Annotated in this window: 50 protein-coding genes and 4 pseudogenes (1 of these 54 running past the window's edge); 14 read left to right on the top strand and 40 right to left on the bottom strand. The window is 71.8% G+C overall.

What is annotated here, in order from left to right; all coding sequences use genetic code 11:
• Positions 1–151, bottom strand: partial view of an ROK family transcriptional regulator gene (locus E1166_RS01585; RefSeq protein ID WP_132335090.1) — the start only. It extends 1,109 nt beyond the left edge of the window; only the first 151 of its 1,260 coding nucleotides appear in the window; it begins with the start codon at positions 149–151; the stop codon falls past the left edge of the window.
• Positions 152–333: 182 nt separating this feature from the next.
• Here E1166_RS01585 and E1166_RS01580 point away from each other — a divergent pair, with 182 nt between their 5' ends.
• Positions 334–1,827 carry a cellulase family glycosylhydrolase gene (locus E1166_RS01580; RefSeq protein ID WP_132335088.1) on the top strand — a complete coding sequence of 498 codons (1,494 nt, stop codon included), beginning with the start codon at positions 334–336 and terminating at the stop codon, positions 1,825–1,827.
• Positions 1,828–1,924: 97 nt separating this feature from the next.
• Here the strand turns inward: E1166_RS01580 and E1166_RS01575 are convergent, their stop codons facing one another.
• The 6 genes from E1166_RS01575 to E1166_RS01560 form a co-directional block, all read right to left on the bottom strand.
• Entirely contained in the window at positions 1,925–4,747 is a 2,823-nt protein-coding gene (locus E1166_RS01575; protein ID WP_165944205.1) for an NEW3 domain-containing protein, read from the bottom strand.
• A 244-nt stretch (positions 4,748–4,991) separates the two neighbouring features.
• On the bottom strand, positions 4,992–5,123 hold the full coding sequence (locus E1166_RS32430) for a hypothetical protein (protein WP_279433200.1): 132 nt from the start codon (positions 5,121–5,123) through the stop codon (positions 4,992–4,994).
• Between the two features lie 174 nt (positions 5,124–5,297).
• Positions 5,298–6,035: a hypothetical protein gene (locus tag E1166_RS30695; RefSeq protein WP_165944204.1), complete on the bottom strand. Its 738-nt coding sequence runs from the start codon at positions 6,033–6,035 to the stop codon at positions 5,298–5,300.
• Entirely contained in the window at positions 6,032–6,832 is an 801-nt protein-coding gene (locus E1166_RS01570; protein ID WP_243710075.1) for a carbohydrate ABC transporter permease, read from the bottom strand. Before E1166_RS01570 ends, E1166_RS30695 begins: the two co-directional genes overlap by 4 nt.
• Positions 6,833–7,103: 271 nt before the next feature.
• Entirely contained in the window at positions 7,104–8,057 is a 954-nt protein-coding gene (locus tag E1166_RS01565; RefSeq protein ID WP_132335186.1) for a sugar ABC transporter permease, read from the bottom strand.
• 72 nt (positions 8,058–8,129) lie between these two features.
• On the bottom strand, positions 8,130–9,590 hold the full coding sequence (locus tag E1166_RS01560; RefSeq protein WP_207913903.1) for an extracellular solute-binding protein: 1,461 nt from the start codon (positions 9,588–9,590) through the stop codon (positions 8,130–8,132).
• Positions 9,591–10,075: 485 nt separating this feature from the next.
• Here E1166_RS01560 and E1166_RS01555 point away from each other — a divergent pair, with 485 nt between their 5' ends.
• Positions 10,076–11,881: an RICIN domain-containing protein gene (locus tag E1166_RS01555; RefSeq protein WP_132335084.1), complete on the top strand. Its 1,806-nt coding sequence runs from the start codon at positions 10,076–10,078 to the stop codon at positions 11,879–11,881.
• A gap of 334 nt (positions 11,882–12,215) precedes the next feature.
• Here the strand turns inward: E1166_RS01555 and E1166_RS30690 are convergent, their stop codons facing one another.
• On the bottom strand, positions 12,216–12,374 hold the full coding sequence (locus tag E1166_RS30690; protein ID WP_165944203.1) for a hypothetical protein: 159 nt from the start codon (positions 12,372–12,374) through the stop codon (positions 12,216–12,218).
• A gap of 530 nt (positions 12,375–12,904) precedes the next feature.
• Between E1166_RS30690 and E1166_RS01550 the strand changes: the two genes are divergently transcribed.
• On the top strand, positions 12,905–13,585 hold the full coding sequence (locus tag E1166_RS01550) for a class I SAM-dependent methyltransferase (protein ID WP_132335082.1): 681 nt from the start codon (positions 12,905–12,907) through the stop codon (positions 13,583–13,585).
• Positions 13,586–13,954: 369 nt separating this feature from the next.
• Here the strand turns inward: E1166_RS01550 and E1166_RS01545 are convergent, their stop codons facing one another.
• From E1166_RS01545 to E1166_RS01525, 5 genes are all read right to left on the bottom strand, one after another.
• A complete protein-coding gene (locus tag E1166_RS01545) occupies positions 13,955–15,352 on the bottom strand; it encodes an endo-1,4-beta-xylanase (RefSeq protein WP_243710074.1) in 1,398 nt (465 codons plus the stop codon).
• Between the two features lie 350 nt (positions 15,353–15,702).
• Complete coding sequence (locus tag E1166_RS01540; protein WP_132335077.1) at positions 15,703–16,044, bottom strand: hypothetical protein; 342 nt, start codon at positions 16,042–16,044, stop codon at positions 15,703–15,705.
• A gap of 331 nt (positions 16,045–16,375) precedes the next feature.
• The gene (locus E1166_RS01535; protein ID WP_132335075.1) at positions 16,376–16,792 is read right to left on the bottom strand and encodes a hypothetical protein; all 417 of its coding nucleotides are present in this window, start codon (positions 16,790–16,792) and stop codon (positions 16,376–16,378) included.
• A 136-nt stretch (positions 16,793–16,928) separates the two neighbouring features.
• Complete coding sequence (locus E1166_RS01530) at positions 16,929–17,288, bottom strand: hypothetical protein (protein ID WP_165944202.1); 360 nt, start codon at positions 17,286–17,288, stop codon at positions 16,929–16,931.
• A gap of 80 nt (positions 17,289–17,368) precedes the next feature.
• Positions 17,369–17,851: a dethiobiotin synthetase gene (locus E1166_RS01525; RefSeq protein WP_132335071.1), complete on the bottom strand. Its 483-nt coding sequence runs from the start codon at positions 17,849–17,851 to the stop codon at positions 17,369–17,371.
• 167 nt (positions 17,852–18,018) lie between these two features.
• Here E1166_RS01525 and E1166_RS01520 point away from each other — a divergent pair, with 167 nt between their 5' ends.
• Both E1166_RS01520 and E1166_RS01515 read left to right on the top strand, forming a co-directional pair.
• Complete coding sequence (locus tag E1166_RS01520; RefSeq protein WP_132335069.1) at positions 18,019–18,969, top strand: exo-alpha-sialidase; 951 nt, start codon at positions 18,019–18,021, stop codon at positions 18,967–18,969.
• A 48-nt stretch (positions 18,970–19,017) separates the two neighbouring features.
• Positions 19,018–19,698: an SGNH/GDSL hydrolase family protein gene (locus E1166_RS01515; protein WP_132335067.1), complete on the top strand. Its 681-nt coding sequence runs from the start codon at positions 19,018–19,020 to the stop codon at positions 19,696–19,698.
• A gap of 55 nt (positions 19,699–19,753) precedes the next feature.
• Here the strand turns inward: E1166_RS01515 and E1166_RS01510 are convergent, their stop codons facing one another.
• The 22 genes and pseudogenes from E1166_RS01510 to E1166_RS01410 form a co-directional block, all read right to left on the bottom strand.
• Positions 19,754–21,112, bottom strand: a complete 1,359-nt coding sequence (locus tag E1166_RS01510) for a hypothetical protein (protein WP_165944201.1) — start codon at positions 21,110–21,112, stop codon at positions 19,754–19,756.
• A complete protein-coding gene (locus E1166_RS01505; RefSeq protein WP_132264822.1) occupies positions 21,109–22,074 on the bottom strand; it encodes a transketolase C-terminal domain-containing protein in 966 nt (321 codons plus the stop codon). The genes E1166_RS01510 and E1166_RS01505 overlap by 4 nt, the downstream gene beginning before the upstream one ends.
• Complete coding sequence (locus E1166_RS01500) at positions 22,071–23,048, bottom strand: thiamine pyrophosphate-dependent dehydrogenase E1 component subunit alpha (RefSeq protein ID WP_132335065.1); 978 nt, start codon at positions 23,046–23,048, stop codon at positions 22,071–22,073. Before E1166_RS01500 ends, E1166_RS01505 begins: the two co-directional genes overlap by 4 nt.
• Positions 23,045–24,004: a phytanoyl-CoA dioxygenase family protein gene (locus E1166_RS01495; protein ID WP_132335063.1), complete on the bottom strand. Its 960-nt coding sequence runs from the start codon at positions 24,002–24,004 to the stop codon at positions 23,045–23,047. Before E1166_RS01495 ends, E1166_RS01500 begins: the two co-directional genes overlap by 4 nt.
• On the bottom strand, positions 24,001–25,107 hold the full coding sequence (hppD, locus tag E1166_RS01490; RefSeq protein WP_132335061.1) for a 4-hydroxyphenylpyruvate dioxygenase: 1,107 nt from the start codon (positions 25,105–25,107) through the stop codon (positions 24,001–24,003). The genes E1166_RS01495 and hppD overlap by 4 nt, the downstream gene beginning before the upstream one ends.
• Positions 25,089–26,351 carry a beta-ketoacyl-[acyl-carrier-protein] synthase family protein gene (locus E1166_RS01485; RefSeq protein ID WP_132335059.1) on the bottom strand — a complete coding sequence of 421 codons (1,263 nt, stop codon included), beginning with the start codon at positions 26,349–26,351 and terminating at the stop codon, positions 25,089–25,091. The genes hppD and E1166_RS01485 overlap by 19 nt, the downstream gene beginning before the upstream one ends.
• A complete protein-coding gene (locus E1166_RS01480) occupies positions 26,348–27,964 on the bottom strand; it encodes a class I adenylate-forming enzyme family protein (RefSeq protein WP_132335057.1) in 1,617 nt (538 codons plus the stop codon). The genes E1166_RS01485 and E1166_RS01480 overlap by 4 nt, the downstream gene beginning before the upstream one ends.
• The gene (locus E1166_RS01475; protein ID WP_132264838.1) at positions 27,961–28,440 is read right to left on the bottom strand and encodes a beta-ketoacyl synthase chain length factor; all 480 of its coding nucleotides are present in this window, start codon (positions 28,438–28,440) and stop codon (positions 27,961–27,963) included. Before E1166_RS01475 ends, E1166_RS01480 begins: the two co-directional genes overlap by 4 nt.
• A 74-nt stretch (positions 28,441–28,514) precedes the next feature.
• Complete coding sequence (locus E1166_RS01470; protein WP_132335055.1) at positions 28,515–29,684, bottom strand: beta-ketoacyl synthase N-terminal-like domain-containing protein; 1,170 nt, start codon at positions 29,682–29,684, stop codon at positions 28,515–28,517.
• Positions 29,677–29,922, bottom strand: coding sequence for an acyl carrier protein (locus tag E1166_RS01465; protein WP_132335053.1), 246 nt, complete (start codon positions 29,920–29,922; stop codon positions 29,677–29,679). Before E1166_RS01465 ends, E1166_RS01470 begins: the two co-directional genes overlap by 8 nt.
• Positions 29,922–30,188, bottom strand: coding sequence for an acyl carrier protein (locus E1166_RS01460; RefSeq protein ID WP_132264806.1), 267 nt, complete (start codon positions 30,186–30,188; stop codon positions 29,922–29,924). Before E1166_RS01460 ends, E1166_RS01465 begins: the two co-directional genes overlap by 1 nt.
• Before the next feature lie 54 nt (positions 30,189–30,242).
• Positions 30,243–31,634 carry a class I adenylate-forming enzyme family protein gene (locus tag E1166_RS01455; RefSeq protein ID WP_132335051.1) on the bottom strand — a complete coding sequence of 464 codons (1,392 nt, stop codon included), beginning with the start codon at positions 31,632–31,634 and terminating at the stop codon, positions 30,243–30,245.
• A 299-nt stretch (positions 31,635–31,933) separates the two neighbouring features.
• Positions 31,934–32,254 carry a multidrug efflux SMR transporter gene (locus tag E1166_RS01450; RefSeq protein WP_132335049.1) on the bottom strand — a complete coding sequence of 107 codons (321 nt, stop codon included), beginning with the start codon at positions 32,252–32,254 and terminating at the stop codon, positions 31,934–31,936.
• 337 nt (positions 32,255–32,591) lie between these two features.
• On the bottom strand, positions 32,592–32,915 hold the full coding sequence (locus tag E1166_RS01445) for an antibiotic biosynthesis monooxygenase family protein (protein WP_132264798.1): 324 nt from the start codon (positions 32,913–32,915) through the stop codon (positions 32,592–32,594).
• Entirely contained in the window at positions 32,915–34,162 is a 1,248-nt protein-coding gene (locus tag E1166_RS01440; RefSeq protein ID WP_132335047.1) for a beta-ketoacyl synthase N-terminal-like domain-containing protein, read from the bottom strand. Before E1166_RS01440 ends, E1166_RS01445 begins: the two co-directional genes overlap by 1 nt.
• Positions 34,159–35,427, bottom strand: a complete 1,269-nt coding sequence (locus E1166_RS01435; protein WP_132264794.1) for a beta-ketoacyl-[acyl-carrier-protein] synthase family protein — start codon at positions 35,425–35,427, stop codon at positions 34,159–34,161. The genes E1166_RS01440 and E1166_RS01435 overlap by 4 nt, the downstream gene beginning before the upstream one ends.
• On the bottom strand, positions 35,424–35,828 hold the full coding sequence (locus E1166_RS01430) for a cupin domain-containing protein (protein WP_132264792.1): 405 nt from the start codon (positions 35,826–35,828) through the stop codon (positions 35,424–35,426). The genes E1166_RS01435 and E1166_RS01430 overlap by 4 nt, the downstream gene beginning before the upstream one ends.
• Positions 35,825–36,532, bottom strand: coding sequence for an SRPBCC family protein (locus E1166_RS30685; protein WP_165944210.1), 708 nt, complete (start codon positions 36,530–36,532; stop codon positions 35,825–35,827). The genes E1166_RS01430 and E1166_RS30685 overlap by 4 nt, the downstream gene beginning before the upstream one ends.
• A 57-nt stretch (positions 36,533–36,589) precedes the next feature.
• A pseudogene (locus E1166_RS30680) lies at positions 36,590–37,933 on the bottom strand (acetyl-CoA carboxylase biotin carboxylase subunit); the annotation flags it as partial.
• Positions 37,934–37,945: 12 nt separating this feature from the next.
• A complete protein-coding gene (gene accB, locus E1166_RS01420; protein WP_243710079.1) occupies positions 37,946–38,431 on the bottom strand; it encodes an acetyl-CoA carboxylase biotin carboxyl carrier protein in 486 nt (161 codons plus the stop codon).
• Positions 38,432–38,457: 26 nt separating this feature from the next.
• Positions 38,458–40,179, bottom strand: coding sequence for an acetyl-CoA carboxylase carboxyl transferase subunit alpha (accA, locus tag E1166_RS01415; RefSeq protein ID WP_132335041.1), 1,722 nt, complete (start codon positions 40,177–40,179; stop codon positions 38,458–38,460).
• Complete coding sequence (locus E1166_RS01410; RefSeq protein ID WP_132335039.1) at positions 40,176–40,538, bottom strand: TcmI family type II polyketide cyclase; 363 nt, start codon at positions 40,536–40,538, stop codon at positions 40,176–40,178. The genes accA and E1166_RS01410 overlap by 4 nt, the downstream gene beginning before the upstream one ends.
• A gap of 407 nt (positions 40,539–40,945) precedes the next feature.
• Between E1166_RS01410 and E1166_RS01405 the strand changes: the two genes are divergently transcribed.
• The 4 genes and pseudogenes from E1166_RS01405 to E1166_RS31690 all read left to right on the top strand — a co-directional run.
• Positions 40,946–41,773: a BTAD domain-containing putative transcriptional regulator gene (locus tag E1166_RS01405; protein ID WP_132335037.1), complete on the top strand. Its 828-nt coding sequence runs from the start codon at positions 40,946–40,948 to the stop codon at positions 41,771–41,773.
• 150 nt (positions 41,774–41,923) lie between these two features.
• Positions 41,924–42,271: a TcmI family type II polyketide cyclase gene (locus E1166_RS01400; RefSeq protein ID WP_132267136.1), complete on the top strand. Its 348-nt coding sequence runs from the start codon at positions 41,924–41,926 to the stop codon at positions 42,269–42,271.
• 13 nt (positions 42,272–42,284) lie between these two features.
• Complete coding sequence (locus tag E1166_RS01395) at positions 42,285–43,634, top strand: NAD(P)/FAD-dependent oxidoreductase (RefSeq protein ID WP_132335035.1); 1,350 nt, start codon at positions 42,285–42,287, stop codon at positions 43,632–43,634.
• Between the two features lie 1,138 nt (positions 43,635–44,772).
• A pseudogene (locus tag E1166_RS31690) lies at positions 44,773–45,024 on the top strand (DUF4332 domain-containing protein); the annotation flags it as partial.
• Between the two features lie 65 nt (positions 45,025–45,089).
• On the opposite strand, the pseudogene E1166_RS01385 reads toward E1166_RS31690, so the two are convergent.
• From E1166_RS01385 to E1166_RS01365, 5 genes and pseudogenes are all read right to left on the bottom strand, one after another.
• Positions 45,090–45,371: pseudogene (locus E1166_RS01385) on the bottom strand (hypothetical protein); the annotation flags it as partial.
• Positions 45,372–45,628: 257 nt separating this feature from the next.
• The gene (locus E1166_RS01380; protein WP_132335029.1) at positions 45,629–48,022 is read right to left on the bottom strand and encodes a tetratricopeptide repeat protein; all 2,394 of its coding nucleotides are present in this window, start codon (positions 48,020–48,022) and stop codon (positions 45,629–45,631) included.
• A gap of 671 nt (positions 48,023–48,693) precedes the next feature.
• Positions 48,694–48,882 (bottom strand): annotated as a pseudogene (locus tag E1166_RS31685) (hypothetical protein); the annotation flags it as partial.
• Between the two features lie 180 nt (positions 48,883–49,062).
• Positions 49,063–49,878: a SigB/SigF/SigG family RNA polymerase sigma factor gene (locus E1166_RS01370; protein WP_132335027.1), complete on the bottom strand. Its 816-nt coding sequence runs from the start codon at positions 49,876–49,878 to the stop codon at positions 49,063–49,065.
• A 316-nt stretch (positions 49,879–50,194) separates the two neighbouring features.
• Complete coding sequence (locus E1166_RS01365) at positions 50,195–51,853, bottom strand: FAD-binding dehydrogenase (protein WP_132335025.1); 1,659 nt, start codon at positions 51,851–51,853, stop codon at positions 50,195–50,197.
• Positions 51,854–51,948: 95 nt separating this feature from the next.
• Between E1166_RS01365 and E1166_RS01360 the strand changes: the two genes are divergently transcribed.
• The 5 genes from E1166_RS01360 to E1166_RS01340 all read left to right on the top strand — a co-directional run bounded on the left by E1166_RS01360 (position 51,949) and on the right by E1166_RS01340 (position 57,597).
• Positions 51,949–53,154, top strand: a complete 1,206-nt coding sequence (locus tag E1166_RS01360; protein ID WP_165944200.1) for a helix-turn-helix domain-containing protein — start codon at positions 51,949–51,951, stop codon at positions 53,152–53,154.
• A gap of 119 nt (positions 53,155–53,273) precedes the next feature.
• Positions 53,274–54,908 (top strand): copper resistance protein CopC, encoded by a 1,635-nt coding sequence (locus tag E1166_RS01355; protein WP_243710073.1) that lies wholly within the window; start codon positions 53,274–53,276, stop codon positions 54,906–54,908.
• 169 nt (positions 54,909–55,077) lie between these two features.
• Complete coding sequence (locus E1166_RS01350) at positions 55,078–56,091, top strand: LacI family DNA-binding transcriptional regulator (protein ID WP_132335019.1); 1,014 nt, start codon at positions 55,078–55,080, stop codon at positions 56,089–56,091.
• An 85-nt stretch (positions 56,092–56,176) separates the two neighbouring features.
• Complete coding sequence (locus E1166_RS01345; protein ID WP_132335016.1) at positions 56,177–56,941, top strand: hypothetical protein; 765 nt, start codon at positions 56,177–56,179, stop codon at positions 56,939–56,941.
• Positions 56,941–57,597 carry a DUF6529 family protein gene (locus E1166_RS01340; RefSeq protein ID WP_347813007.1) on the top strand — a complete coding sequence of 219 codons (657 nt, stop codon included), beginning with the start codon at positions 56,941–56,943 and terminating at the stop codon, positions 57,595–57,597. The genes E1166_RS01345 and E1166_RS01340 overlap by 1 nt, the downstream gene beginning before the upstream one ends.
• Positions 57,598–57,671 lie beyond the last annotated feature (74 nt).

The following is a 57,671-nucleotide window of genomic DNA, read 5'->3' as shown; positions in this document are numbered from 1 at the left end:
TGAGCTCGCGCACGACCTCGGAGATCGTCGCTCCGGTGAGACCCGTCGCCTCGGCGAGCTCGATCCGGGTGATCGTGCGCGCCGACCTGATCAGATCGAGGACCAGGCCACGGGTCTTCGGCCGGCTTGCCCAGATCGGGCCCGTCGCCACGATGCCCCCTCCGTCCCGTCGGTTGCCGGGTCACCTTACTTAACCCCCTGCTGAGCTGCTCCCGTCGCCTCCTCCTGCGCACCTGAGCCTCGGTCATGCGGCGTATTGACTTTCGTAACCTGCCTAATAAAGGATGTCGGCAGCGCTCCCATCGATCCCTCACCCATCCACGAGGAGATCAGATGAAACACCGTCATGCACTACTGGCCGCCGGCGCCGCCAGCGCGCTGGTACTGGGTGGCATCGCAACGGCAACCCCTCCCGTCGCGGCGGCCGCATCTGGCTGCTCCGTCACGTACACGGTGCAGAGCCAGTGGAAAGGCGGGTTCACCGCCAACGTCGCCATCACCAACCTCGGTGACCCGATGTCGAACTGGACGCTGACGTTCGACTTCCCGAACGCCAGCCAGCGCGTCACGCAGGGTTGGAGTGCGACCTGGACGCAGTCCGGCACCCGCGTTTCCGCGGCCAGCATGACCTGGAACGGGTCACTGGGCACCGGCGCGTCCACCTCGATCGGGTTCCTCGGCGCATGGAACGACGCCAACCCGATACCCCCGTCCTTCGCGCTCAACGGCACCGTGTGCACGGGCTCGGTGACCACACCGACCGCCAGCCCGTCCCCGACCACCACAACGCCACCTCCGAGCGGTCCGGCGCCGAAGCTGCGCGTGTCCGGCAACAAGATCCTGACCGGGGACGGCAAGGCGTACCGGCTGCTGGGCGTGAGCCGCTCCAGCGGCGAGTTCGCCTGCGTCCAGGGCAAGGGCCTGTGGGACTCCGGGCCGGTCGACCAGGCATCCGTCGACGCGATGAAGACCTGGAACATCCACGCCGTCCGGATTCCGCTGAACGAGGAGTGCTGGCTGGGCGTCAACGGCTCACCCAGCGGCGCCACCTACCAGCAGGGCGTCAAGGACTACGTTGACCTCTTGGTCGCCAACGGCATCAACGTCATCCTCGACCTGCACTGGACCTGGGGCGCCTACACGAACAGCCCGGATTGGCACTGCAAGGACGAGCACGCCACCTGCCAGAAGCCGATGCCGGACGCGCGGTACGCCCCACAGTTCTGGACCGGCGTCGCCAACACCTTCAAAGGCAACGACGCCGTCGTCTTCGACCTGTTCAACGAGCCGTACCCGGACATGCCCGCCGAATGGAACAAGACCCTGGGCTGGCAATGCCTCCGCGACGGCGGCACCTGCACCGGCCTCCCCTACGAGGCCGCCGGTATGCAGGACCTCGTCGACGCGGTCCGCGCCACCGGCGCCACCAACATGCTCATGGTCGGCGGCCTGGAATGGACCAACGACATGCGCGAATGGCTGACGTACAAGCCGAAGGACCCGCTGAACAACATCGCCGCCTCCTGGCACGCGTACAGCTTCAACGCCTGCGCGAGCGAGTCCTGCTGGGACAGCCAGATCGCCCCACTCGCGCAGCAGGTGCCGGTCGTCATCGGTGAGTTCGGTCAGGACGATTGCAACTTCGACTACATGCAACGCCTGGTCACCTGGGCCGACGCGCACGACATGGGGTACCTGGCCTGGACCTGGAACCCTTGGGGCTGCACCGGCGGCGCCGTGCTCATCAAGGACTGGGCCGGCACACCGGAACCCGGCGTCGGCGAGGGCTACAGGGCCCACCTGCTGACCCAGAGCCCATACGTCTGACCCAACCTCGCGGTGCCCCCGGCCAACCCCAAGGCCGGGGGCACACGCCTGCACCCCAACTGTGAGCTGGGCTGGGCGAAGTGGCGATCGGTGGTGGTCAAGGGGTGACGGTGAAATCACTGAAGCTGAACTCGCCGGTCACCCCGGCGGCGTGGGAGGTGGCGATCAGGCCGGCGTCCTGCGTTTCGGCGATGCCGGCCAGGTTGACGGTCGGGCCGACCGTGGTCCAGGTAATGCCGTCGGTGGAGTAGTAGCCGCTGACCTCGCTGCCTGACCGGACCAGCCGCACCCACGCGGGCGCCCGGACACCGCCGACCCCGCTGAACGAATCGAGGTAGCCGCTGCCGTTGGCGTCCCACTGGAACGCGACCCCGTTGCCCGGTGTCACCACCATCACGGCGTACCCCGGCGACGTGCCGGCGCCGGTGAGGTCGTTGCGGATGGCCACACCCGCCTTGGCCCACGGGTTCGTGTTCTCCATCGCGGTGACCCGCGCGGTCACGGTCGACGTAACTCCTACCGCGGCGTCGCGGTAGATGGTGCCGTACTCGTCGAAGGCGCCGCCCGCGTCCTGCCAGATGTCCGCCCCCGAGGTCAGAATGACGAACCTGTCGTCGGCCTCACCGAACTGGCTCGGCACCGACCCGTACCCGACCATGGACGTCAGCGGGGTGACGGCGGTCACGTACAGCATTCTGGTCAGTTCGTACCGGGTCTGACTGGTCAGGAAGCCCATCGTGACCGTGACCGCCGCCCGGGCGAGCGGGGTGGAGAGCGACGCCGGTGCGGTTACCTGCCACGAGACTGCCTGTGTGCCGCCCGGGGCGAGCCGCTGCCGCGGCGCCGGTCCGGTACGCACGGCGCGCCAGCCATCCGGCACGGCGATCGCGGCGGTCAGACCAGACGCCATCTCGTCGCCGACGTTCTCCACGGTCGCGGTGACCGTGGTGGTGCCCCCGGCGCTGACGCTGACCGGATCGGCCGACAGCGCGGCGCCGACCGGAGGCCGGTTCGGGTCGGCCGGGCCGCGGTACGTACCGGTCGGACCGGCCCGGTACATGACGCGGCTGGCCTCGATCGGCGGGTTCGCGGCGGTGATGGTGACGTTTCCGCGGGTGACGTTGCCGCGGCTGCCGTCGACGATGCCGGTGATCGCCTGGTTGGTCGCGTAGTTGTCGATCAGGGTGAGGTCGCCGGTGCGGTTTCCGTTCTGGTTGTTGGCGTGCGCCCACTGTTCGGCGGTGTCGATGAACACGTTGCGGCTGACGGTCAGGTATCGGGATCCCTCGTCGAAGTAGAGGCCGAGCTGGCCACTGCTCTCGCAGAAGTTCTCCTCGATCGTGCTGCCGGGCATCGCCGACAGGGTGTATATGCAGCCGGCGTCGAACATCGTCTGCACGACATTGCGCACGTGGTTGCCGACCACGCGTACGTCGCGCAACGTCGTCGGGGTCTGGTAGATCGGCTGGAACTCGTAGAGGCCCCGGTCGAGGTACTCCGGGCTGCCGCCGGGATCGTTCGCGCCCCACCCGTAGCCGACCCCGATGCCGGTGTACGGCGCGCCATCGATGTAGTTGTGCTCGATGGTGAGCCGGGTGGCGTAGGAGGCGAAGATCGGGTCCTGGTCGAGGTACTCGAGGACCGACGCGTAGAGCCGGTTGTCGCTGATGTGGATGTCGCTGTTGACCATGCGAGGGTCCGACGGGTGGTGCGCGTCCGGACGCACGCCGCCGACCATGATGCCGCCCCCGGCGCTCGCGGTGAACGTGTTGCCGACCACCGAGACGTCGTGGGCACCCAGCCCGACGCCGGTGGCGTGGGCGGTGGCGTCGTTGCCGATCCCGAGCCCGATGGAGCCGAGGTTGACGAAGGTGTTGTCGCGGAAACTGACGCCGTCGACCGCCGAGACCTGCACCGCGGCGGGCGCCTGCGCCCAGCCGTTGCGGGATGCTTCGAATCCTCGGCAGCCGACCGCACAGGAGGTGAACGCGTCTGCGGGGCGGTCCGGCTGGACACCGCTGATGAACACCCCGGTCTGCTGGCTCGCGTACCCGTCAGGTGAACTGGGATACAGCCACGTGGTACCGGTGAACGTCAGGCCCTGAAACCGTAGGTTCCGGACCGGTTCGTCATAGGTGCCGCCCACCTGCAGCAGAGACTCCAGGTGCGGCAGCTCGACCCGCGCACGCCGCATGTCCTGTCCCGGCACCGGCTTGTAGTACAGCGTCCCGGTCGTGGTGTCGAGGTACCACTCGCCGGGCTCGTTCAGGAAGTGCCTTGAGTTCAGCAGGAAGTAGGTCGGCGCACGAAACGGGGCCTGGAGTGCGTCGTACCCGTAGGTGTTGTTGTCCCAGGCGGGCTGTTGCATGACGACGGTCATGCCGGAGATGCCCTGCACCGGTGCGAACCGGTTGGTGAACGACTGCATCGCCTGGAAGTCGATACGCTGCTGGTCCGGCACGGTGGCCAGGCAGGCCAGCTCCGGATTGTTGAGGGTGAAGCCAGTCGGGTTGAGCGTGATGTCGGTACGGGCGAGCCGGATCCGGGCGCGCTGTGCCAAGACCCCGTCGACATACAGCTGGCGGGTATCGAAGCCGGTACCGACGTGTGCCTTGTAGATGCCCTTCTCGGCGTCGTCGAGCTGCCAGCCGGTCACCGGCCGGGCCCCACTGAGGACGGCCGCTGCACCCGACGCCCGCCAGGTGACCGTGTGACCGTCGCGGCCGGAGTCCGCGGCGTCGAACCGCAGCGGCTCACTCAACCGGTACGTGCCGCTGCGCAGCACGACGGCGACGTCACGGTCGCCTTTGGCGGCCTGAACGCGTGCGCGCCGTTGTGCCTCGCGCAGGGTGGCCAGCGGCCGTTCGAAGGTGCCCGGACCGCGGTCACTGGCGTTCTCGGTGCCGGGTGGCGCGACCACGATGACGTGTTCTGCGGGGAGAGCCTGTGCGGATGGTGCGAACCGACCGAGTACACCGGTCGCGGTCAGGACAGCGGCCACCGCCAGGGCGGCTCTGCGCGTGTGGCGGGCCAACGAGCAACGCACAGCGACATCATCTCCTTCTGCGGTTTGGGTCCGGGATCGCGCCCGCGACCGGCAGCACCAGCGCCCGGCCGGGAGTCGACCCGCAGCCGCGGGCGCCGACCGCGACCGACCCGCTCGGCTAGCCGGTACGGGCGGCAGCGACCCGGACGACCGCGCGGACCCGGCGCAGCTGCGGCGCGACCTCCTCATCGGGTCGCTGATCGAGCACCAGGTGCCCGTCGGCGGCCCAGTGGATGCGGCGCAGCGCCACGCACCTTCCCCGCGTGGTGATCCCGGGATGCGCGTCGATTCCCGATCAGGTGCAGTTCGGGAGCCCAGAAGCAGCCGGCGATACTCGCCGTGCCGACCTCGAGGATCGCGTGATCCGGCGCGGTGGCGAGCCCGGCAATGCTGTCCGCGACGCGGATCAGCTGCTCGGTCGGGGTCACGCAGTCGCCGCCGGGATGGGAGGTGCCCACGGTCCGCGTAGCCCGGCCGCGTTGCAGGACCACATCTCACCCTCGTCGTCGGTCCACCACACCACGAACTCCGCGCGTACCTGGTCGTACACCCCGCGCGGCTGCCGCACGCCGCCGCCAGCGGCCACCTGGACCAGCCCGATCTCCTCGTACCGGATGAGATCGGGCGACTGGAACAGCAGGACCGCCGAGTTGGCCGACGGCTCCGGCGAGCCGTCCGACAGGGCGGGCGAGGCGACGACGGCGTACCCACCGGGGACCGCGAACACCCACGGATCGGTGAGGGTACGCACGCGATGGATGTCAACGTGCTCGGTGGGAACCGCGCGGGGGAACAGGACCCCACGGTCGTCGTTGAGCCGGGTGACCGCGCCGTCCGGCGTTGCCAGCGCCAGATGCAGGCTGAACGCGATACGTGGTGCGTAGACCGCCGGGTCGGTGTCCGGGCGCCGCGTGCCGGCCAGCAGTACCGGCGCGTCCGCCGGCAGCACCGTGACATCGAACGTGCCCGTGGCCTCGGACGCGGTCGGCGCCGTGATACGGGCGACGACCGCGTCCGCCGCGCGGCTGGTGATCACACCGGAGCTGACATCGACATCGGGATGGTCGGTGGTGAGCCGGACGCCGGCCGGCAGGATGGTGCCCGAGCGGAGAACCGACGGCAGCACCACGCGGGCCTGGGGGGCGGCGCTGGAGTCTGTCAACCTTTGAACGCCCCTTCCATGATCCCCTGCACCAGACGCCGCCCGATGAAGACGAACAACACCAGCAGCGGCAGTGTGGCCAGGAACGAACCCGACATGGCCAGGCCCAGGTCGATGTCCCGGTTGTTCTGCAGCGCCTTGATGGCGATCTGGACCGTGTACCGCTCCGGGGATTTCAGCACGATGAACGGCCACAGGAAGTCGTTCCAGGCGTTGACGAACCCGAACAGTCCCAGGACGAGCGCCGCCGGGCGGACCAACGGGAAGGCGATGCGCCAGAAGATCTGCCAGGTCGTCGCGCCGTCCACGCGGGCGGCGTTCATCAGGTCGTCGTCGATGGTGCCGACGATGTGCTGGCGCATCCAAAAGATGCCGAACGCGCTCACCAGGCCCGGGACGATCAACGCCTGAAGGGTGTCCACCCAGTTGAGCCGCGACATGATCAGATACTGCGGTACGACGGACAGTTGGGCCGGCACCGTCATCGTCAGCACGACGATGAGGAAGAGCGTGTTGCGGCCCCGGAAGGACAGCTTGGCGAAGGCGAAACCGGCCAGCGCGCACAGCAGCGCCTGGCCCACACCGATCGAGGTCGCCACGACGACGCTGTTCAGGAGTGCCTGCACGAACGGCACGGTGTCGAAGACCAGGCCGGCCAGGTAGAGGAAGTTGCCGCCCGGCAGGACGTGCGGCGGCAGGCTCGTCGCGGTGGCCGAGTCCGTGGTGGCGACCACGAACATCCAGTAGAGCGGGAACACGCTGAGGACCACCATGACGCCGAGCACCGCGTACACCACGAAGGGAACTCGGTCGGAACTGCGCCGGCGATGCGGTGCGCGCCTGACGGTCGAGGGCGCGGGATTCATCGGAACCTCCGAAGGAGACCCCCGGCGTTAGCCGTAGGAAGGAATTCGGGCCGCCCACGAACATCCTGGCGGCAGGTCCTGCCGTGGCTGCCCGTGGGGGCGAGGTAGGACGGTCGGGGGCGACCGCGACGCAGCCGCCGGCGAAGCCGGAAACCCAACCCGCGAGGGCACGGGTTCCCCGCCCTGAAACGTGGTGAGGCCGTCAAGGACGCTCCGAGCGGATGCGGGTGACCAGCAGGTAGTTGATCGCCGCGACGATCACGACCATGACGAAGAGCGCGACGCCGACGGCGGCGCCGTAGCCGAAGTGGAACCGGCCGAAGGCCTGTTCGTAGAGGAAGAGGGTGAGGGTCTGGCACTGCCGCGCCGCTCCGCACGTCAACCCGCCCACCGGATTGGCCAGCAGCGGCTCGGTGAAGATCTGCAACCCCCCGATCGTCGACGTGACGACGGTGAACACGATGATCGGCCGCAGCGCGGGGATGGTGATGTGCCGGAACTGCTTCCAGCCGTTGGCGCCGTCCACCGCGGCGGCTTCGAACAGCTCGCGGGGCACCGTTTGGAGCGAGGCGAGATACAGCAGGGTGTTGTATCCGGTCCACCGCCAGGCGACCATCACGGCGATCATGATGTGGCTCCCCCACACCGACGCGGTGAAGTCGATGTGCTGGAAACCCAGCAATCCGAGGAACCAGTTGAGCATGCCGTAGTCGCGGTCGAAGAGCTGGGCGAAGACGATGGTCGTCGCCGCCACGGAGGTGACGTAGGGAACGAGCATCGACATGCGGAACAGCGTGGCCGCCCGCAGCCGTACGTGGTTGAGCATGTGCGCCACACCGAGCGCGAGCAGCAGCTGCGGAACCGTCGACAGCACCCAGATGCTGAACGTGTTACGCAGCGCACCCCAGAAGCGCGGGTCGTCAACGAGCTCGGCGAAGTTGGCCAGCCCCACGTAGCGTCGCTCGCCGATCGGATCCCAGTCGAACAGGGCGACGTAGAACGTGAACAGCAGCGGGAAAAGGCCGAAGACGAAGAAGAGCAGAAAGAACGGCGCCACGTACACGTAGGGCGCCAGTCGCTCGCGTAAGCCCTGCTGGATGCGGCGGTTGCGGGTGGGCCTGGCGGTGGCCTTCGGGGCCGCGGCCGGGCTGAGCATGGTGGTCACAGCGCTCACCTTCCCGACGTGCGGCGGCCGGCCCGCGCCGGCCGCCGCATATCAGTCGTCGATTCAGCCGCGTAGGGCGTTCTTGACGTTGGTCAGCGCGGTGTTCCACGCATTGGCTGGCTCGACCTTGCCCTGCTCGACGCTGGTGAGGGTGTTGAGCAGTTCACTGCCGATGGTGGCGTCCTCCGGACCGATGTAGAAGGGCTTGATATTCACCACGGACTCGGTGTAGATCTTGCCAATCGGTGCGTTCGAGAAGAACGGCTCGGTCCTCTCCAGCAGCCTCGGGTCCGTGTAGACCGACGGCGTTGTGGGCAGATTCCCCTTCGACAGGAAGTTGTTGAGCTGGCCCTCGGGGGACTGCATCTCGGCGATGTAGTCCCAGGCCGCCTTCGGGTTCTTCGCTCGCTTGGGAATGGCGAGGTAGCTGCCACCCCAGTTTCCCGAGCCGCCGGGGATGGTGGCGACATCCCACTTGCCGGCGGTATCGGGGGCGTTGGTCTTGATCGCGTTGAGCATCCACGCCGGCGCCGACATCGCCGCGAAGTCACCCTTGCTCATACCCGCGGTCCATCCGGGAGACCACGAGGTGATCTTGGCGGAGATGCCCGACTCATAGACCTTCAGTGTGAGGTCGAAAGCGGCCTTGACCTGGGGGTTCCTGTCGTACGACAGCTTGCGTTCCGCGTCGTAGTAGCGCTCCGTTCCCTGGTTGACCGCCTGGAAGAAGACGCTCGTCGGCGTGTTGTCCAGGAACGGCTTGCCGGTCGCCTGGACGTACCGCTTGCCGACCTGCGCGAACGCGTCCCAGGTCGGCCACAGCTTGGAGACCTGGTCCCGGTCGGTGGGCAGACCGGCGGCCTTGAACAGGTCGGTGCGGTACACGACCGCCATGCCGCCGACATCCGTCGGCACTCCGATGATCTTGCCGTCCTCGGTCGTCGACTGTTTCATCACCCAGTCGAGATAGTCGCCCTTCATCTTGTCGGCGCCGAGCGTGGACAGGTCCACGAAATTGTCCGGGGACTGCATGAACTTCGGCAGATCGTCACCCTGGATCAGCACGAGGTCGGGCACCTTGCCGCCCGCCAGTGCCGCGGTGAGTGCCTGGGCCGTCTCGCTCGTGCTGCCCACCTCGGTGAGCTTGATGTTGATGTCCGGGTGCTTCTTCTTGTATGCCTCGACGTCGGTCTTCTGGTTGATCCCGGTGAACGACCAGAACTCGAACGACTTCGAGTCGGACGATCCGGAGTCGCCGCTCGATCCTGGCGTACAGCCGACTACCAGAAGCGCGGCCGTGGCGAAAAGAGCTGCGGTGGTGATGACGCGCTTCAAGCGGCCCTCCATACGGCAGTGATGAGCTGCGGCGGCTCTAGCGATTACGGTCAACTCGCGAGAACCGGATACCGGCCAGGCCCCGGGCGGAGGTGATGTGGTCACCCCACGTGCGGCTCGCACGTCGGCGACGACCCTTTCGCGATCGCCCCCACGCTGCGAAGCCGGACCCCAGATCTCGACCAACATCAATAAGTGGTATGACGTATGACGATACTCAGCACCACCGGACCCGTCAACGACCCACGGGCCCGGATGACCGACGTCCGATTGATCGCAGTCACTTCCGCCAGGGCACTGACACCCAACCCAACGTCAGCAGCGACATTGACATACATCACTGGGCGGCCTAGGGTCTTGTCGAATCGTTTCGACCATGACGCCTCGGCGCGGCTCGCCGAGGGCTGCCAGCTGCGTACGCAGCAGTCGAATCGACTCGTGAGGAGTACGACATGAGCGTCGGTGAGACCGTCCACCGGACCGGCGCGTCGCACCGCGCGTTCTGGTACGCGGTCGGCGGCGACCAGCGGTCCCGGTTGCCCGCACCGGTCTCACTGCGCGCAAGCACCGGCCCCCGAGCCGGCAGGTCGGCGTGTTCGGGTTCCCGAAACGAGTGTGCGGACCAGGTCCATTCGTCACACCTCCGCCCATCCCCCGAGTCCTAGGAGTCGCCAATGAAGCCCAATCCCGGCGGACGCGGTCGACGTCTCACCGTCCACCTCACAGCCATGGCGCTCGTCGCCGCCTCGCTCACCGCCGCCACCATTGCCCTCTCGTCGGCCGCGCAGGCGGCGGACGAGTCCCTCGCCGTCAACTTCTCGGCGTCGTCCGGTGCTCCGACCTACCGGGCCTCTGGCTGGATCTATGGCATGACCGAGAACGCCTCCGGCCCGCCGGACAACTTCTACCGGGACGTGAAGTTCCGGTACATGCGGGCCGGCGGCGCACAACTGGACAGCCCGGGAGGCTGGGTGTCCGGCCGCTACGACCGGCGGTGGAACTCCACCCGGGCCCAGTTGCTGCGCACCCGGTCGCTGGACGGTGAGTTCGTGCTGCTCGTGCACGACCTGTGGGGCGCCGACGGATACCCCATCTCCCGATTCCCGGGCGACAACGGCAACTGGAGCGACTACGACGCGTTCCTGACCCGGCTCATCAACGACGTACGGGCCACCGGCGCGCCGGTGCAGTGGGACCTCTGGAACGAACCAAACATCACCCTGTTCTGGAACCGTCCACAGGCGCAGTACTTCGAAATGTGGCGACGTGCTTACCAGCGCATCCGGTCGGCCTTCCCCGACCACCTGATCGTCGGACCGAGCTGCGCCTGCGTCCCCTCGAACTCCGGCTGGTGGACGCAGTACCTGGACTATGTCAAGGCCAACAACGTGGTACCGGACATCGTCAGCTGGCACTCCCTGCCCGGCGACCCGGTGTCGAACGTGGCGACCGCGAACAACACACTCAACTCGCGGGGCATCGCGCATCCGCGCCCTTACCAGATCAACGAGTACGGCGCGTCCAACGAGCAGAACCCGGGTGACGGCGCCTGGTACATCGCCCGCCTGGAACGCGCCGGCGCGGACGGCTTGCGGGCCAACTGGGCCGGCGGGGGAAACCTGCACAACGACATGGCCAACCTGCTGACCCGCGTCTCCGGCCAGTACCAGCCGAAGGGTGAATGGTGGGTCTACAACTTCTACGCGTCGCAGACCGGGCAGATCGTGTCGGTGACCCCCAGTTCGAACTACGACGCGTTCGCCACCAAGGACACCGGCGTCGCGAAGGTCCTCATCGGTGGTGGCAGAACGACGGGAAACATCTCGGTGAACCTGCAACGGCTGGACGCGACAGACGGGATCGTCGCCAACAACCAGGTGCGGGTGCTGGTCAGCCGGATACCGTACGACGCTGGCGGCGCGGTACCGGGACCGGTCACCGTGCAGGACTCGGTGATGACGCTGTCCAACAACGCCGTGACCGTGAACCTGCCGCACCGCAACGTGGATGAGACGTTCACCATCACCATCTCGCCTCCCTCGGGCGGTCCTTCGCCGACTCCCACTCCCACACCGACAGCTCCGCCGGGCGAAGGCCAGCAGATCGTCGGCGCACAGTCCGGCCGCTGCCTGGAAGTGCCCAACGCCAGCACCACCAACGGCACCCAGATCCAGCTGTTCGACTGCGGCGCCGGTGTCCAGCAGCGCTGGACGTACACCACCGGTAGGCAGTTGACCGTCTACGGCAACAAGTGCCTGGACGCCAACGGCGCCGGCACCAGCAACGGCACGGCGGTGATCATCTGGGATTGTCACGGCGGTACGAACCAGCAGTGGAACGTCAACGCCGACGGCAGTATCAGCGGAGTGCAGTCGAGGCTGTGCCTGGACGCGAACGGTGCGGGCACCGCCAACGGCACGAGGATCATCCTCTGGTCCTGCAACGGACAGGGCAACCAGAGATGGAGCCTACGGAACTGAGTCGCCCGATCGGCCGGGGTGCCGCGCGCCGAGTCCCAGCGATCTGCCCGTTACCCCCGAGGGGCCAACCCTGGCGGCTGCGGCACCCGAGCCACCGACGGTTTTCAGACCGGCAACGGCGGATACGATGCCATCCAGCGCGCGGTGGCCGAGCACACCGAGCGCAACGAGGAGGAACAGCAGCGCTGCACGTTGGTGAACGGCGAGCAGGAGCACTGCGGATCTGCGCCGACGCCTGACCCGCTCGCGAGCGGGCTGCCGCGCCTGCTGGCCACGATCAGCTGGGAAGCGGGCGGTGCCGACACCCCGATAGGTGCCGGCACCGCCCGCTCAGTCACCGCTTGGCCTCGTGCTTGGCCATCTGGGGTCGCTCGCCCTTGCCGACCTTGCGCAGCGCCTCACGCGGCTGCTCCTCGGTCATCTTGGAGTTGCCCTCGATACCCGCGTCGTGGGCCTGCTGACGAAGGTCGTGCAGCTTCTCCCGGTCACCCATGTCGACCTCCCCGTGCGTACGTGGCGCTGGATTCTCCGCGCGCCGCCGTCGTCCGCCGCCTCCCGTACGGCGGTGGCCGCGCTCATCCGACAGCTGGTCCAGGGGTCTTGCCGGCGTTGCGGGCGCGTTGCTCGCTCTAGGTGCGCCGTATCTGCTGCCCCCGTCCGGCCAGGAGGTGCGTCGATGCCTGATTCAAACCGGGTCGGTGGCTCGGGGAAGGCGATCGTCGTCCATTCCGGTAGCGCGTCAGCCGACCACAGTGGCATCGCCAATGCTGGCGTCATCATCGGCGATGTCAGGGCCGAGCATCGCGAGCACCACCATCGCGCCTCGCCTGGCGGGCTGTCCACGAACGGTTGCCCGTAGCTTGCGCCGGCTGGCAACAGCCGGTGCGGGATCAGTCGACGAGGACGGCCCGGGTGCTCATGACTCTTGACCTTGCCCAAAGGTGAAGGCCGACACTGTCTGTGGCGACCGAGCTGGCGAGCTGAGCGCTTGTCGCTGACCGAACATCGATGAGAGGGACCTGCATGGATGACGACGTTCTCCTGGCAGAACAGATGGCCTACTACCGGGTCGGCGCGGCCGAATACGACCGGCCCTATGCAGAGCACGAAGACCTGCAGAGGTTGCTGGCTGTCGTCGATGGCCTTCCGATCGTCGGGGATGTGCTCGAGCTGGCCTGCGGAACGGGCCAGTGGACCTCTCTGCTCGCCGCGCGGGCGCATTCGGTGACAGCTGTCGACGCGGCATCCGAAGTGCTAGCCCTGGCTCGGGCGCGCACCGCATCCCCTACCGTGCAGTTCATTGAGGCCGACCTGTTCGAGTGGCAGCCGCCACGACGCTACGACACCGTGTTCTTCGCCTTCTGGCTCTCCCATGTCCCGCCGACGCGCTTGCCCGACTTCTGGAACACCGTCGCCACCGCGCTCAAGCCGGGCGGCAAAGCAGTCTTCATCGACGACGGCCCCGCCGTAGCCGGCAGCGAAGAAGTCCTCGCGAACCAGCCGACCCCAGCGGTGCTGCGCCGGCTCGATGACGGCAGCCAGTACCGCATCGTGAAGGTATTCCACGATGCCCAGACCCTCACGGACGACCTCACAGCGCTGGGGTGGTCGGTCCGCATCCGGCCCATGGGCGGGAACTTCGTCGGCATTGCAGAACCGCCGGCCACCCCAGGCGAAGAACCCGCAACCGTGCCAGCATCCTGAGCCGGGCGGTGCCGTACCGGCTCGGCCAACCGCACTCGCCAGAGGTCGCCTGCTGACGAGAGCCCCGTTATCCCGGGAGCGCCGGAGGCACGCTGCCCGGCGTGTCACAGCCCGGTGAACGTATATGGACAACGCACTAGCGACGCAAACTGGGTGACGTGCGGCTGCAGAACGGCTGGGGGGCCGTCACTTCGGCACGTCGAGATCGCACCAGACTGTGCATTCGGTTCCCCTGGGCGGACTGGGACGGATCACAAAGCGTCGCACTCCACGTTCCAGGGGAAGCTCAGATTTTGCTACTGAGTATCGTCATCACCGTCTCGCCCTGTCCTGGACGGGCGTAAGCCGCCCGTCCAGGACAGGTGGTGCTCAGGAGGCGGTGCACACCGGGGTCAGGCCGGTGGCGGCCCCGGTGCCCTGGAAGCCGAACTCGGTGTACTGGCCGGCGTTCAGCGAGCCGTTGTAGCTGACGTTGCTGAACTGCACCGTGCCAGTGGTGCCGGTACGGTTGGCGCTCCAGGCGTTGGTCACCGTGGTCCCGGACGGCAGGGTGAGCTGGACGTTCCACCCGTTGATCGGCGAGGTGCCGGCGGTGACCCGCACGGTGGCGACGAAGCCACCGGTCCACGAGTTCAACGAGACCGTGGCCGAGCAGCCAGCAGTCGGCGGCGTCGTCGGCGGGTCGGACGTCACCGGCGGGGTCGTCGGCGGGGTCGCGCTACGGCCCTTGTTCAGCTCATCGAGGACCGCATGGTAGGCGGCCTTCTTCTGGTAGTTCCCGTTGCCGCCGCTGAACAGCAGACCCCGCTCCGAGGAGCGCCACGACTCGCTGTCGGAAATGCCCCAGACCGTGATGCCGGTGCACTTCGCGACGTTCAAGCAGGCCCGGACGACCTTGCGGTAGTTCTCCGCCTGGCCCGCGCCGATGTCGTTGTTGCTCAGGTCGTCGTCGATGTCCAACTCGGAGAGGTGCACCTCGACGCCGAGGTCGGCGAAGCGCTGGATGTTGGCCTGCAGGTCGTTGGTGATGATGCTGTTCGGGTTGTCGTTGAAGTGCGCCTGGAACCCGACGCAGTCGATGTACTGCCGGTAGGTGCGCACGATGTCGTACAGCGCATTGGCCTTGCGGTTCGGGGTACCGCCCCGGACCGTCAGGCCCTCGACGTCGTAGTCGTTGATGCAGAGCTTGGTGGTCAGCCCGCCGGCCTGCACGACCTGCTTGGCCCGGATGAACGAGTCCCGGATGACGTCGGTGTCGCCGGCGTCGAAGAAGTCACCGTCGCCGTTCGCGTCCCGGTTCATGCTGTGCGGCCACTGGTTCCGGCGCCGGCCGGTGTTGTTGTCCTCCAGCGCCTCGTTGACGACGTCCCAGTACGCGATCCTGCTGCCCCAGCGGTTGATGGCGTTGCCGATGAAGGTGTTCAGCGTCGCCTGGCTGGCACCCTGCAGCGCGCCGGCCTGCGAGTGCCACACCAACGTGTGACCCCGGACCAGCATGTTGTTGCTCCGGGCGTGGTTGACCAGGGTGTCCGCGCCGCCGGTGTTCTGCAGCCCACCGCTCGACGTGGCGATCCTGTCCGGCTTCATGTCGTTCTCGGGAGTCAGTTGGTTGAATTCCTGACCGACGATCGGGTGAAGCCGGTTGGGTGAGGCGGCGACGCCGAAGAACAGCCCGGCCTTGGCGGCCGCGGCCCGCAGCGTGGTCTCGGCTGCGGCGGCCGGGCCGGTGGACTGGACCGTCACAGCGCCGGCTACCAGCAACAACACCGCCGTCGGCAAAGCTACTCCAGCAACTTTCTTACGCTGTCTCAGGCTGCTGTTCACGGGCCCTCCTTGACACACGACGCCGACGATCGATGATCATGTATGGCTTTCAAAAGGAGAGTATCGATACCAGCTGGCCACACTGTCAACAACTTCCGGAAATGCTCCGGAAACCCCCAAGAGGTTGAGGGGCTGACGGAAGCATGTTTGTGCAGGTCGCAGACGGGTACGGCCAGACCATCAGACTTGGACAAGAGGGCGCGCCCGTCGCCGACGCCACAGGTACCGAAACATTTCGAAGCGTGGCTCCCGCGGAAGGCCGCCCGCGAGATGACCCGCCCATCCAGGTCGCGTCACACCAGCGCTCGAGAATAGACACCAAGACGCCGGCAGGCGGGATCGATCGTGGAGGGCCTACGGCCAGGCCGACCACGGCATGTCCGCTTCCGTCGATGAGCGGGCGTCCGGTGGCGGGCGTTGACTATGGCATGCTCTCGCCTCAGCTGCACACCCAGCTCGGTGACCACGCTCACCGCGAGGTCGCGCTTGTCCACCTCGTCGAAATACGCCGCGACATCACCGCTGTATCGGCCACGGACCACCTCCAGGCGCGGGCCGCAGGAACGCTCGAACCCGAAGCAGTCACACAAATACTCGCCCACGACGTCCCACGCCAGCGTGGCCAGGATCGGCACCAGTCGACGGTCTCGGCGATGCCCTCTACCAGCGGTAGCGTCTTCAAGAAACTTACGCACCTCCGCAGGACTTCGCGACGCCCCAACCGCGGGCGTCGAGCACGCAGACCTGCTCGTTGCTCAGGACGCCGGCGGCGTAGCCGGCCTCCGCCTGCCGACCTCGGCATGGCCCAACAACTCCACCAGGTGCTGTGAACTGCTGGTGTGTGGGAACCAGTGTCCCGTCAACGTCGAGGAACACCGCTCCACGCATCACGGCCGCAGGCTATCGGCATCCAGAGTCACCCAGCCGCCAGCACAGCAAACGTTCGCTTCTGCCGCGATCCGGGCGTCACCACGTGCGACGGACGCGCGGTTCGCTCTGCGCTCGTTGTGCCGAGTTCAAGATGTCGTCCGGACGATCCTCAGGTCCGGTGCCGATCCGCCGGCGCAGCCAGTCGAAGCCGGCGGCGGTGCGCGCCACGTGGCCAAACCGATGCGCGGCAGACCACCCTTTCATCACGACCGCCAACCTGTCCCGCACCACCCCCAGCATCATGATGATCTCGGCGGTTTGATCGAGATCTGCTGGCGTCACGCTCCCCGACAGAGATGAGGGCCACGTCGTACGCCGCCGGCTGACCTTGGCCGCCAACGCATTGTTCAGCGTGTTCACCGGCCAGAACAGCGCCAACACCACGGCCACGGTTACCGTGATGACCCATCCCGACGACAGGCCGACGAACTCTCCGGCGACGACGGCCACCACCCAGGCAGCTTGAACCTTCTCGTGTGCTACGACGCACGTGCACCCTCCATCGGGCTGAAGATCTGCCGCCCGACTACCTCGGCTGTGAGCGCACCGGGCAATCCTGCCACGGCAATCGCGAAGCGTGGGTCAGCGACTAGGCCCGCCCCAGATACGCCCTGCCCGCCTCGGTGACCCGGGCGACCAGCAGGCCGTCGCGGGCCGGCCCGGGCAGCCAGGTGCCGGCGACCCGCGTCTCGACGGTCAGCCGCTCACCGGCCACGCTCGCGCCGTCTACCCAGGCCGCCGGCCAGGTCCGGAACCGGCGCACCGTCAGCAGTCCGTCGGCGGCGAGGGCGGTGAGCGCCTCGGCGAGCGCCGGCACCGCCTCCTCGACGGCCGGTGGCGGCACCGCGTCGGCCAGCCAGGCAGCGGCGATCTCCGGCAACGGCGCGTCGCTTCCCGACTCGCGCAGCACAAAGGACGCCACGTGCGTCAGGCCGGTCCGCTCGCTCACCGGTCCAGTCTCCCCCGCAGCACCGGGTGCCGCCGCACCGCCCCACCGGTCACCACCGCGTCCGGGCCGGCCTTGGCCGATCAGGAGCCACCGTCGGTTGTCAGTGCGAGGCGTACCGCCTCCTCGGGGGTGTCCACGTGACACGGCCCGGCGACCGGAACACCGGAGTCGTCCACCACCCGCCAGCCGCCGAGCACCACCACCGGCACGTCGCCACGGCGCATCGCCAACGCCACCTCGCTGAGCGTGCCCCACGAGCCGCCGACCGCGATCACCGCGTCGGCGCTGCACACCAGCACCGCGTTGCGGGCCTGCCCCAGGTTCGTCAGCAGCGTCGCCGACGCCTGCGCGTACGGGCCGGCCCCGGTGCCGTCGTCGGGGCGTACCGCGATCACCAGGCCGCCGTGCGCACGGACCCCGGCGGCGACCGCGGCCATCACCCCGCCGCCGCCTCCGCAGAGCACCGTCGCACCCCGCGTCGCCAGCAGTTCGCCCACCCGGCGGGCCTGGGCCACCTGCGTCGGCGACGCGGACGCTGGGCCGCAGACCGCCACCTGGACCACCCGGACCTCACCTCCGCCGCCGAGGCTATCGCCGTCCCGACCCGGGCGGCATCCGGCCCGGTTCGGCTGCCGCCCACCGGAAGTTCGCCGACCGTACGCCTGCCGGTGGTGCCGCAGCCCGGGTGCGGCGCCTACCGTGGTCGGTCGACCAACCGGGAGGTGGCGTGATGACCGCGACGTCGACGAGCGGTACGACGGCCCGGGTGCGGGCGGTCCGGCGGATCGCCGACGCCGCGCCGCACAGTGCCTTCACCGATCTGGTCCGTCACCGCGACAGCTGGTGGTGCGCCTTTCGCGAGGGCGACGGTCACGTCTCCGACGACGGGGTGATCCGGGTGCTGACCTCGCCCGACGCCCGGACGTGGCGGCCGGCGGCCGTGCTGGCCCGGCCGTCGGGCGACCTGCGTGACCCGCGTTTCGTCGTCCGCCCGGACGGCCGGCTGCAACTGCTCGCCGCCGTGGCGTCCGGCCCGCCACCGAAGGCGGCACAGACGTTCCGGACGGTGAGCTGGCTCTCCGACGACGGGCAACGGTGGAGCGATTCCAGCCTCCTCGGCGAGCAGGACGTCTGGGTGTGGCAGGCGGTCTGGCACCGGGACGCCATGTACGGCGTCGGGTACGCCACCCGGGAGCCGCGCTTCGTCCGGCTCTACCGCAGCGGGGACGGACTGGACCTGCAGCCCTGGGTGCCGACGCTGTTCGCCGACGGATACCCCAACGAGTCGGGTCTCGCCTTCGCGCCGGACGGCACCGCGTACTGCCTGCTGCGGCGCGACCGGGACAGCGCCACCGCCCAACTGGGGCTCGCCCACCCGCCGTACCGGCACTGGGAGTGGACCGACCTGGGCGTCCGGGTGGGTGGGCCGGCGCTGCGCCGGCTGCCGGACGGCCGGCTGATCGCCGGGGTGCGCCGGCACGACGGCCCGGTCCGCACCGCGATCTGCCTGCTCGACCCGGAACGGGGCGAGCTGTCCGAACTGGTGGCGCTGCCCTCCGGCGGGGACACCAGCTACCCCGGCCTGGTCTGGCACGGCGGGCTCCTGTGGGTCAGCTACTACTCCTCCCACGAGGGCCGCGCCTGCGTCTACCTGGCCGAGGTGGAGCTGGACCCGGCCTGACCGGTCGGCGGCTGGCCGAGGTCGCCACCGGTTCGCTACCGTGCCGGCATGCCATCGACGCTGACCGAAGCGACGGATCCGTTCTGCCTTCGTCCCGGGGAGAGCGCCACGCTGTTGCGGGGGCATCCGTGGCGCCGGTTCGTGGTGCTGGGCGACAGCGTCGCGGAGGGGTTGTGCGAGCCGGTCGCCGGGTACCCCGAGGTGCAGTGGGCCGACCGGATCGCCACCGAGCTGCGCGTGGCGGCGCCCGGGCTGGCGTACCTGAACCTGGGCCGGCGCGGGTTGCGGGCGCACGAGGTCCGCGCGGCGCAACTGGAGACGGCGCTCGCCTTCGCCCCCGATCTGGCCCTGGTGGTGTGCGGCGGCAACGACGCGTTCCGCGCGTCGTACGACCCGGACGCCGTCGACGCCGAGATGACCGCGATGGTCGGCGCGTTGCGTGATGCCGGAGCCGACGTGATCACCGTCGGCATGTTCGACGTGTCGCACAGTCCGGCCGTGCCGGCGGCGCTGCGGGCCGGGCTGGGTGAGCGGATGCGCCTGCTGTCGGCCCGCACCGGCCGGCTCGCCGGGCGGCTGGGCGCGCTGCACGTGCACCTGACCGACCACCCGGCCGTCGCCGACCCGTCGCTCTACAGCAGCGACGGCCGGCACGGCAGCGCGCGCAGCGACGCCATCGCGGCGGCGGAGACGGTCCGCCGCCTCGGCGCCCACCTGGCCGCCCGCTAGCGGGCGAACCACCGACAGACAGGCCACCCGGCCGAGTCCCCCCGATTACGCCTGGTCAGTCGGTGAGCAGGAGGCCGGAGAGGAGGACGCCGTGGGCCAGGTTGAGCACCTCGTCGCAGCCGGGGTAGCCGACCCGGGCCAGGCCGCCGGACCCGGTCCGGCCGAACAGGTACGGGGCGATGCTGTACGGCACGTCGGCGGTGACCACCTCACCGGTCTCGATCTGCACGAAGTCCATCGCCACCCGGTCGGCCGGCATGTACTCCTGCAGGATGTTGCCGCCCCGCGCGATCGCGGCGCGCACCCCCTCGGCCCAGGCCTGGGCGCTCACCTCCCGGCCGATCAGCACCCCGTGCCCGGCGGAGCCGTTGGCCGGCTTGGTGACCAGGTCCGCCTGGTCGGCCAGCGCCCGGTCCAGTTCCGCCGCGGTGAGCGCCACGGTGTGCGGCACGTACCGGCGGACCAGGGCCTGGTCGTCGGCGGGGAGCCGGTCGAGGTCCTCGTACAACCAGGCAAAGTTGTGCTTGTTGCCGAGCAACCACGCGGCGGCGCTGACGAACATCGGCAGGGTGCCGGCGGCGAGCGCCCCGGCCACCGCGTCCAGCCCGGCACTCGGGGTGACCCGGTTCGGCACGAAGAGGCGGAACAGGGCGTCCACCGGGGCACCGTCCACCACCAGTCGCCGCCCGGCGTCCAGGGTGGCCGTCGCGACCGGGGCGATCACCAGATCGATGCCGAAGCGCCGGGCCTGGTCGGCCAGGGGCGACAGGATCCGGATGAACGTCTCCGGGTCGTCCAGGCCCGGGTAGTCGCCGTCGAAGTCCATCAGCAGCGCCACCCGGGCCCCGTCGGCCAGGCCCAACTCGTCGCGGATCGCCACGAATCGTTGATCAAGCAGGGACGGGGCGGGCCGGGCCGGCACCCCGTCGAGCAGACCCCGTTCGGCGTACAGCGCGCCGTAGCGCTGGATGACGGTGTCCGTGTCGAACCCGCCGCCGAGGCTGCTGTCGATGTTGTACTCGACGATCCGCGGCTGCCCGCCGGAGATCAGCACGTCCGGCCGGTACGCGGCCAGCAGCGCCTCGGACAGCGGCTCGTCCTCGTCGAGCAGCTGGGTCTCCCCCCGCGGCACGCCGAGCAGCTCGCGCAACTGCCCCGCGGTACGCGCCCGCCGCCGGCAGGCGTCCAGGATGAGCTGGGCGATCCGGTCGCAGACCTCGTTCAGCTCACGGAACCCGTCGGCGGTCAGCACCGGAGGCCGGGCCAGCCGCCACTGCTTGTTGTAGGTCGCCCGGCCGTGGAAGATCCGCTCCCACTCCTGCGCGCCGGCGGCGACCATCTGCCGCCGGGTGGGCTCCGGCAGGTCACGCCACGCCTGGCCGGCTTCCGGCCACCGATAGTTCACGTCGATCATGTCGGGTCCTTCGCTACGTGGTGGATGGCGGCGGTGAGCGCCTCCCGGCCGGGCTGCACGGCCCGGTCCAGTCCGGGGGCGAAGGGCAGTACCGCCCCGTCGGGGCGGGTGACCCGGCGTGGCGGTACGGCCAGCCGCACCCGCTCCACCACGCTGGTGATGATCTCGGCGGCGATCCCGCAGGACCGGTTCGCGTCGTCGCACACCACGAGCCGGCCGGTGCGGGTCACCGAGGCGAGCAGCCCGTCCAGGTCGAACGGGTAGACGGTGCGCGGGTCGAAGACCTCGACCGACACCTGGCCGGCGAGTTCGTCGGCGACGGCGAGCGCGTCGTGCACCAGATGGCCGACGGCGACCACGGTGACGTCGTCGCCGGCCCGCCGTACCACCCCCCGGCCGAACGGCACCGGGGCGAGGCGCTCGACGTCCTCCCGGACGTCGAGCGCGCCGGCCGGCGCGAAGACCACCACCGGGTCGTCGTGGCGGATCGCCGACACCAGCAGCCCGTACGCGTCGGCCGGGGTGGCCGGCACGGCGGTGACGATGCCGACGTGGGCGAAGAGCGGATACGGGTGGTCGGAGTGCTGGCCCGCCCAGCCGGTACGGGAACCGGAGCCGGGCACCAGGTAGGTGACCGGGACCGCGCACTGGCCACCGGTCATCAACGGGAACTTGTGCGCGTGGTTGACGATCTGCTCGAAGACCAGGAAGAGCAGCGACGGGATCTGGAACTCCACCACCGGCCGCATCCCGGCCAGCGCCGCCCCGGTGGCGAAGCTGGTGAACGCCTGCTCCGACAGCGGGGTGTCGCGTACCCGCTCCGGCCCGAACCGCCGGCACAGACCAGAAGTGATCATGGAAGCGCCCACCCGGACGTCCTCGCCGAGCAGGAACACCGACTCGTCGCGGGCCAGTTCGTCGGCGAGCGCCCGGGTCAGCGCCCGCCGGTACGACAGCCTCATCCCTGCCCCCCTCCGGCCCGGGCGGTCAGCCCGCTGGCGTACAGGTGGTCCAACGCCCCGGCCGGGTCGGGTTCGGGGCCGGCCAGGGCGAACGCGACGGCCGCGTCCACGGTGGCCTCCACCTCCGCGTCGACCTGCGCCCGCCGGTGCGGGGCGAGCCGGTCGCCCTGAATGTCCACCGGATCCCGTGCCCGGCCGGCGGCCACCTCCTCCGGCGGGCGGTAGTCGAGGCGTACCACGTGTTCGAAGGTGTGGTGCGCGTCGAACCGGTAGGTCTGCGCCTCGACCAGCTCCGGCCCGCCACCGGCGCGTATCCGGGCCACGGCGGCGGCGGCGACCGCGTGTACCGCCTCCGGGTCCTGCCCGTCGACGACGGTCGCCGGCATGTCGAACGCCGCCGCGCGGCCGGTGATGGTGCCGGCCACCGCGCCGGCCACCGGCATGGTGGTGGCGTAGCCGTTGTTCTCGCAGACGAACAGCACCGGCACCCGCCAGAGCGCGGCCAGGTTGAACGCCTCCAGCAGCATCCCCTCGTTGACCGCCCCGTCGCCGAAGAACGTCGCCCCCACCACGTCGTCGCCGCGCCGCCGGTGCGCCCACACCGCCCCGGTGAGGATCGCACCGGCCGCGCCGACGATCGCGTTGGCGCCGAGCACGCCGACGGAGAGGTCCGCGGCGTGCATCGACCCGCCCCGGCCCCGGTTCAGCCCGGTCTCCCGGCCGCACAGCTCGGCCATCGTCCGGGCCGGGTCGGCGCCCTTGGCCAGCACGTGGCCGTGCCCGCGGTGGGTGCCGGTGACCAGGTCCGTCGGGCGCAGCGCGGCGCACACTCCGGCGGCGATCCCCTCCTGACCGAGGTACGGGTGGATGCCGCCGACGATCTGCCCGGCCCGGACCAGGTCGATGGCCCGCTGCTCGAAGCGGCGGATGAGCCGTACCGTGCGGTACAGCCCGACCGGGTCGGCGCCGGTCACCGGTCGCGGCCCTCCGGTACGGCGGCGGGGGCGTCCGGCCCGACCCGGCCGCGCCAGATGACCGGGCAGTAGTCGGGGTCGGCGTAGTCCGGCCGCCCGTCGGCGGTGCGGCGGACCAGCACGTCGTGGTTGTACGCGGCGAGGGTGCCGTCCGACAGTGGGAACTCACGCCAGGCGTTCGAGCCGTCCTGCAGGTGCAGGGAGACGGCCCGGCGGGGACGGCCACTGACGTTGGGGCCACTGCCGTGATAGGTGCGGCAGTGGTGGAAACTCATGTGTCCCTTCGGGATCACCATCGGAATCTTGCGGATCGTCGCGCCGTTGTGGGCCGCGTTGCGGGCCAGCATCTCCTCCAACTGGTCGCGGTCCCGCTCGGCGAAGTGCCGCACCACGGTGTCGTCCGCGCCGATCTCGGACCAGCGGTGCGAGCCGTCCACCATGGTGATGGTGCCCATCTCCTCGCCGCAGTCGTGGAAGGGGATGAACGCGGTGAGCATGTTCTCCGACGACGAGGACGCCCAGTAGTGCTTGTCGAAGTGCCACGGCACGATGTTGGACGGCTCACCGGAGATCGGCGGCTTGTAGATCAGCGTGGACTGGAAGACCCGGATCTCGTCGGTGGCGGCCAGCCGCGCGGCGACCGCCCCGATCAGGGGTTTACGCAGGATCGCGGCGATGCCGTCGTGCTCGTGGTGGACGTAGTCGTTGTGCCGCTGCACGGGGCCCCTGGACGGCTCCCAGTAGGCGAGCTTGGGCGGGCGCACCGGCAGGGTGCGGTCCCGCTCGCCGGCGTAGTACCGGTCGGTCGCGGCGGCCAGCGCGTCCACCTCGGCGTCGGTGAGCAGCTTCTTCGACAGGTACCAGCCGTGTTCGGCGTAGTGGCGCACGTCGGCCTCGGTGGGCAGCAGCGCCTCCTCCTCGGCGGTGAGCGTCGGCTGGAACTCGGTGGTGGTCATACCGGCATCCCTCCTGCCCGGCCGGCCACGACGACGGGGTCCTCCCCCGCCGTGGCCAGCTCCCGTTCCTTGGCCTCGTACAGGGCCTGGATGTTTCCGCTGCCGAAGGTGCGCGCCCCGCGTCGCTCGATGACCTCCCAGAACAGGGTCCGGCGCGGGTGCGTGGACTCGGTGAAGATCTGCAGCAGGTGGCCGCCGTGGTCCCGGTCGACCAGGATGCCGAGCTCACGCAGCCGGTCCAGCGGTGCGTCGAACGCGCCGACCCGCCGCGGCAGGTCGTCGTAGTAGGCGGCCGGGGTGCCGGCGAAGCGGACCCCGCGAGCGGTCAGCGCGCCGACGGCGGCGACGATGTCGTCGGTGCGCAGCGCGAGGTGCTGCACCCCGGCCCCGTGGTGCGCGGCGAGGAACGCGTCGAGCTGGCCGGGCCGCGCGCCGGTGTCCGGTTCCAGCAGCACCAGGGTGACCCGGGCGCTGGCGTCCCGCACCACGGTGGAGTTCATCGCCTGGCCGGCGACCTCGACGCGCTCGGCGAAGACCGGCCGGAACCCGAAGACGTGCTCGTAGCGGGCGACGGTGGCGTCGAGCGCGCCGGGTGGCAGGCACACCGCCAGGTGGTCCACCTCGGCGAGCAGCTGCCCGTCGGCGGCGGCCGGGACCGGTTCGACGACGCCGGGCAGGAAGTCGGCCCGGTCGCCGCGTCGCTCGACGAGGCGGTGCCGCACGTCGCCCACGCCACCGACCTCGGCGGTCACCACCTCGGCGTCCGTGCCGGTGAAGGTGCGCGGCGGGGTCACCGGCGTCGCGCCGCGGGCCACCAGTTCCGCGTACGCCCCGGCGGCGTCGGCCACCTCCAGCGCGAGGACCGCGACACCGTCGCCGTGCCGACGGACGTACCCGGTGGCGGGATGCTCCGCCGTCAGCCCGGTGCTAAGCAGCAGCCGGATGTCGCCCTGGGTCAGCAGCCGGCACCGCTGCCCGGCGAGCCCCGTCTCCGGTCCCCCGTGTCCCCGCGACCGGAAGCCGAAACCGCGCTCCATGAGGCGGGCGGCCGGCTGAAGGTCGCCCACGTGCAGTTCGATGTGATCTATTCCCCGGATGTCCATCTGTCCCGTCCCTTTCCCCCGGTGGTCCGCCGCAGCAGCAGGCTGACGTTCTGACCGCCGAAGCCGAATGAGTTGGTCAGTGCGAAGTCGGTTCCGGTGGCCCGCGCCCGTCCCCGGACGTGATCGGCCGGGCAGGCCGGATCCGGGTCGTCGAGGTGGTACGTGGGCGGTAGCAGCCCGGCGCCCAGCGCCAGCGCGCAGGCCGCCGCCTCCACCACCCCGGACGCGCCGAGCAGGTGCCCGGTGAGCGCCTTGGTGGAGCTGACCGGCACCCCACCGTCGCCGAAGACCCGGGCCAGCGCAGTCGTCTCCGCGACGTCACCAAGTCGGGTGCCGGTGCCGTGGGCGTTGACGTAGCCGACGTCGCCCGACGTCACGTTCCCGGTGGCCAGCGCCCGGCGCATGCACTCGGCCGCACCCGCCCCGTCGGGCCGGGGGGCGGTCGGGTGGTACGCGTCGGTCGTCGTCCCGTACCCGACGATCTCGGCGTACCCGGTGGCACCGCGCGCGGCGGCGTGCTCGGCCCGTTCGAGAACCAGCAGCGCCGCCCCCTCGGCCAGCACGAAACCGTTGCGACGCCGGTCGAACGGCCGGCTCGCCTCGGTCGGGTCGGCCCAGCCCCGGGCCAGGGCGCGGGCGTTGCCGAAGGTGTCGGCGAAGGTGGGGAACAGCGGCGCCTCGCTGGCCCCGCAGAGCACCACGTCGGCCTCCCCGGCCCGGATCAGCCGAACCGCGTCGGCGACCGCCTGCGCCCCCGAGGCGCAGGCGGTGCCGACCGAGGAGCTGTAGCCGCGGATGCCGTGGGTGATGGCAATCCGCGCCGCCGGCATGTTCGGCAGGATCCCGGTCAGCAGGTACGGGCTGACCGCGGCGCGGCCCCGGGCGGCCCGCGCCACCACCTGTGCCTCCAGGGTGGACAACCCGCCCACCCCGCCGACGATCACACCGGCGCGCTCCGGGTCGACGTCCCGGCCGACCTCGATCCCGGCGTCGGCGAGCGCGTCGGCGGCGGCGAGCAGCGCCAGCACCACGATCCGGTCCAGCACCCTGGTCTCCGGTCCGGTGGCGACAGTACGCGGGTCGATCTCCGGCAGCAGGCCGGCGACCTCCAGCGACTCCCGGGCCGGGTGTCCCTCGGGCGGTCGGGTCAGCCCCGACGTGCCGCTGGTGAGCGCGTCGAAGGTGGCCGCCGCGCCCCGGCCGACGGGGCTGAGCAGCCCCATCCCGGTGATGACGGCGGTCATGACGGCGACTCGGTCAGGTAGCGCTCGCGCAGCGCCACCTTGCGGACCTTGCCGGTGACGGTGACCGGGATGTCGTCGGCGCGGACCGGCACCACCCGGCGCAGGGTCGCCCCGACGTCGTCGCCGAGCGCCACCCGCACCGCCTCGGCGCGGTCGGTGTCCGGGTCGGCGCCGGCGGCCAGTTCCAGCAGCACGTCGGTGACGACCCCGTCGCCGTCGGCGACCATCACCACCGTGCAGTCGGTGACGTCGGGGCAGGCGGCGAGGACCCGCTCCTCCGACAGGGCCGTGTAGAACCGCTTTCCGTTTCCCGCGTCGACCGCGTCGACGGCCCGGTCCAGGTGGTAGTAGCGGCCCTCGTCGTCGGCGTACACCAGGTCGCCGGTGAGGTACCAGCCGCGCAGCCGGGACCGGTGGGTGGTGACCGAGTCGTTCCAGTAGCCGCGAAACAGCGACGGCGAGTCGATGCCGAGCCACCCGACCTGCCCGGGTGGCAGTTCGGTGCCGTCGGGGTCGAGCACCGCCACCCTGGTGAACCGGTACGGGCGGCCCACACAGCGGCCGTACCGGCTCGTCGCGGTGGTGTGCGTGATGTGGAACATCGAGTGTCCCATCTCGCTGGAGCCGAGGCCGTCGATGAAGACCGAACCCCGCACCCGGGTCACCCCGTCGCGGGTCATCACGTCCCGGGAGCCGACCGCCACCAGGCGGCGTACGTGCGGCTCGTGCGTGGCGTCACCGGTGTTGAACCACAACCGCACCGAGTCGAGGTCGTACCCGGTCAGGTCGAAGCGGGCCAGTTCCGCCCAGGTGACGGAGAAGCCGAACACGCCGTCCGGACGCCAGCGCTGGATGGCGTCGAGCACCCGCTGTCCGCCCTGCTCGGACACCAGCAGCATCTCCGCCTGGTTGCCCAACGCCTGGTTGACCATGAGCACGGTGGCGGTGTGCGGGGCGGGCAGCGCGTTGAGGATCCGTCGGGTGCCCTGTGCCTGGGGCATGGCCAGCAGGTGCCGGGTGGCGGCGAAGAGGCTGGCGTGCGAGTGCAGCACGGCTTTCGGCACGCCGGTCGTCCCGGAGGTGTGGGTGATGACGACCGGGTCCTCGTCGTGGTGGCGGTAGTGGGCCGGGGCGGTCGTCGGGTCACCCGTACCGGCCTCGGCCGGCTGGCCGAGCAGCAGGGCACCCGGGTCGTGACCGGCGAGCGCCTCGGCGTGCTCGGCGTCGGCGAGCACCCCGACGGCCCGCAGTCGACGCAGGTACTCGGCGGCGATCTCCGGACGCAGCCTGCCGTTCATCAGCGCGGGGATCGCGCCGAGCCGGGCCAGTGCCAGGAAGCTGAGCACCGTGTCGGCGGCGCTGGTCGCCCACACCGCCACCGGATCACGCGGTCCGATCCCGCGCTCGTGCAGCCAGGCGGACCGGGCGGCGACCCGCTCGTCGAGCTGCCCCAGGGTCAGCGGCTGTCCGGCCGGGTACCCGTCGACCGCGGTGTCGAAGGTCAACCCCGGTCCGTCCGGGTCGGCCCCGTGCGCCAGCACCCGGGCGAGCACGTTACCGGCGCCGATCGCGGTGTCGGCGGCCAGTGCTCCGCGCAGTCCCCTCGTCCTCATGGGCTCGTTCCTTCCCCCAGCAGCACCGCGACCGCCCCGGTGGGGGCGCCGTCGGGCGCGTGTTCGACAAGGACCAGCAACGCCACGTCGGCGTCGCCGTCGTGCAGCAGCAGTTCCGCCTCGGCGACGGCGTCGGCCCGCGGGTTCCCCGTCGGGCTCAGGCACACCACCGGGCCGTCCAGGCCCCAGCGCGCCGCGACGTGCCCGGCGACGCTGTTGGGCACCGACTGGAAGAAGAACAGCGGTCCGATCCGGCCACCGGCGGCGACCGTGGCCCGGACGTGGTCGGCGCTGGGCCGGTCCCCGGCCGCACTGACCAACACGACCGCACACCGGCTGCCGGCCGGTGGGGTCCGCCGGCGCAGGCAGCGCCCGGCCACCGCGGCCACCAGGGGCGCGAACGACGAGTGCACGAAGCCCGGCAACGGGGGCGGCGACCCGTCGCCGGGCTCCGGCCAGCGCGCCTCGGCCAGCACCCGCGACGTCCGCACCCCACCCGGGCCGCCCGGTCCGCCTGGCACGGTCCCGAGCGCCCGGTCAGCGGCCCCGGTCACGGCGCGCCCACCAGCAGGGCGGTGTTCGCGCCACCGAACGCCGCGTTGAGGCTCAGCGCGTACCGGCCGACCGCCGGTCGTGGGGCGTCGGTGACCACGTCCAGCGGGCAGGTCTCGTCGGGTCCGAGCCAACCGGCGTTGACCGGCAACGTCCCGTGCCGTAACGCCTGCACGGTCACCACCAGTTCGAGCAGACCGGATGCCTCCAGCGCGTGCCCGTGCACCGACTTGGTGGAGCTGACCGGCACCCGGCCGGCGTGCTCGCCGAGGGCCAGCCGCAGCGCGGCGGCCTCGGCGGCGTCACCGAACCCGGTGCCGGTGGCGTTGGCGTTGACGTAGCCGACCGCCGCCGGCTCCAGGCCCGCGCGCCGCAGCGCCGCGCCGACCGCCCGGGCCAGCCCGCGACCGGTCGGGTCGGGCTGGCACGGGTGGTACGCGTCGCCGGCCCGGCCCCAGCCGTGCAGGGCCGCCACCGGTGACGCGCCCCGACGTCGGGCCGCCCCGGCGGACTCCAGCACCACCGCCGCCACCCCGTCGCCGAGCAGCAGCCCCCGCCGGCCGGCGCTGAACGGGCGGACCGCCCCGTCGTCGGCGAGCGCCCGGCCGGCGTCGAAGAGCGCGAACTGGTCCGGCTCGACCAGGTAACCGGCGGCGACCACGACCCGTTCCCGGTCACCTCGGCGGATCAGGGCGGCGGCGTCGGCCACCGCGGTGCTGGCCGAAACGCAGGCGGTGGTGTAGACGCGGGTGGGGCCGCCGAGCCCGCACCGTCGGGCCAGGTGCCCGGCGAGCGCCGGCAGCGGCCCTCGTTCGTCGCGCCCCGCCTCGGGTGCGACAGCTATCGGCCGGTCGGCGCGGAACGGGCCGGGCAGCGTACCGGGGCCACCGTGGGTGGCCAGGAAGAACGCCGACCCGGTCCGGTGCGCGGCGGTCAGTGCGGCCGCCGCGCAGGCGGCCGTCACGGCTTCGGTCAGCTCGTCGGGGAGGGTGTCGACGTCGGGCAGGGTCGCGGCCACGCCCACCCGGCGGACGGTGGTGTCGAATCGGCGTACCGGCCGGAACGCCGGGGCGGCGCGGAGCACCCCGTCGAGTTGCGCGTCGACGCCCCGGCCCAGGGCGCTGACGGCGTACGTTCCGGTGATCGGTACGGGTTCCCGCTCATCCATCCGTGGCGCTGGTCAGCGAGGTGCGGAACACCGCCAGGGCGTCATCGACGGTGCGGATCGCGGCCAGCTGGTCGTCGGTGAGATCCAACCGCCGCTGGTAGCGCTGCTCGACGAGGTGCACGAGCCAGGCCAGTTCCATCGAGCCGACCCGGTGCGACACCTGGTCGACGGGTTTGGCGGTCATGTCGGCGAGCATGCCGAGCAGGTCGGCTCGCGCCAGGTCGGGTTGACCCGACATCAGCGGTTGTCGGCGGTCGCCCCGGCGACCCGCTCGGCGATCATGGTGGTGAACTCGCCGACCGTCATCAGGGCCAGCCGCTCCGACTCGTCGTCGGCGAACGTCAGGCCGTACCGGTCCTCGACCCGGACGGCCAGGTCAGCCAGGGCGAGGGACTCCAGGTCGACGCCGGCGGGGCCGAGGGTGGTGTCGTCGTCGATTCCGTCGACGTCGTAGTTCATGTCCTCGAGTTGCTGGATGACGAAGGTGCGGACCTCGTCGCGCATGGGTTCAACCTCTCCTCGTGGGCGAGCTGACGGCGGTGGACCGGCTGCCGCGCGTCACGGCGCGGTCAGCCGAAGCGCGGGGACGGAGCGGACCAGCTTGCCGGTGGTGGTCCGGGGCAGCTGGTCGACCAGGTGCAGGGTGCGGGGACGCTTGTAGCCGGCGAGCCGTTCGGCGAGGAGCCCGTCCAGCGTTTCCTCGGTCAGCGGCCCGTCGGGTTGCACGTAGGCGGTGATGCCGTCGTCGTAGACCACGACCGCGGCGGCCACCCCGGGCAACCCGGTGAGGGTGCTCTCGACCTCGCTGAGGTCCACCTTCATCCCGCCGACGGAGACCTGGGAGTCGAGGCGCCCCTTGACGGTGACCAGGCCGCTCGCCGGGTCGACGGTGCCGGCGTCGCGGGTGTGCAGCCAGCCGTCGGCCCACCGGGTGGGGTCGCTGAGCCCGACGTACGGCGAGGCCGGGCAGCTCACCTGGAGTTCGCCGTCAACCTCGCGCACCTCGATGCCGGGGGCAGGCATGATCGAGGGACGGTGCTCGCCGTGCAGGTCGGTGCCGATGACCCCGACCTCGGTCATGCCGTACATGTTGCCCAGCGGGACGCCGAACCGGTCGGCGAACGCCTGGGCGGTCGCGGCCGGCACCAGCTCCCCGCCGGTGGTCATCCGCCTGAACTGCGGCAGCGGACCGTCGGGGCGGGTGGAGGCGAGCAGGCCGATGTGGAACGGCACGCCGAGCACGGTCGCCGGGGTGTCCTGGGCCCGCACGGCCGCCAGGATCGCGTCGCCGGAGAGACGGGTCGGCGGGACCAACTCGACGCCGGCGTGCAGCCCGTAGAGCAGCCCACCGACCAGGCCGAGCACGTGCACCATGGACGGCAGCAGGACGATCCGCTCGCCGGGCAACGCCACCCCGTCGATGCGGGTGTAGCGGCGTACCTCGGCGACCAGGTCGTCGGCGGTGCGACCGATCACCTTGGACGGACCGGTGGAGCCGGAGCTGAGCTGGATGACCGCGTGCCCGCTGGTGGCCGGCCGATCGGCGTACCGGTGCACCGTCTCGGTCACGTCGACGAAGACGCGCAGCGCGCCGCCGGCGACGTGGCTTGGGGCGACGACCACCTGTGGGGTGAGCCGGGCCAGCGCCCGGTCGACCTCGTGGTCGGTGAGCCGGTGGTCGAGCAGGACGGCCTGTGCGCCGCTACGCCAGGTGGCCAGCAGGTTCACCACGTACGCCAGCGACGGGGGCAGGCGCAGCGCGGCGGCACCGCCGGGACGCAGCCCGGCGGCGGCGAGCCGGGTCTGTGCCTCGGCCACCAGACGGCGCAGGGTGCCCCGGTCGACCGGCTCCGGCAGACGGAGACAAACATCGGCCGAACCGCCGCCCAGCAACATGTCGTCGACCCATTCCGGGTCGTGTGTCGCAGGTTCTCCGGTCGGACGCTCCATGGTCACCATCGCCCACCGCCCAACCTCAATCAGGGCGGAATCCGCCCATAAAGTGCGTCTCTCGGGGTGCTGCCGGAACCCTACGACAGCCCGGATCACCATTGCCAGATGCAAATGGCTAGATCAAAAGGAGCGGGCAGCCGGATTGCCCACGCTCGATCGGACAGGCAGGATCGGGCGCGTATGCGCCGGGGGCAACCTCAACGAGATCCACGCCGATCCAGGCGGTCCAGGTGACGGTGGCGTTCGGGGTCAGCCGGCCCGGGTCCGAGACGACGGGTGGGCAGATCTGGCCGTGCTCAGTGGGTGCCGCCGAGGTTGAGGATCACCACGCCGGCGATGACCAGGCCGACACCGACCACCTTGGTCACGCTCAGCGGCTCGTGCAGGAAGGCGGCACCGATCGCCACGATCGCCGCAGTGCCCAGCCCGGACCAGACCGCGTACGCCACCCCGACCGGGATGTCCCGCACCGCCAGGGCCAGCATCCCGAAGGCGAACAGGTAGGACACCGCCAGGCCGAGGGTCGGCCAGAGCCGGGTGAACCCGTCGGTCGCCTTGAGCAGACTGGTGCCGAGCACCTCGGCGGAGATCGCGAGCAGCAGGAAGACGTACGCCATGCGGTGATCCTCCCGCCGGGCGCCCCCTGCCGCATCCGACGGGCGGCGCGGCAACGGTAAAACGTCGCGGTGTGTAGCCGATCTGGCGGCTGCGCCGACCCCGCCCCGGCTTCTGTGTTCTGCCGCCACCCACGCACCGGTAACCCTGGGTGAGTAGTCGTCACCCGAGGACACCACCCCTCCCGGTGATACCCACTGGTCTTCAGGGTGGTGCGCCGATGGCGGCAGAGCAAAGTGAACCGACCCGCGCGGATAGTTCCACGCCGCGATGTCACTGACCGCAACCTGGCTGGCTGTCACTCGGCGTGGTCACCGGGGTGGGGTGGTGCGGCCTGCCTCAGACCCGGGCCACCTCCGGGGTCTGGGCGTGGATGACAAAACGCAGCGACCGGGCGTCGGTGAAACACTCGCGCATCGGCCGCACCTGCTCGCGGTGCTCCGGGCTGCGCTCCCACGCCTCGAAGTCCGCCAACGACTCCCACTCGCTGGTGATCAGCCACTGCTCCGGATCGGTGACGGAGCGGCACACCTGGTCCACCAGGTGCCCCGGCACCCCCTCGGCGACCAGATGCCGCACCGCCTCGTAGGCCCGCAGGAAGTCCTCGGTGCGCTCCTGCGCCACCCGTACCAGGAAGACGATCCGGGCCCGTCGACCGCTCATCACGCCCCTCCCCTCGACGCCGGTGGCGCCCCACGCAGCACCAGCGCGCTGTTGAAACCGTCGAAGCCCCGGGCGCAGACCAGCGCGAGCCGGTGCCGGGGTCGCCGGGGCGTACGCAGGAAGTCCAGGTCGCATCCCGGCGCCGGCTCCCCCGGAGCGGCCGAGGCGGGCAGCGTGTCGTGATGGAACGCCAGCAGCGCGGTCGCCACGTCCAACGCCGCGCCCCCCTGATGGGCCCGGCCGGTCAACGGCTTCTGCGTGCTCACCGGCGGCGGCCGGTCACCGAAGACCACCCGCAGCGCCTCGGCCTCGGCCCGGTCGTACCGGGGCACCCCGAGGGCGTCCGGCAGGACCACGTCCACCTCGTCGGCGGTGACGCCCGAGCGGTCCAGGGCCAGCCGCATCGCCCGGGCGTACCGGCCGGGATCGCCCGCGCCGTCCGGGCCGGTGTGCGCGGCGTCGTGGGTTGCCCCCCAGCCGGTCACCTCGCCGTAGATCCGGGCGCCCCGGGCCATGGCGTGCCCGAACTCCTCCACCACGAAGACCGCCCCGCCCTCGGCGGGCACGTATCCGGCCGCCGACCGGTCGAACGGCCGGTACGCTGCCTCCGGATCGGAATCGTCGCTGAGCAGGCCGGAGCGGAGCTGGCAGGCCAGCGCGTACGGGCTCAGCGGGCACTCGGTGGCACCGGCGATGACCACCGGGGTGCCCCGGCGCACGGTACGCACCGCGTGGGCGAGGCTGTCCAGCCCGCCGGCGGTCTCGGCGACCAGCACCCCGCACGGGCCCTTGAACTGGTGGTGGATGGAGAGCTGCCCGACGCTGGCCGCGTAGAACCAGGCGATCGACTGGTACGCCCCGACGGTGCGGGTGCTGCCACCCCAGAGCCGTTGCAGTTCCCGCTGCCCGAACAGGTTGCCCCCGGACGAACTGGCCAGGGTGACCGCCCAGCCGTACGGGTCGGGGGCCCGCTCGGGCAGCCCGGCGTCGGCCAGCGCCAGCCTCGTGGCGGCGAACCCCAGATGGGTCCACCGGTCGGTCTGCACCAACTGCCGGTTGTCGGCCCACGCCGCCGCCTCGAATCCGGGCACCTCCCCGGCCACCCGGGTCGGGTATCGCGCCGGGTCGAACAACGTGATCGGAGCGGTGCGGCGGGTGCCCTCGACGACCGTACGCCAGTGCGCGTCGGCGCCCACACCGCTGGGGGCCACCACCCCGATCCCGGTCACCACCGCCCGGATGCTCATCCGCCGACCGCCAGCCGGCGGAAGACCATCGCGGACTGGAAGCCACCGAACCCGCTGCCCACCGACAGGGCCACGTCCACCGGGGCCTCCCGGGCCACATTCGGCACGTAGTCCAGGTCGCACTCCGGGTCCCGGGTGGTCCAGTTCGCGGTGGGCGGCACCACCCCGTACTCGATGGCCAGGGCGCAGGCGGCCATCTCGATCGAGCCGATCGCGCCCAGCGAGTGCCCGACCATCGACTTGATCGAGCTGATCGGCACCCGGTACGCGGTCTCGCCCAGTGCCCGTTTGAACGCCGCCGTCTCGTGCCGGTCGTTCTGCCGGGTGCCGGAGCCGTGCGCGCTGATGTACGAGACGTCCTGCGGCGCGAGCCGGGACTGGCGCAGCGCGTCGGCGATGGCCAGGCCCATCTCCACCCCGTCCGGGCGCAGCCCGGTCATGTGGAAGCCGTTGGCCCGGCTGGCGTACCCGGCGAGTTCGCAGTAGACGTGCGCGCCCCGGCGGCGGGCGTGTTCCCACTCCTCCAGCACCAGCACCGCGGCGCCCTCGGCGAGAACGAAACCGTGCCGGTCGGCGTCGAACGGACGCGAGGCGTGCGCCGGGTCGTCGTTGTCCGGGCTGGTCGCCTTGATCGCGTCGAAGGAGGCGACGGTGACCGGGGAGATCGGCGAGTCGGACGCCCCGGTCAGCACGATGTCGGCCTCCCCGTCGACGATCAACTGGTGGGCGTAGCCGATGGCGTCGATGCCGGAGGTGCAGCCGGTGGAGACGACCTGGGCGGGGCCGTGCACGCCGTGCCGGACGGCCACGTCGGCGGCCAGGCTGCTGGGCACCAGCGCCGGGTAGAGGTACGGCCCACCGAGGGTGTGGTCGACCAGCCACCGCCGGCCGGAGTCGCTGACCCGCACGTACTCCTGTTCCAGGGCCATGGTGCCGCCGACGGCGGTGCCGAGCACCACCCCGGTGACCTCCCGTTCGGCGTCGGTGAGCACCAGGCCGCTGTCGGCGAGGGCCTCGGTGGAGCAGGCCAGGGCGAACTGCACGTACCGGTCGGCGCGCTGCCGCTCGGCCAGGGTGATGCCGGCGGCGTCGGGGTCGAAGTCGCACTCGGCGGCGATCTGGGAGCGGAACGGCGACGGGTCGAAGAAGCTGATCCGGCGGGTCGCCGTCCGTCCCTCGGTGACGGTCTTCCAGAAACGGTCCCGGGTGGCGCCGCCCGGCGCGACCACCCCGACGCCGGTGACGACCGTGCGGCGCCCGGTCACGACGCGCCCCGCTGTTCGACCAGTTCGGTGTCGACGTGGCCGAGTTCCGGGCGGGGGGCCAGCGGCCCGAGGTGGAAGACCACCTCGGCCGGCTCGTCGCCGGTGTTGCGCAGCCGGTGCCGCACGTTGCGGGGCACGAACAGCGCCTCCCCGGCGGCCAGCGGTACCGGTTCGTCGTCCAGGTCGACGGTGATGGCGCCCCGCGCGACGTACAGGAACTCCTCGCTGTACGGGTGGTAGTGCTCGGCGATCCGTTCCCCCGGGCGCAGCGCCGCGACCCCCATGAAGCCGGAGGTGCTGCCGACGGTACGCGGCCCGAGCAGCACCCGCAGCTCGCCGCCGCGACGCCGGTCGGGGGTGATGTTGCGGGCGGCGACCAGTCCGCTGGTGATCTCGGTCATCGCGTGCCTCCCGCGTACGCCAGTTCGATCTTCTCCTTGATGATCTGGAGCTGGATCCGGCTGTTGGCGTTGATCCGGTCGGTCATGCCGGCGTCGTCCACCGGCGCCGTGGGTTTCATGGCGAAGTCCTGCACCCACGTCATGCGGGTGCCCTCGGGTTCCTCGGTGTAGCGCCAGTGGATGCGCATGTACTCGAACGGCCCGGTCTCCACCCGGCGCGCCCGGACCTGCCGGGTGGTCGGGTCGGCGGTGCGCTCGCTGACCCAGCTCCACGCGATGCCGTTCTCGTCGGGGTGCATGGTGAGCCGGAACCGCACCGTGTCGCCCTCACGGTGCAGGATCTCCACCACGGCGTACTCGGTGAACAGCTCGGTCCACCGGGCCACGTCGTTGGTGATGTCCCAGACCAGCGGCAGCGGGGCGGCGATGACGATGCTGTTCTCGGTGTGCCCGCACGGCCGGGTGCGGCGGGCCACCAGGTCGGCCACGGCGGGGATGCTCAGCTGCCCGGACTGTTCGGGAATCTGCACCTGCCAACGGTCGGCGACCACGGCGGAGAGTTCCAACAGGGCCAGCGAGTCCATGCCCAGTTCCTCCAGTGAGGCGGCGGGTGCGCGGGCGGCCGCGTCGGCGTCCAACCCGCAGTGCGCCACCAGGATGTCGGTGATCTGCTCGGTGAGCGGCTGGCCGTGCGTGACGGTCATGGTTCCTCCTCGGTCGCGGTCAGGACTTCTCGGCGGCCGGCGTCGCGGTGGCGGGGCGGCGAGGAGCCGGTCGACCAGTGCGGTGGTGTGGCGGGCCGCGCGGAAGTCGGCGTCGTCCAGAACCCGCCGGACGAAGGGGATGGTGGTACGCACCCCCGGCCCGGCGATCTCGAACTCCGCCAGGGCCCGGTCGAGCCGGCGCAGCGCCAGCTCCCGGTCCGGCGCCCAGACGACGACCTTCGCCAGCAGCGAGTCGTAGTACGGCCCGACCAGGTAACCGGGGTGCCCGTGGGTGTCGACGCGGGTGAACGGGCCGCCCGGCGGGACGAACCGGTCCAGCCGGCCCGGGGTGGGCGCGAAGTCCCGGTCCGGGTCCTCCACGTTGACCCGGCACTCCACGGCCACCCCCTGCGGGCGGACCTCGTCCTGGCGGATCCGTAGCGGCTTCCCGGCGGCGATGTGCAGCTGCTCGTGTACCAGGTCGATTCCGGTGATCATCTCGGTGACCGGGTGCTCCACCTGGATCCGGCAGTTGATCTCCAGGAAGTGGAATCCCTGCTCGGCGTCGACCAGGAACTCGACGGTGCCGGCGCCGGTGAAGCCCACCTCCAGTGCGCCGTGCAACGCGGTACGCGCGATCGCGTCGAGGGTCTCGGCGGACAGTGCCGGGGCCGGCGCCTCCTCGACCAACTTCTGGTGCCGGCGCTGCACCGAGCAGTCCCGGGTGCCCAGGTGCACACCGTTGCCGTGGGCGTCGCAGAGGACCTGCACCTCGACGTGCCGGGCGTCGGTCAGGTACCGCTCCACGTACACCCGGTCGTCACCGAAGGCGGCCTGCGCGGCGGCCCGGGTACGCGCGTAGGCCCGGGACAACTCGGCCGGGGAGCCGACCACGGTCATCCCCCGCCCGCCACCGCCCGCGGCGGCCTTGACGATCACCGGGTATCCGACCTCGTCGGCGATCTCGGCGGCCCGGGCCGCGGTGGGCACGGGGCTGACGCTGCCCCGCGGCAGTGGCAGCCCGGCCCGGCTCATCAGCGCCCGCGCCGAGGACTTGTCGGCGAGCGCGGCCATCACCTGCGGAGGCGGACCGATGAAGGTCAGACCGTTGTCGGCGCAGATCTCGGCGAAGTCGGCGTCCTCGGAGAGGAAACCGTAGCCGGGGTGCACCGCGTCCGCGCCGACCTGCCGCGCCGCCTCGACGATCGCGGCGGCGTTGAGGTAGCTGCGCCGAGCCGACGCTGGTCCGATCAGGACGGCCCGGTCGGCGAGACGCACGGCCGCCGAGTCGGTGTCTGCCGTGGAGTGGACCACCGCCGTCCGGATGCCCAGTTCACGGCAGGCGCGCAGCACCCGCACCGCGATCTCGCCCCGGTTGGCGACCAACACTGTGGAGAACATGGCGGCACCACCTCAGACCGGGTCGAGTGCGACCAGCGGCTGGTCGTACTCGACCGGCCGGCCGTCGTCGACGAGGATCTCGACCACCCGGCCGGCCCGCTCGGCGGTCACCTCGTTCATCAGCTTCATCGCCTCCACGATCCCGACCACCTGTCCGGGCCGGACCAGGTCACCGACCCGGACGAAGGGCGCGGCGCCGGGCTCCGGGGCGCGGTAGAACGTGCCGACGATCGGCGAGCGCACCGCCACCCGACCGGTGGCGGCGGCCGGGCGTTGCGGGCGTGGCGTCGGCACGGCCGGCTCCGGGGCACGGGCCGGTTCCACCGCCGCGGCGATCCCGTGCCACTCGATCTCCAGCACGGTGTCCCCGCTGCGCAGCCGCACCCGCCGGACCGGGCCGGCGACCTCGGCGACGAGTTGCCGGGCGTGCCGGCGCAGTCCGGCCAGGACGGTGTCCACCTCGTGCGTCACCGGCACGCCGCCGGTTTCGGTGGGCACGCCGTCGGCGGGGACGACGCCGGCGCTCACCGGGCACCCGCCCGCAGGCCGGTACGGGCGGCGCCGAAGCGCCGGAAGCGTTGCCGCCGTCGGCGGACCAGGGTCGCCGGGGGTACGTCGAGCAGGGGAAGCAGGTTGGCCAGTACCGCGTCACGCAGCATCCGGGCGGCCCCTTCCGGGTCGTGGTGGGCGGCCGGTGCCGGCTCGGGTACGAGGTCGTCGGCGACGCCGAGCCGGCACAGGTCCGGAGCGGTCAGCCGCAACGCGCGGGCCGCCTGCGGGGCGGCACCACGGTCCGGCCAGAGAATCGCGGCGCAGCCCTCGGGGCTGATCACCGAGTAGACGGCGTGCTGAAGCATCAGCACCCGGTCGGCGACGGCGAGGGCGAGCGCACCGCCGCTGCCGCCCTCGCCGGTGATCACCGCGACGACGGGGGTGGGCAGCACGCTGAGACACAGGATGTTCTCCGCGATGGCGGCCGCCTGACCCTGCATCTCGGCGTCGACGCCGGGGTCGGCGCCGGGGGTGTCGACCAGGGTGACCACCGGCAGACCGAGCCGGGCGGCGAGCCGGAACAGCCGCAACGCCTTGCGGTGCCCGGCCGGGCTGGCCATGCCGAAGTTCCGGGTCACCAGTTCACCGGTGGTGTGTCCCTTCTGGTGGCCGACCACCATCACGTGCCGCCCGTCGAGCCGGGCCAGGCCGCCGACCACCGCCGGGCAGTCCCCGCCGAGCCGGTCGCCGTGCAGTTCCACGAAGCCGTCGAAGGTGGTGTCCAGATAGTCCAGGGTGGTCGGCCGCCCGGGATGCCGGGCCAGCCGGACGGTCTCCCAGGCGTCGCCGCCGTCCGGCACCGGCCGGCTACCCGCGGCGGTTGCGTCCGACACCGGCCGGGCGGACGGGCTCTCCTGCCGCGGCACGGCGGCGGCCAGCGCCGGCCGCCGCCCGGACCGGGCGGCGGCCAGCAGCGCCACCAGCCGGCCGCGCAGCGCGTGCCGGGGCACCACCATGTCGACCTGACCGTGGTGGAGCAGGAACTCGGCGGTCTGGAAGCCCTCGGGCAGATCCCGGCCGGTGACCTGGCGGATCACCCGCGGTCCGGCGAACCCCATCCGGGCGCCGCTCTCGGCGAGCACCACGTCGGTGTTGGTGGCGAACGAGGCCGCCACGCCCCCGTAGGTGGGATCGGTGAGCACACTGACGGTGAGCACCCCCGCTTCCCGCAGCTCGGCGATCGCCTGGCTGACCGTGGCCATCTGCATCAGCGACAGGGCTCCCTCCTGCATCCGCGCCCCACCGGAGGCGGTGACCAGGAGCAGCGGGATCCGGTCCGCCAGCGCCCGCTCGGCGGTGCGCGTGATCAGTTCGCCGACGGCGCAGCCGAGGCTGCCGCCGAGGAACCGGAAGTCCATCACGGCCAACGCGCAGGGCTGCCGGCCGATGGTGGCGGTGCCGCAGACCACGGCCTCGTCGAGGCCGGTGCCGGCGCGCGCGGCGCTGAGCCGGTGCGGGTACGGCAGTACGTCGACGAAGCCAATCGGGTCCACCTCGGCCGGGCGTTCCGGCAGCGGGGTGAACGACCCCGGATCGACCAGTTGGGCCACCCGCTCCGGCGCGTCCAGGCGGGAGTGTTCCCCGCACTCCGGGCACACGTCGAGGTTGCGCCGCAGCCGTTTGCGGTACAGCAGGCTGGCGCAACCGGCGCAGCGGGACCAGAGCTGCCCCTCCCGTCCGGCGGTGGCGGTCACGCCCGCTCCCCGCCGTCGCCGGTGACGAACCGGTGTGGTTGACCGGCGTCGTACCGGTAGAAGCAGTGGGCCATGGCGTCCCGCGGTTCCCGCCAGGTCGGCAGGTACGGCGAGATGTAGGGGCGTAGCCGCTCGCTGACCCGGACGAACTCGGGATGCCCGCGGGCGGCCTGGACCGCACCCTGCGTCGCCGACTCCGTCTCCAGCAGGTGCACGTAGAGATCGTGCAGCCGGTAGAGCGAACGGTGCCGGACCCCGACCAGACGGGGCAGTTCCGTCGCGTCGGACTCGGCGAAGATCTCGGCGACCTGCGCTTCGGCGGTGGGCACCACCTTCGCGACGATCAGCGAACGGTCCATGGCTGGGCCTCCCCCCACGGCCTCCGACGCGGGACGGTCCGCGCCGGCCGGGCCGGACGACTGCCGACACGATGCGGCGGACCGCGTCACCGGGGCGTCAACGGGCACCCACCAGGGGGGAATCATCGTGACGATGTGTTGACGCAAGCTGTGCATGAGCTGTGTAAAGATCCATTGCATATAGCCAATCTGACCAGTTCAGAGCCGCTTTCGCGGAGAACCATCGCGCAACGGGAAAGCCACGCTGTCATTGACTGAGAGTTACCGCGATTGATAATCTCCGGAGCGGTCAGCCCGATGGCCGCGGCGCGACGCCGGACCGCGGTGCAGCGACTGGAGACAGTGCGGTCACGGGCAGCCGCGCCGGGACACAGAATCGGGACCAGGGTTCCGTAGGAGGTGCCGCCGTGGCCGCTGCTCCGTCCATGTCGACGACCGGGTCACGACCCGGCGCACCGATCGCGCTGCATCTGCTCGGCGGCTTCCGGCTGCTGCACGGCGACACCTCGATCGTCGTCCCGCGGGGCCTGCAACGGGTCATCGCGCTGATCGGCCTGCGTCCCGGCGCCACCCGCAGTCACCTGGCCGGTCTGCTCTGGCCGGACGCGCCGGAGGAGCGGGCGCTGTCGTCCCTGCGTACGGCGTTGTGGCGGCTGCGCCAGGACCCGTGCTGCCCGCTGGTCACCAGCGGTGACACGGTCCGGCTGGACCCCCGGGTCGGGGTCGACGTGGACGCCCTGGTCGGCGCCGCCGCCCGGGTCCGCGACGGCGACGACCCGGGTGCCGCCGGGGCGCTCGCCGCCGGCCGGCACGACCTGCTCCCCGGGTGGTACGACGACTGGGTGCTCGCCGACCGGGAACGGCTGCGTCAACTGCGCCTGCACATGCTGGAGAACCTCGCCGACCAGCACCTGGCCGCGGGGCGGCACGGCGAGGCGTTGGAGGCGGCCCTGGAGGCGATGTCCGCCGAACCACTGCGGGAGACGCCGCACCGGCTGGTGGTACGCATCCACCTGGCCGAGGGCAACGCCTTCGAGGCGGTGCACGCCTTCTACGTCTACCGCGACCTGCTCCTGCGTGAACTGCGGCTCGAACCGTCCACGGCGATGACCGCACTGTTGCAGGACACCCTCGCCCCGATCCACCAGGCCACCCGCGACGGTTCCGCCACCACCCGCCGCGTGCCCGCCCGGCTGGCCTCCGCCCCTGCCGACCGCCGCGCCACCCGACCCTGACCACACCGGCCGGGCCACCCGCCGGTGGCGGCCACCGGCACGTCACACCCACCGGGTACGGCGTGACGCGGAGGTGACAGAACGGGCGGCAGGGTGGACCCCACGGCGGTCCGTCGCCTCCGGGCGGACGCCACCGACGGAAGGGGTTCCATGAGTCGTCTACTGATCGTCAGCAGGATCATTCCCGGCTCCGAGGGTCGGGTGGCGCAGATCTTCGCCGAGTCCGACGCCACCGAGTTGCCCACCCTGACCGGCGTCCGGCACCGATCCCTGTACTGCCTGCACGACCTGTGCGTCCACGTCATGGAGACCGAGGACGTGGACCCGGACGCGCTGGCCAACGCCCGTAACCATCCGCTGTACCGCCAGGTCAACGAGCGGCTCTCCGCGCACACCTCGCCGTACCTGCCGACCTGGCGGTCACCGCGGGACGCGATCGCCGGCTGCTTCTACCGCTGGGATGCCGCCGAGGTGCCGGCGCCCCGACCGGCCGGTTGACCGGGTACCCGGGATGACTTCCGGACCGCCGCGCGTCCTGATCATCGGTGCCGGCACCGGCGGGCTCTGCCTCGCGCACGGCCTGCGCCGCGCCGGCATCAGCGTCGCCGTCTACGAGCGGTACCGCACCCGCGGCGAGGGCCTGCTGGGCTATCGCATCGGCATCGGACCGACCGGCAGCAAGGCGCTGCGCGAGTGCCTGCCACCGAACCTGTTCGACGTCTACCTGGCCACCTGCGCCCGCTCCCCCCGCTACTTCAACGTCATCACCCAACGGCTGCGGCGGACCGCCTCGTTCCCGCTGCGTTCGGAGACCGACCCGGCCGAGACCGAACGATCGGTGGCCCGGATGACGCTGCGTCAGGTACTGCTCACCGGCCTGGGCGACGTGGTCCACTTCGACAAGACCTTCACCCGGTACGAGCAGCGCGACGACGGCACGGTCACGGCGTACTTCGCCGACGGCAGCAGCGCCACCGGCGATCTGCTGGTCGCCGCCGACGGTACGCAGTCGGCGGTCCGCCGGCAGTACCTGCCACACGCGGTCGTCCGGGACGCCGGCACCGTCAACATCGCCACCCGGATCCCGCTGACCGCACACACCCGCCAGCTCCTGCCGGAGCGGGTGGAGAAGGGCATCTCGCTGATCTTCGGGACCGGCGGTCTGATGGGCGTGCTGCACGTCATGGAGTTCAAGTGGGACCGCGACGGCAGGATCAAGCCCGACGTCAGCGACGACGACGCGGCACTGCTGCACGGCTGGCCCGGTCGGGCGCACGACAACACCCGCGACAACATCAACTTCGTCATCTGGAGCACCGCCCGCCGGTTCCCGCCGGACGTGATGCAGCGCCGGGGCGAGGACCTCGTCCAGCTCGCCCGGGACCTCACCCGTCACTGGCACCCGAACCTGCGGGAACTGCTCGCCCGCAGCGACCCGGGCAGCGCCCTGCCGATCCGGGTGGCCACCAGCGAGCCGATCCCGGCGTGGAAGAGCAGTACGGTGACGCTGCTCGGTGACGCCATCCACACCATGACCCCCGGCCGGGGGGTCGGCGCCAACACCGCGCTACGCGACGCCGCCCTGCTGTGCCGGCAGCTGCGCCGGGCCGCCGCCGGCGACAAGACGCTGGTGCAGGCGGTCGCCGACTACGAGGCGGAGATGGTGCCGTACGGCTTCGCCCGGGTCGCCGACTCGTTGAGCCGCAGCGGCACCAGCGGCGACGACCCGATGTACAAGCCGGTCGTCGGGCGGCTCGCGCTGCTCGGGGCGCGCGGCTACTTCGGAGTCACCAGCCGGGTGCCCCGCCTGGCCCGCCGCTTCGTCGACGAGTTCTACACCTACCGGGGCGAGACCGACTGAACCGCCCGAGGCAGGTCGACGGAATCTCCCGCCGGGTCGCGCCGACGGCACCTCGTCGCGGCCCGGCGGGCCGGCGGCGACACGAGTTTTCGGCATACGGTCGGTCATCCCGCCGACACACCCCGACACCGGCCGTCTCACCTCGGCGGCGATCACCGATCCTCCCTGTCGTGCGAAATACGCGTGTGCGAAGCTGCGCCGAGTTTGCTTCGCGACTTTCACGACGTACGCAAGAGGGAGGTTCGCCGTGCCGTCGACTTTCGGGCAATGGCTGATCGTGATCCTGGCCCTGCTGCTGGGCGGGGCCGCCGGCTGGCTGGCACGCGACCGGCAACTGGCGGGCGGCACCGCCCGGACCCAACCCATCGTGGAGGGTGACCCGGTCGTCGGCCTCACCGAGGCCGAGAAGGCGCACGCCACCGCGACCATCGCCACCCCCCGCCCGGAAGCCACCGTGGACTACGCTCCCGCGCCCGCCGTCATCGATGAGCCCACCGACCGCAGCGCCGCCCCGTCCCCGGTCGACGAGCAGGTCCCGCAGTTCACGGCACCTGCCGAAGAGGCAATCCGGGCGGACGCCACCGACGAGGGGCCGAGCCACGACACCGCCCCGGTCGCCAAAGCCCCGATCTCGGAGACGCCCGTCTCGGAAACACCGGTCCCGCAGGAGCCGATCGCGGAGACGCCCGTCTCGGAAACCCTGGTCACGGAGACGCCCGTCTCGGAGGAGCCGGTCTCGGAGACGCCGGTGCCCGCCGAGGCGACCCGGCGTCTCGACCACGCGGCGCCCGTCGACGCCGAGACCACCAGCCCGGTCAGCGTCGAGGCCGAAGAGCCGGCGACCGCCTCGCCGGGCGTTCCGGCACCGCGTACCCCGATCGAGGACAGCGAGCCGACCGTCGAGGTCGACGCGCTCGACCGGGCGACCTCGGACGACGCCGGATCCGTCGCGGAACCGGCGACCACCGCCCCGGCGACCGTCTCCGCCCCGGCAGGCGTCGTGCCGCCGGCGACCGACGAGCCCGCACCGGCAGACGAGGCCGCACTGACCAACCAGACGGCACCAGCCGACGAGGCGGCACCGGTCGGCGAGCCCGTACCCGCCGACCAGGCCGCGCCGGCCCCGGGCGACGAGGCGGCACCGACGGACGACTTCCGCCGGATCCAGGGGGTCGGCCCGAAGATGGCCGCCGCGTTGCAGGCCGCCGGGATCCGCACCTACCGCCAGCTCGCCGAACTGGACGAGACGGCGCTGCGGGAGACCATCCGCGCCGCTGGGCTCCGCACCGCCCCGAGCCTGGCCACCTGGCCGCAGCAGGCGAAGGTGCTGGCCGGCACCGACGCTGAGTCGGTGCTGCCCGCTCCCGCCGGAGCCGGCGAGCAGAACTGAGGGCGCACTGGTCTGATCCACGCCGGGTGGTGCCGCGGGTCACCCGCGACACCACCCGGCCGGCCTCACCCCGAGTGGCAGCCGCTGCCCATCGGGCCCGTGATTGTTGGCGGCTTACCACTCCTAACTTCTGGGTGTTGGAGTCGTCGGCAGCAGAGGAGGGCGCAGGCGAGGGTGAGGAAGGCTTCGTGGATGTCGTCGCGGATCTCCCAGCGGGTGCGCGGGCGGCGGAACCAGTGCGGCAGGGCGATGGTCTGCTCGACGACCCAGCGTCGTGCGCCCAGGCCGCAGCCGTGCCCGACGCCGCGTCGGGCGATGACCGGGTTGATGCCTTTGGCCCGTAGCTGTGCCGTCGACGACGGTGATCTGGTCGACCCGGCGTCGGCGTACCGGGGATCCTTACAGTGCGTTGCCACAACGCCTCGCGCCCGCGGTACCGCCTTCCCGTTCTCGTTCCTGGGCCAGTGGCCATAGCACCATCGTGTCGCTACGGTTCGGCGTGACGGCCACGCCCTCTCAGGCAGGCGTGCTGCGGAGCGCGCCCTGGTGCTGGCGGCGGCCTGGCTGCGCCGTCATCGCATCGCGCGTTCTCGACCCGCCGGCGCTACGGAGCAGACGACGCGCTGCGACGCGGGCGATCCACGCCGGCGAGCCTCGCCCGGACGCCTTCCGCGTCGGGGTGATTGAGGTCGGTGAGGATTGCCAGCGCCCGCCGCCACGCGGTCCGCGCGGCGCCCGGCCGGCCGGTGAGTTGGTAGCTGTCGCCGAGGTGGGTCAGCGTGGCCGCCTCCGGATAGCGCTCGCCGAGGGCGCGTAGCCGCACGACGGCCTGGCAGAAGTTGGTGACGGCGCGCGTGTAGTCGCCAAGATGGTGGTACGCGTAGCCGAGACTGTCCAATGTGGCGGCCTCGCCACGACGGTCGTCCAGCTTGCGAAGCAGCGTGAGGGCCTCCTGGCAGGCGGCCACGGCTTGGGCGTGGTCGCCGAGATGGACCTGGAACCAACCAATCGCGTTGAGGGCGGAGGCTTGCCCGTACCGGTGGTTCGCCCTGCGGTACAGCGCGAGGGCCTGCCGGGTGTGGTCGAGGGCGACGGCGTAGCGGCCCTGCCGTTCCCCGAGGTAGGCGAGGTGGTGGTGGTCATGGGCCTGCCCGGCGAGGTCACCGCCGCCGGTGTCGAGGTCGAGGGCGCGTTCGAGGTGCGCGCGGGCGTCGGCGTGGCGGCCGGTCTCGATGTAGGGGCGGGCCAGGATCCGGTGGGCGATGGCCGACGCGCGCGGGTCGGCGAGCCGTTCGGCGGCGAGCCTCGCCGCCGCGCCGACGGCGAGCTGGTCGGGCCAGCGCCGGCTGTGTTCGAGGTAGCCGGTCAGGATCCACGCGAGCTGCCAGGCATGCCGGTCGTACCCGCTGCCCGCGGCATGGTCCACCGCCGCGAGCAGCACCGGAAGTTCGGCGGCGAGCCAGGCGAGGGCTGCATCCGGTACGCCCAGAGACTCCAGCGCGGCGTCCAGCCGGGGCGGTTCGAGGGTGACGGCGTCTCGATGGGGGTGCAGTAGCCGGTCGGCGGCGCCAGCGGTGTGCAGGTAGTGGTCGAGGATGCGGGCGGTCGCGGCCTCGCGGTCCGACAGGGTCTCCAGGGTGTCGCTCAGGTCGATGGCGTAGGCGCGCAGCAGATCGTGCAAGGCGTACCGGCCGGCGGCCGGTTCGGTCAGCAGATTGGCGCGGATCAGTTCGGCCAGCAGCGGCGGCACCTCGGGCAACGGCAGCGCGGCGAGGCTGGCGACGGCGGGCGCGGTGGCGTCCGGACCGGGGTGCCGGCCCAGGAGCCGGAACACTCGCGCCGCGGCCGGGGTCAGCGCCCGGTACGACCAGGCGAACACCGCGTGCAGGTCGGTGCTTGGATCGCCGGTGTTGAGAAGCCCGAACGCGTGCCTGCCGTCGCGGAGCTGGTCGGCCAGCTCGCGCAGCGGCACCCGGCGGGTCGCGGCGTGGGCGGCGACGATCGCCAGCGGCAGCGGCAGCCGGGCGCACCGCGTGATGATCTCGTCGACCGCGTGGGGCTCGGCGGCGATCCGCGCGCTGCCGAGGCGGCGTACCAGCAACTGCCTCGCCTCGTCGTGGTTGAGCAGATCGACAGTGACGGGCTGGGCGCCCTCGGCGGCGACCAGGCCGGTGAGCGGATCGCGGCTGGTGATCAGGACCAGGCAGCCCGCGGCGCCGGGCAGCAACGGCCGGACCTGCGCGCCGTCGCGGGCATTGTCCAGCAGGATCAGCAGCCGTCGACCGGCGAGTTCGGTTCGGTACAGGGCGGCCAGCGCGTCCGGCTCCGCCGGAATCCGCCGGACCGGCACGCCGAGGGCGTCGAGGAAGCGGCGGATCGCCTCCCCCGGCTCCATCGCGGGTTCGGACGGACCGAAGCCGCGCAGGTTGACGTAGAGCTGCCCGTCGGGAAAGTGGTCGGCGACCTGGTGCGCCCAGTACACGGCGAGGGCCGTTTTGCCGGCGCCGGCGGTTCCCTCGATCGCGGAGATCACCGCGGTGTTCGCGGTGGCGGCGTCTTCCAGCAGCGTGTCCAGCGCGGCGAGTGAACCGGCCCGCCCGGCGAAGTGCCGTGTGGCGGCCGGCAACTGCCGGGGTACGGCCGCCAGCGGCGCCTGTCGCGACGGCGCGGGTGGCCGCTGCCGCGCGGCGTGCTGCAACGCGTAATCCACCAGGGCGTACCGCGGGCGCCAGAACTCCTCGATCCCGGTGGCCACCGACAGCCGGTCCAGCCGGCCATGATCCTGGGCGTACTGGCGGCAGCCGTCGACGACGCCCCGGACGACCTCCCAGTCCGGCAGCCGTCCGATCCGGCCGCTGAAGATCGCCCCCACCTGGCTCTTGCCCAGCCGTACCCGCACCGCCAGGCCGCGCAGGCTCGGGCCGCCCGCCTGCAAGCGGAGCAGTCGCAGGTCGTCACACAGTTGCCGCAGCAACAGGCGGCCGTCGTCAGCAGCCACCGGCTATCCCGGCGCTGTCCGGCGCTGTCCGGCGCACGGAACCGCAGTACCGTCGTTACCTGCCACGTCGGCCCCGGTTGTCCGCACCTGTCCGTACCAAACGCCGTCAACGATATCGACCGCCGAGGATGCCCTCAAGCACCCGGCCGGAGTGCCCCGAGAAAGGACGGTCGCGTTTGATGGCTACTGGAAGATTGCGGCGAATCACGGCCACCCTCGGCCTGCTGGCGATGACCACGGTGGCGGCGGTTACCGCCGCGCCCTCGCCGGCCGCGGCCAGCGGTACCCGGATCATCACCGGGACCACGAGCTGCTACGGGGGCGCGGTGCCTCCGGTCGGACCGTACGTGGGCGTCGACAGCGGCGGGTGGCCCGGCGCACCCGGCCCCGGATGGCTTCCGGTGGACTCCGTCTCCCCGTTCGACCGCACCAACCCGAACCGGGTATGGACCAAGGTGATCCCCGCGAGCGCGACAAGCATCAAGCTGGACGTGAGGTGCTATGTGAGCTGGAGCGAGTACTACGGGTACGTCACCTACCCTGAGGGCACCTGGCAAGGCTCGACCTACAGCCTGACCCCAGGTACCTCGCCGATCAACTCAACGTGGTCCTGCGCCCGGCAGCCAGTCGCTCCTGGCCCCTGGGTCCGCACGTGCACCCTGACGGCAATGTCATCCGGCTGACCAAGCCGCAGAGCCAAGATCGTGACACCCGAAGGCGTCGCGGGTCGCCCGTTTCATGATCTCGATCATGGAACGGGCGGCCGGTGTGGCGCCGACGGGCGCGAACCGAATGTCCGGACCGTTGCTCCGGACTAGACACATGAGGCGGCGGCCAGACAGCACAGCGCTGCGGGAGTGGTCAGGTAGTGGCAGTCCCGGCGGGTCGAGTTTCCAGCCGCCACCCGTCGACAGTGAACGGGTGCCGTCACGGCGTTGTCGGGTACGCGAAAGCCCGCGCGGTCGCCGAGTGCTCGACGACGGTGCGGGCTTTGCGGTGTGCCGCGGATGCCGGGCCGGGATGGCGACCTGGCGTACGAGTCAGCGCGGTTCGGAAAGCTGACTGCGCAGCTTGGTCAGCGCCCGGGCCAACAGCCGGGAGACGTGCATCTGGGAGACGCCGACCTGCTTGGCGATCTCACTCTGGGTTAGGTTGCCGTAGAAGCGCAGGGTGAGGATCTTCTGCTCGCGTTCGTCCAGGGTGGCCAGGGCCGGCCCGAGGGCGACCCGCAGCTCGGCCAGCTCGAACTCGTTGTCCTCCGCGCCGAGGGTGTCGCCGAGTTCGGTGGCGCTGTCACCGTCGCCGATGGGGGTGGACAGCGAGACCGCGTTGTACGCCCTCGCGCCCTCCAGGCCCTCCAGGACCTCTTCCTCGGTGATGTCCAGATGGGCGGCGATGTCGGCGACCGTGGGTGCCCGGTTCAACGTCTGGGTGAGGGTGCCGTTGGCCTCGGTGATGCGCAGCCGCAGCTCCTGCAGCCGGCGCGGCACCCGGATGTTCCAGGTGCGGTCACGGAAGTGCCGCTTGATCTCACCGAGGATGGTCGGGATGGCGAACCCGGCGAAGTCGACACCGCGGGAGGCGTCGAACCGGTCCACCGCCTTGATCAGACCGAGGGCGGCGGTCTGGGCGAGGTCGCCGTGGGGCTCACCACGGCCGCTGTAGCGGGCGGCGAGGTGGTTGGCCAGCGGCAGCCACGCCTCGATGACCCGGTCGCGCAGCGCCCGCCGCTCCGGGTGTGACTGGGGCAGCGCGGACAGGGCGGCGATCAGCTCGCTGGCGAGGGACTCCTCACCGGTCACCGCCGAACGGGGCGTCTCGGTGCTCGTCGTCAGCGCGATCGTCGTGGTGGTCATGCTGCCCTTCCTGTCCTACGGGGAACGGATGCCTCACAGCACCAGTCGTGCCCGCAACACTAAACCAAAGGGCAGCGGGAATCAACCGAACGGACGATGGATGTAACGCCTATACATGACCAAATCGCATCCAGAGGTTCGATCATTGGCACGGTGGCACAGCCCGGCGTACCCAGATGGTCACCACAGGGGAGCGACCCTCGGACGCCACGGGCGGATCCCGCGGGTGGACGACCGGCAGGGGCGCCGACGAGGGCAGCTTTTCCCACCGGCTGACCGGGGCCGTCCGGTCGAGGCGACGGAACGGCGACGGCGGTCAGCCCACGGCGGTGGCGGCGGCGCGGCCGGCGACGCGACCGGAGAAGAGGCAGCCGCCGAGGAAGGTGCCCTCCAGTGCGCGGTAGCCGTGCATGCCGCCGCCACCGAACCCGGCGACCTCACCGGCGGCGTACACCCCGCCCAACGGCTCGCCGTCGGGCCGCAACACCCGGCCGGACAGGTCGGTGTGCAGCCCGCCCAGGGTTTTGCGGGTCAGCACGTGCAACTGTACGGCGATCAGCGGGCCGGCCGTCGGGTCGAGCAACCGGTGCGGGGTGGCGACCCGGACCAGCCGGTCCCCGCGGTACCGGCGGGCGTCCCGAACGGCGTGCAGTTGGGCATCCTTGCCGAAGGGGTGGGCGATCGCGCGGTCCCGGGCCTCGGCCAGCCGCCGCAGCTCGACGGGGTCGAGCTGCGGCCCGCCGGCCTCGGCGGCGAGCTTGTTCATCCCGTCGACGAGCTCCGGCAGGGTGTCGGCGACGACGAAGTCCGCCCCGTGACGCAGGAACGCCGCCACCGGACCGGGGGCGCCGGCCCGCACGCGACGCAGAACCTGCCGGACGCTACGGCCGGTCAGGTCCGGATTCTGCTCGGAGCCCGACAACGCGAACTCCTTCTCGATGATCTTCTGGGTGAGCAGGAACCAGCTGTAGTCGTACCCGGTGGCCCGCAGGTGTCGCAGGGTGTCGAGGGTGTCGAAGCCGGGAAAGAGCGGCGCCGGCAACCGGCGCCCGGCGGCGTCGAGCCAGAGCGACGACGGGCCCGGCAGGATCCGGATTCCGTGCTGTGGCCAGATCGGGTCCCAGTTGCGCAGGCCCTCGGTGTAGTGCCACATCCGATCCGGGTTGATCACCTGCCCGCCGGCCGCCTCGGTGACGGCCAGCATGCGCCCGTCGACGTACGCGGGCACCCCGGCGACCATCCGGGCCGGCGGGGTGCCCATCCGCGCCGGCCAGGCCCGCCGGACCAGATCGTGGTTGCCCCCGATCCCGCCCGACGTGACGATCACGGCCTGCGCGTCGTACCCGAAGTCACCGACCGCCACCCGGGAGGTGCTCCGCCCCCGTGGCGCGTCGTCGGGGGCCAGGACCGTCCCCCGTACGCCGGTGACCACGCCGCCGGTGGTGACCAGTTCGTCGACCCGGTGCCGGAACAGCAGCCGGACCCGGCCCTCGGCCTCGGCCTGCCGCACCCGGCGGGCGAACGGCTCGACCACGCCGGGGCCGGTTCCCCAGGTGATGTGGAACCGGGGCACCGAGTTGCCGTGTCCGTCCGCCGCCGCCCCGCCGCGCTCGGCCCAGCTGACCACGGGGAAGATCCGGTGCCCCATCCCGCGCAACCAGGCCCGCTTCTCACCGGCGGCGAAGTGCACGTACGCCTGGGCCCATCGGCGTGGCCAGTGGTCCTCGGGGCGGTCGAAGGCGGCGCTGCCGAGCCAGTCCTGCCAGGCCAGCTCGACCGAGTCGCGGATGCCCATCCGCCGCTGTTCGGGGGAGTCGACGAAGAAGAGACCGCCGAAGGACCAGTGCGCCTGCCCGCCGAGACTCTGCTCCGGCTCCTGGTCGAGCAGCAGCACCCGACGGCCGGCGTCGGCGGCCTCGGCGGCGGCGACCAGGCCGGCCAGCCCGGCGCCGATCACGATGACATCGGTATCCACGCCCCCGACCGTACGCACCAGGCTGCCAAAATGATCGACACGGAAGCACAGGATCCGCCCCCGGGTTTGGAACCGGGATGACAAGGAGTGGCGAGATGTCCGACACGTTGATCGACATCGAGCCCGGGCTCGCCGCCCTGCCGCCGGCCGTCGGGGCGCACATGCGCGGCCTGCGCCCGGCGTTGCACGAGCGGATCCTGAGCACCGTGCGGACGGCGATGCGGGCGCAGGGGCGGTCGCTGACCGGCGGCCAGGGTCAGGGGCTGGCCCTGGGGGTGCAGACCGCGGTGGACGCCTTCGTCGACGCGCTGACCGACCCCGGTCGCGACCTGGCCGCCACCCGGGCGGTGTTCCACGCCCTCGGCCGCACCGAGTACCGGGAGGGGCACCGGGTCGACGCCCTGCGCACGGTACTCACCCTCGGGGCCCGTGATATCTGGGCCTTCCTGGTGGAGCACCGGACCGAGGGCGGGCCGGCCCCGGCCCACCTGTACGTCATCGCCGGGGCGCTGTTCGGCTACGCCGACGCCCTGGCCGGGGCGGCGGCGGAGGGCTTTCTCGACGAGCAGCGCGACGCCGCAGAGGACTGGGCCACCACCCGGCGACGGCTGATCACCCTGCTGGTGCAACCGGAACCACCCGGCGACGCCGCTCTGCGCGCCGCCGCCGACGTCGCCCGCTGGGCCCTGCCGCGCACCGTCGCCGTGCTCAGCGTCGACGGGGGCGACGCCGAGCACCTGGCGCGAGGCATCGGTGGGGGCGCGATCGCCACGGTGGTCGACGACGCCGTCCGGGTCGTCCTGCCCGATCCGGCCACCCCCGGACGTCTCGACCGGGCCCGCCGGGCCCTCGCCGGGCGACGATCGGCGCTCGGACCCACCGTGGAGCTGGGCCGGGCCCGGCTGTCCTACCGGATCTCGCGGCGGGCACTGGCTCTGCGGCAGGAGGGCCGACTGCCCGCCGAGCCGGTCGTCGACGGTGACGGGCATCTGCTCACCCTGCTGACGGCCTGGGAGCCCGGCCTCGCCGACCACCTCGCCGACACCTGGCTGGCCCCGCTGGCCGGTCTGCGGCCCGCCGCCCGGCGCGCGCTGGCCGAGACGCTGTACGAGTGGCTACGCCGGCAGGGGCAGGTCATCGTGGTGGCCGGAGAGCTGCACACCCATCCGCAGACGATCCGGTACCGGATGCGGCAGCTGCGGGTCCACTTCGGCGCGGCCCTCGACGATCCGGACGCCCGGCTGGCCCTTCAGCTCGCGCTGCGGCACCACCTCGACCGGAGCCCCGACACGGTCACATGACCGCACCGAGGCGGCACGGGCGGCCGGCACGCAGGATTCGGGCCGACCCGTGCCGGCGGGGCGGCAGCGAATCGGCCGCCGCGTTGAACCTTCCGGCTGCCGCGTCCGAACCAGTTTGCGTGCGCATCCGATCAGCCGTCCTGGGGTTGCTGCTGGCCCTGCTCTGCGTCCCGCTGGCCCCTGCGGCCCCGGCGTCCGCCCACGCCGTGCTGGTCGCCACCGCCCCGGCGCGGGACGCGGTGGTCGGCGCCCCACCGGCCGAGGTGGTGGTCACCTTCAGCGAGCCGATCGCCCCCGTCGCGGGCCGGGTGCAGGTCCTCGGCCCGGACGGGAAGAAGGTGCACACCGGCGAGCCGGTGGTCCGGGGGGCGACCATGCGCATCGCGGTCCGGGTGCCGGACCGCCCGCTCGGCACGTACCTGGTCAGCTACCGGGTGATCTCCGCCGACAGTCACCCGGTGGCCGGCAGCTTCACCTATTCCGCCGGCGCCCCTTCGGCGAGCCCGCCTCGGCTGAGTGACGAGGAGGAGCGGCAATCGACCGGCCCGCTGGTGCCCGCCGCCAAGTGGGCGGGTTACCTCGGGCTCGTGCTGGCCGTCGGCCCGACGCTGCTCGCCGCCGGACTGTGGCCGCGCCGCCGGTCCCGCCGCCCGGCGGCCGTCACCGCGTACGCCGGGCTGCTGCTGGTCATCGCGGCGACCGCCGCCACCTGGGTCGGACAGGCCGCGGACATGGTCGGCGCGGCGGTGGGCGCGCTCTCCCCGGGCGATCTGAAGGCGGTCGCCGCCAGCGACGTCGGCGTGGTGCTCAGCGCGCGGGTGGCGCTGGTCGGGGTCGCAGCGGGGCTGCTGCCCGCCGTGCTGTCCGGCCGGGCCGGGCGGTGGCGCGCGGTGGCCCTCACCCTGGTCGCGGTGGCCGGGCTGGCTACCTGGCCGCTGGCGGGCCACCCGGTCGCCTCGCCGCTGCCGCCGGTCAGCATCGTCGCCGTCGTCATCCACCTCGCCGCGATGAGCGTCTGGGTGGGCGGTCTGATCGGCATGCTGGCGTTCCTGCTGCGCGGCACGCACGAGCGGGTGCTGGCGCGGATCCTGCCGGCGTGGTCCCGGTGGGCGACCCTCGCGGTGGGGTGGCTGGTCGTCACCGGTGTCGGGCAGGCCGCGATCGAACTGGGCCACCCCGACGCCCTGGTCGGCACCCCGTACGGGCGGTTGCTGCTCGGCAAGGCGGGACTGCTGGCCGCCGTGCTCGCGGTCGCCGCCGGGCAGCGCCGAATGGTACGCCGGAAGGTGGCGGCGGGTCGTCGGGGCCGGGTTGCGGTGGCCGCCGCCGTCGAGGTGGCCGCCACCGCCGTGGTGCTGGCACTGACCGCCCTGCTGGTGCAGACGCCGCCGGGTCGGACCGCCGGCACCGAGGCGGCCCGGGTCGCCCGGGAGGGAGTCGCCCAGACCTTGAGCAGCGAGCTGTACAGCCTCCAGTTCGACATCTACCCGGTGAAGGTGGGAGCGCCGAACTCGCTGCACGCCTACGTCTACACGCCACAGGGGCTGGCACTGCCGGTCGCCGAGTGGAAGGTCAGCCTGGCGCTGCCGGCGGCGGGTGTGGAACCGGTCCCGGTGCGGGTCGAGACCCCGGAGCCGAACCACGGCAGCGCGGAGATCCGGTTCCCGGTGGCCGGTGAGTGGACGCTGCGGTTCACGGTGCGGACCAGCGACATCGACCAGGCCACTGTCACCACCACCGTGCGGGTGCGCTGAGACGGATCGACAACCATCGGAACTTCCGGTCACTTTCGACCTCTGCCGACGAGCGGATCGCGTGGACAATGCGCTCCTGTGGAGGAATCCGGACGGGACACGGCCGGCGACGACCGTCGAAACTTTCGGGGTATGCTGCCGACCTGACCGGACGACATCAGGAGCGGGGATGGACAACCAACGGGCCACACTGGCGCAGATCGCCCGCGCCGCCGGCGTGTCGGTGCCCACCGTCTCCAAGGTCGTCAACGGCCGGCCCGACGTCGCACCCACCACCCGCCAACGGGTGCAGGCGCTGCTCGACGAGCGCGGCTACACCGGTCGGCCCACCGTCCGACCCGACCGGGCCGGCCTGATCGACCTGGTGCTGCGGGATCTGGGCAGCCCGTGGGCAATGCAGATCATCGAGGGCGTCGAGGAGCACGCCCACCGCGCCGGCGTCGGAGTGGTCGTCTCGGCCGCCCACGGGCGGCACCGCAGCCGCCCCGACCGGCGCTGGATCGAACAGCTCTCGGCCCGCCGCTGTGACGGGGTGCTGCTGGTCCTGTCGGACCTGTCCGGCACCCAGCGCAGCCAGCTCGCGGAACTCGGCATACCGGTGGTGGTGATCGACCCGGCCGGGCAACCCACCCCCGACATTCCCTCCGTCGGCGCCACCAACTGGTCCGGCGGCCTCGCCGCCACCGAGCATCTGCTCGGCCTCGGGCACCGCCGGATCGCGGTCATCGGCGGTCCGTCGGACGTGCCGTGCAGCCGGGCCCGGGTGGACGGCTACCGGGCCGCGATGAACGCCGCCGGGGAGCCGATCCCCAGCGGGTACGTCCGCACCGGCGACTTCACCGCGCCGTCCGGGTACCGGGAGACCCACGCCCTGCTCGAGCTGCCCGCGCCCCCCACCGCGATCTTCGCCTGCTCGGACGAGACGGCCTGGGGCGCCTACGAGGCCCTGTACGAGCGCGGCCTGCGGGTGCCCGACGACCTGAGCGTGGTGGGCTTCGACGACGTGGACGGCGCGCGATGGGCGATCCCGCCGCTGACCACCGTACGGCAACCACTGACCGAGATGTCCGCCATGGCCACCCGGATGCTGCTCGCCCTGATCAACGGCGAGGAACTCGACAGCCGGCGCCTCGAGCTGGCCACCCCGCTGGTCGTCCGGCACAGCACCCGCGCTCCCGGCTAGGGTCACCGCCCGCGATTGGTGGATCTGGCGTCGGATTGAACGACCGGGGCTCGCGCACCGTACGTAGGGGTGAAGGGAGCTGCTGATGAAGCGCATCACCCCGTTGCTGACCCTGTTGACCGGGACCGGGATGGCGGCCGTGCTGTTCGCCATGAGCGCCCAGGCGGCGCCGAACGCGGCCGACCCGAAGCCGGCGGCCGCACCCGCCGCCACGGCCGAGGCCGTGCCGGAGGCCGCCGCCGCGCCCGCCGCACCCGCCGAACAGGTCTCCCCTGCCCGGCCGTCGAAGCAGCGCGGCCAGTCAGGGACACCGAACCCGCCACCGGCGTCGGCCGCGCCATCGGCCGACGACAGGGTGGAGGAGAAGAAGGCCACCACCAACTGGACCGGCCGGCTCGACGGCGGCCGCGCCACCATCGCGATCACCGCCAACGGCGGCGAGGCCACGGCGTACCTCTGCGACGGTCGGCAGCTGGAGATCTGGTTGCGCGGCAGCGCGACCGACGGCCAGCTCTCCCTCACCGGGAAGAAGGACGCGCGGCTCACCGGCACGTTCGACGACCGCAAGGCAGCCGGCGAGGTGGTGGTGAACGGCAAGCGTTGGTCGTTCGCGGCCACCGTGGACACGACCGGGCGGCCGGTGCTCTTCCGGGCCACCGCCGCGCAGCGCCGCGCCGGCGTGGACGGCGGCTGGATCATGCTGCCCGACGGTGGTCAGATCGGCGTGGTCACCCGCGACGGTCGCCCTGTCCTGGCTCCGCCGCTCGACCCGGCCTTTGGCACCACCATCGTCGACGGGGTCACCATCCGGGCGGAGCCGGTCTCGACCGAGCTGGGCGCCGGTGCCTGATGACCGGCCGTCGCAGGACCATCGCGGACACCCGGCCGGGCCGGGAGCCGGTCGACGTCCGGGTGTTGAACGAACCGCTCGACGCGGGGCTGGCACCACCCGTCCTGCCCCCACCCGTCCCCGACGGGGCCCGGCAGGGGTCCCTGTTCGTCCCGCTCCTCGTCGGGGCCGCCGTCGCGGTCGCGATGGGCGCGTACGGTCGGTACCACACGCCGACCGGGATCGCGGTGAACGTGGCCGGGTTCTCCAGCCCGTTGACGGTGAAGGTCTGGCTGGGCACCGGAGCCGCGGTGTTCGCCGTGATCCAACTGTTCTCCGCGATGGCGATGTGGGGGCGGCTCGGTGGCTTCTCACCCTCCTGGGCGGGCAGCGTGCACCGGTGGTCGGGGCGGATCGCCTTCCTGCTGACCGTGCCGGTCGCGGTGCACTGTCTCTACGCGCTCGGCTTCGTCGACGCCGAGCCGCGGGCACTGGCCCACTCGCTGCTCGGCTGCCTGTTCTTCGGCGCGTTCAGCACCAAGATGCTCGCCCTGCCGAAGCCGGGACTGGCTGGCTGGGTGCTGCCGGTGGTCGGCGGCGTGGTCTTCACCGTCCTGATCGGAGTGTGGCTGACCTCGTCGCTGTGGTACTTCGCCACGTTCGGCGTCGGTTTCTGAGGAGAGGAAAGGTAAACGGATGAGTGACGACCAGGGTGCGGGCTGCCGGTCCCGGCGGTCCGTGCTGGCCTGCG

The organism is Micromonospora sp. KC213 (genome assembly GCF_004348325.1).
Classification (GTDB): Bacteria; Actinomycetota; Actinomycetes; order Mycobacteriales; family Micromonosporaceae; genus Micromonospora.
This window is presented reverse-complemented; position numbering and strand designations above follow the sequence as displayed.

What these genes read in the sequence shown, in the direction of transcription:
- E1166_RS01580 (WP_132335088.1), top strand. Translation starts at nt 334, where the DNA reads ATGAAACACCGTCATGCACTACTGGCCGCCGGCGCCGCCAGCGCGCTG.
- E1166_RS01565 (WP_132335186.1), bottom strand. Translation starts at nt 8,057, where the DNA reads ATGCTCAGCCCGGCCGCGGCCCCGAAGGCCACCGCCAGGCCCACCCGC.
- E1166_RS01560 (WP_207913903.1), bottom strand. Translation starts at nt 9,590, where the DNA reads ATGTTGGTCGAGATCTGGGGTCCGGCTTCGCAGCGTGGGGGCGATCGC.
- E1166_RS01555 (WP_132335084.1), top strand. Translation starts at nt 10,076, where the DNA reads ATGAAGCCCAATCCCGGCGGACGCGGTCGACGTCTCACCGTCCACCTC.
- E1166_RS30690 (WP_165944203.1), bottom strand. Translation starts at nt 12,374, where the DNA reads ATGGGTGACCGGGAGAAGCTGCACGACCTTCGTCAGCAGGCCCACGAC.
- E1166_RS01550 (WP_132335082.1), top strand. Translation starts at nt 12,905, where the DNA reads ATGGATGACGACGTTCTCCTGGCAGAACAGATGGCCTACTACCGGGTC.
- E1166_RS01520 (WP_132335069.1), top strand. Translation starts at nt 18,019, where the DNA reads ATGACCGCGACGTCGACGAGCGGTACGACGGCCCGGGTGCGGGCGGTC.
- E1166_RS01515 (WP_132335067.1), top strand. Translation starts at nt 19,018, where the DNA reads ATGCCATCGACGCTGACCGAAGCGACGGATCCGTTCTGCCTTCGTCCC.
- E1166_RS01510 (WP_165944201.1), bottom strand. Translation starts at nt 21,112, where the DNA reads ATGATCGACGTGAACTATCGGTGGCCGGAAGCCGGCCAGGCGTGGCGT.
- E1166_RS01505 (WP_132264822.1), bottom strand. Translation starts at nt 22,074, where the DNA reads ATGAGGCTGTCGTACCGGCGGGCGCTGACCCGGGCGCTCGCCGACGAA.
- E1166_RS01495 (WP_132335063.1), bottom strand. Translation starts at nt 24,004, where the DNA reads ATGACCACCACCGAGTTCCAGCCGACGCTCACCGCCGAGGAGGAGGCG.
- hppD (WP_132335061.1), bottom strand. Translation starts at nt 25,107, where the DNA reads ATGGACATCCGGGGAATAGATCACATCGAACTGCACGTGGGCGACCTT.
- E1166_RS01485 (WP_132335059.1), bottom strand. Translation starts at nt 26,351, where the DNA reads ATGACCGCCGTCATCACCGGGATGGGGCTGCTCAGCCCCGTCGGCCGG.
- E1166_RS01480 (WP_132335057.1), bottom strand. Translation starts at nt 27,964, where the DNA reads ATGAGGACGAGGGGACTGCGCGGAGCACTGGCCGCCGACACCGCGATC.
- E1166_RS01470 (WP_132335055.1), bottom strand. Translation starts at nt 29,684, where the DNA reads ATGGATGAGCGGGAACCCGTACCGATCACCGGAACGTACGCCGTCAGC.
- E1166_RS01465 (WP_132335053.1), bottom strand. Translation starts at nt 29,922, where the DNA reads ATGTCGGGTCAACCCGACCTGGCGCGAGCCGACCTGCTCGGCATGCTC.
- E1166_RS01460 (WP_132264806.1), bottom strand. Translation starts at nt 30,188, where the DNA reads ATGCGCGACGAGGTCCGCACCTTCGTCATCCAGCAACTCGAGGACATG.
- E1166_RS01455 (WP_132335051.1), bottom strand. Translation starts at nt 31,634, where the DNA reads ATGGAGCGTCCGACCGGAGAACCTGCGACACACGACCCGGAATGGGTC.
- E1166_RS01450 (WP_132335049.1), bottom strand. Translation starts at nt 32,254, where the DNA reads ATGGCGTACGTCTTCCTGCTGCTCGCGATCTCCGCCGAGGTGCTCGGC.
- E1166_RS01445 (WP_132264798.1), bottom strand. Translation starts at nt 32,915, where the DNA reads ATGAGCGGTCGACGGGCCCGGATCGTCTTCCTGGTACGGGTGGCGCAG.
- E1166_RS01440 (WP_132335047.1), bottom strand. Translation starts at nt 34,162, where the DNA reads ATGAGCATCCGGGCGGTGGTGACCGGGATCGGGGTGGTGGCCCCCAGC.
- E1166_RS01430 (WP_132264792.1), bottom strand. Translation starts at nt 35,828, where the DNA reads ATGACCGAGATCACCAGCGGACTGGTCGCCGCCCGCAACATCACCCCC.
- E1166_RS30685 (WP_165944210.1), bottom strand. Translation starts at nt 36,532, where the DNA reads ATGACCGTCACGCACGGCCAGCCGCTCACCGAGCAGATCACCGACATC.
- E1166_RS01410 (WP_132335039.1), bottom strand. Translation starts at nt 40,538, where the DNA reads ATGGACCGTTCGCTGATCGTCGCGAAGGTGGTGCCCACCGCCGAAGCG.
- E1166_RS01400 (WP_132267136.1), top strand. Translation starts at nt 41,924, where the DNA reads ATGAGTCGTCTACTGATCGTCAGCAGGATCATTCCCGGCTCCGAGGGT.
- E1166_RS01395 (WP_132335035.1), top strand. Translation starts at nt 42,285, where the DNA reads ATGACTTCCGGACCGCCGCGCGTCCTGATCATCGGTGCCGGCACCGGC.
- E1166_RS01370 (WP_132335027.1), bottom strand. Translation starts at nt 49,878, where the DNA reads ATGACCACCACGACGATCGCGCTGACGACGAGCACCGAGACGCCCCGT.
- E1166_RS01360 (WP_165944200.1), top strand. Translation starts at nt 51,949, where the DNA reads ATGTCCGACACGTTGATCGACATCGAGCCCGGGCTCGCCGCCCTGCCG.
- E1166_RS01350 (WP_132335019.1), top strand. Translation starts at nt 55,078, where the DNA reads ATGGACAACCAACGGGCCACACTGGCGCAGATCGCCCGCGCCGCCGGC.
- E1166_RS01345 (WP_132335016.1), top strand. Translation starts at nt 56,177, where the DNA reads ATGAAGCGCATCACCCCGTTGCTGACCCTGTTGACCGGGACCGGGATG.
- E1166_RS01340 (WP_347813007.1), top strand. Translation starts at nt 56,941, where the DNA reads ATGACCGGCCGTCGCAGGACCATCGCGGACACCCGGCCGGGCCGGGAG.